We start from the raw sequence: 56,867 nt of genomic DNA on the forward strand, positions 1-56,867 counted from the left end.
ACTCCGGCGGGGCGCTGGTGAACTCACTCGGGGAACTGATGGGCATCAACACCCTGTCGTTTGACAAGAGTAATGACGGCGAAACGCCGGAAGGGATTGGTTTTGCGATACCGACCCAGTTGGCGACCAAGATAATGGATAAGCTCATCCGCGATGGGCGGGTTATTCGTGGCTACATCGGCATTGGCGGCAGAGAAATCACTCCGCTACATGGCCCCTCCACCGGCATCGATCAGCTGCAAGGGATTATCGTTAATGCTGTATCCCCGGACGGCCCGGCCGCTCAGGCAGGTATTCAGGTTAACGACGTGATTATCTCGGTGAACCACAAACCAGCCATCTCGGCGCTGGAAACCATGGACCAGGTGGCAGAAATTCGCCCGGGCTCGGTGATTCCGGTCGAAGTCATGCGTGAAGATAAGAAACTCACGCTGCAGGTCACCGTGCAGGAATATCCCGCCGGAAGCTAAACGGCAGACATAAAAAAACCGGAACCTGAGTTCCGGTTTTTTTTATCCAGGCGTCGATTACTTAACGAATTCTTCGCCCAACTGGATATCTTTCTTCAGGGTATCCAGCATGCCTTCCATCGCGTTTTTCTCGAACGCGCTGAGGGTGCCGATAGCTTTACGCTCAACGATACCGTTTTTACCCAGCAGCAGCGGCTGAGAGAAGAAACGTGCGTGCTCGCCGTCGCCTTCAACGTAGGCGCATTCCACAACGTTGCTTTCGCCTTTCAGAGCGCGAACCAGAGACAGACCAAAACGAGCTGCAGCCTGGCCCATAGACAGCGTTGCAGACCCGCCACCGGCTTTCGCTTCAACCACTTCAGTACCCGCATTCTGGATACGTTTGGTCAGGTCAGCGACTTCCTGCTCGGTGAAGCTCACGCCAGGGATCTGGGACAGCAGAGGCAGAATGGTCACGCCAGAGTGGCCGCCAATCACCGGAACTTCGATATCCGTTGGCTGCTTGCCTTTCAGCTCAGCAACAAAGGTGTTAGAACGGATGATATCCAGCGTGGTCACGCCGAACAGTTTGTTCTTATCGTAAACACCCGCTTTTTTCAGCACTTCTGCGGCAATCGCCACGGTGGTGTTAACCGGGTTGGTAATAATACCGATGCAGGCTTTAGGGGCGGTTTTCGCCACTTGCTCGATCAGGTTTTTCACGATGCCAGCATTCACGTTGAACAGGTCGGAACGATCCATACCTGGTTTACGTGCTACACCTGCGGAGATCAGCACCACATCAGCACCCACCAGCGCAGGAGTAGCATCTTCGCCGGAGAAACCTTTGATTTTCACGTCAGTCGGGATATGACTCAGATCCACCGCAACCCCTGGGGTTACTGGCGCAATGTCATACAGAGAGAGTTCTGAGCCTGAAGGCAGTTGGGTCTTAAGTAGAAGGGCAAGCGCCTGGCCGATACCGCCAGCTGCGCCGAGGACTGCAACTTTCATCCTAAACTCCTTATTATGGTTAGCAAAATCGTGCCGTAACTCCATGCGGTGGCGACCATAATCCAGAGAGGAGATAATTACAATCTTCCCGCCGCCAGATTGCGATATAAAGCAATCACCGACCGCGTTGCTGCTGCATTTACTCGCCGGGAGGAACGACGCCATAGCGCCCGGTCACGACCTGATGTGGTTACATCAACGGCGGTTACATTACCCCTCCGCGCACACCAAAACAACATCATTTTGATAACATTTAATTTACTTTGAAGCTTATTTGCGAGTCGTGACACAGGCATGTTCGCCGATAACGAAATTTGATAAAATCGCCCGCTTTCATAACATTATTTCAGGCTGCTCTCCGCCGGATGATTCTCCCACTCTATTCAGGCCGCCGTAAAATCTGGCACCTGAAGGAAGATGAACAATTTGCATAAAAATTCATTTAAATGCATAATAATGTTATCTCTTTTACCCAGGATAGGTTATTTATGCGTAACTCCTCAAAACAAGAAGAATTAGTAAAGGCTTTCAAAGCATTACTTAAAGAAGAGAAATTCAGCTCACAGGGCGAGATAGTTCAGGCGTTACAAAACGACGGCTTCGAAAACATCAACCAATCCAAAGTCTCCCGCATGCTGACCAAATTCGGCGCGGTGAGAACACGCAATGCAAAGATGGAAATGGTCTACTGCCTGCCTGCCGAGCTGGGCGTCCCGACGACCTCCAGCCCGCTAAAAAACCTGGTTCTGGATATCGACTATAACGACGCCGTCGTAGTGATCCATACCAGCCCTGGGGCTGCACAGCTCATTGCTCGCCTGCTGGATTCACTGGGAAAAGCGGAAGGCATTCTGGGCACCATTGCCGGGGACGACACTATTTTCACCACACCGGCCAACAACTTCACGGTGAAAGAGCTGTACGAAGCCATTCTGGTGCTGTTCGAACAAGAGCTGTAATCACTCCCCCTCTTCTCAGCCCGCCGTCATGACGCGGCGGGCCTCTCATTCGGTAATCTTCCGTAAATAAACCTCAATCCAGCGTATGGAATTGCTTCAACACTATTCCTCAGGGCATTATTCTGCGCATTACCGCACAAATGGTTAAATTCACCCATATCTATGATTTTACTTATATTTAACAAAAATGGCGTGATAAAAACGTCTTTTTAATAACTATCAGGAATAAAAAATCATTTCGTTAATTTGAAGTTGCATAGGCAACAATTAGCAGGGTATTAATTTTTTCCGTAACTAGTGTATACTTAATTTCGTGATGAGGGTCACAGAACGATGACCCAACCAAAAGAATACGACGAGGAAAAAAACCATGAACATGAAAGCCACTTTAGTTACCGCCAGCCTGCTCTCCGCTCTGTCATTCGGCGTTTTCGCCGCTGACTCTATCAACGCTCAGCAAGCGCAGAATCGCCAGTCACTGGGTACCGTTTCCGTCGATGACATCGGCAGTTCTCCGATGGATATGCACGAAATGCTGAACCAGAAAGCTGAGCAAAACGGCGCTTCCGCTTACCGCGTGATCGAAGCCCGCACTGGTGGACACTGGCACGCAACGGCAGAACTGTACAAATAAGCGTTCTTAGCCATAAGCCAGTTGAATAGAGTTGAGTAGAAACGTTAAGCCTCGGCGGCCCCAAGTAGAAAAATCGCGATTAAGCCCTTCCAGCCGCCACGTTAAACCTTCAGGAGTAAAGACTATGAAAACCAAATTAACTATCGCCGCACTGAGCCTGCTGTCCGTTATCTCTTTAGGCGCTAACGCAGCCGCACACCAGATCAACAGCGAACAAGCTCAAGGCCTGCAATCCATGGGTTCCATTTCTGTAAGCCAGGTAGGCAGTGCGCCAATGGATATGCGTCAGGAATTGTCCCAGAAAGCCACAGAACAAGGTGCCTCTGCTTATCGTATTACCGAAGCCCGTAGCGGCGATAACTGGCACGCGACCGCAGAGCTGTACAAATAAACCCTCGTCGTACTTGTCCTACGACTTTGCCCCCGCTCGCCGGGGGCTTTTTTATGGCCGCTAATCATACGCTAGCCGTGAATGTTAAAACGGAGCTGGCCTTCCAGTTCTTCTTCTGCCTCGTCAAAGAGCAAAATGAGCGCCCCGAACCTGCGCCGCTTGCTTTCCGGCAGATGCGCAAACTCGATCTCCACGGGCAGCGGTAGCATGGACGCCGTGACCACGTCCCACAGGCTATCCAGATCGTGAACCTGCTCCTTGCGTAGCGCGAGTTGCTCCGCAAACTGGCGATAGAAAGCCAGGTTGTCGTCGATGTGGTTAAAATCAAAAGTAAATTTTTTCATCGCTGCCGTCCTGACTCTTTTAAGCAAGCGCTGAGCTAAAGCCCGCCGATATGTAGCGTTTTCACTTCCAGGAACTCATCCAGCCCCAGCACGGAGCCTTCACGCCCTAACCCCGACTCTTTCACACCGCCGAAAGGCCCGAGTTCCGTGGAAACAGCACATTCGTTAATTCCAACCATGCCGCTTTCCAGAGCCTGGGAGACGCGGAAAACGCGCTGTAAATTCTGGGTATAGAAATAGGCTGCCAGCCCAAATGGCGTATTGTTGGCTCTTTCGATGACCTCTTCTTCCGTTTCAAAGCGGAAGCAGGCCGCAAGAGGGCCAAACGTCTCTTCCCTGGCCAGTTTCATATCATCGTTAGCGTTGATGATAACGGTGGGTTGCCAAAAATTGCCGCCCAACACATGGGGCTTGCCGCCGACAAGCGCTTTCCCGCCTTTCGCCAGCGCATCATCAACATGCTCGCGCACTTTATCGACCGCAGATTGCTCAATCAGAGGCCCGACAATCACGCCCTCTTCCAGGCCGTTGCCTACCTTCAGCTTTTCGACCTCTGCAGCAAGCTTATTCACAAAACTGTCGTACACATTTTGCTGGATGAAAAAGCGGTTAACGCTGACGCAGACCTGGCCGGCATTGCGGAATTTGTTAGCAATGGCACCTCTTACTGCCGCGTCGATATCCGCGTCATCAAACACGATATAAGGCGCATTGCCCCCCAGCTCCATCGACACTTTCTTCATTGTTTCTGCAGCGTTACGCATCAGCGTTTTACCCACCGCCGTCGAACCCGTGAAGGATATTTTGCGCACCTGATGGCTGGCCATAATGGCATCGCTGATTTCCTGCGTTTTCCCGGCCACGGCGTTCAATACGCCGTCCGGCACGCCAGCCTGCCTCGCCAGCTCCAGCAAAGCGAAAGCGGAAAGCGGCGTGTTATTCGCGGGCTTTATCACCCCGGTACAGCCAGCGGCCAGTGCGGGCCCGAGTTTGCGGGTCAGCATCGCCATGGGGAAATTCCACGGCGTGATTGCCGCGACTACGCCGACGGGTTCACGCGTGGCCAGAATGCGAGAGCCGGGCTTAACCGGAGGAATGATCTCGCCGTTGGCGCGTTTGGCCTGTTCAGCGAACCACTGAATGAAACTCGCGGCGTAATCCACTTCACCCTCAGCCTCTTTGAGCGGCTTCCCCTGCTCAAGGGTCATTAAACGGGCGAGCCAGCTTTTGTTAGCCAGCATCAGTTCAAACCAACGGTAGAGAATTTCAGATCGCTGTTTAGCGGTTTTCGCCCGCCAGGCGGGGAAAGCTTTGCTGGCGGCCTCAATCGCGGCTTCGGTTTCTCGTTTACCCGCTCTTGCCACTTTAGCCACTCTTTCTCCCGTCGCAGGATTCAGCACATCAAAAGTGTCTTCAAGCGGATGCCACTTACCTGCGACCAGATAACCGGTTTTAAAGAGCTCACTTTGCTGGAGTGTCTGATTCGTCATAATTGCTCCTGTTCCTAAGTGTTCATCCCAGTAACCGCAGTTAAGTATAGATAGAAAAAAGCCGACGCAGGCGTCGGCTCTTCAAGCTAAGGTTGGGCTCAGGCGTTAATCAGCGTGTGCCGGTAGCGGTGTAAAATGTCCGCCAGCCGCTTCACCGGCTCGGTGACCTGCCGCGGCGCTTCCCACAGGCGAAGCTTCTCCTGGTAGATTTCAAGCTCGCCTAAAAGCCTTTCGTAATAGCGCTCTCGCTTATCATCGCTGCTGGCAGAAATCACCTTATCCGCCGTTTTGCGCAATTGCCGGTGGAAGGCGGAGAGATCGTCATTCACCGGGATAGGCGCATCACGCAGGCGCTGATGCGCGATGATAAGCGTCAGCGCAAGGCGATAACGATCTATGTCGCCTGGGAACATGTTGAGCAGTAAAAACAGCTGCTGGTACAGCGCCGGAAGGTGGTTCTCTTTACGCCGAGCGTTATTGGTCGTTAGCGCCGATACCGCAGCCGATACAAACTGGTTCAGCAGCGTGCGGCCCGTGCGCTCTTTCGAATTATCACGGATCAGCAGGATCACCATCATGGCCAGGAAACAGCCGACGATCTGCCCCAGCGCGCTGTCGAGGAAACTGCTGAAATGGAAAGTCATCGGGTTATCCAGCACGATGATGTTTATCGTCCCGGCCAGCGCGCCCATAGAGCCCAGCCGCCGCTTTTGCACCTCAATGCCCATAAAGAAGCCCAGCAGGGCAAGACTGATACACAGCAGCAGCATGCTCTGCTGCGTGGACGGCAGCACCACAAGGAAGTAGAACGCGCCTAGAGGCAGCGCCACCAGCATGCCATAAAGGAAGTCGAGCGAAACCATGCGCGGGTTAGGCAGGCGCATCGCCAGCGCCGTGACCACCGCAATCATCACCATCGCGCCGCTGCCAGATGTCCAGCCGGTCCACAGCCAGAACAGGCTTCCAAGCACGCAGGAAATCGTCGTGCGCCAGAAGTTAATCATCGCGTGGTGGCCCTCGGCGGATTCCACCTTAACCACCGCTTCGCCGTTCAATACCTCTTCTTCAACCGCGCTCACGCGGCTATTACTGATAAACCCGCGCTTCAACAACAGATAGCGGGTCGAGGCGGAAACCCAGGAGCCGATAGTGACCGGCGTGGCCTTTTCACCCATCACGGAAATCGCCCTGCGCAGCACTTTCATCCGTTTATAAACGTCGTCTGCGGTTTCTACTTCGGCGGCAAAAAGCTGGCGGAACTCTGGCGTGACGTATTCAGGCCGGGTGTTTTGAATCAGGAAGGTTTCGCAGGCCTGAGTGATCAGCGTCAGTGAAAGCGTGTTGATCGCTTTCAGTCGGCGGTTGGCTTTCGCCCAGCGGGCGGATTCCATATTCAGGTTGGCGCGCATGCCGTTCAGCGCGGTGACTTTACGTACCAGCCCGCTCCAGGCTTTATCCACCTCTTCTTTATCACCGTGGGCGATGCAAAGCTGCATCAGGCGGTATTGGTCCACCAGCAGGTTATCCAGTTCCCGGTCAATCTCCTGCTTGATGGAACGCGGAGAAAACAGCAGGTCGGCGACGATGGCACACACAATCCCGATAACGATTTCGCTACAGCGTTCAACGGCAAACTGCGGCGTAGTCAGCGGAGCCACCTGAATAGTGACCACGATAATCAGCGCGGTGTAGCCCGCAAGGCCCCAGGCGTAGGAGTTTTCGACGCGAACAAGCGACGAGATCCAGGTACAGAATCCGGCCCAGATACAGCACACCAGCAGCATGACAACCGGGGCACGGATCAGCGTGATAATGATTACCAGCACGGCCGCACAGCCGATAAACGTCCCGATAATACGCAGCATTCCGCGATAGCGTATGGCCCCGGAATAAGGCTCCCCACCAGCGGCAAAGGCAGGCCCGGCGGCAACAATCGCGGCGGTCAGCACCGCCCAGCGCGGCGTTTCCAACTCAAAGTGAAAACCGACAAACACCGCCAGCACAATGGCGAAAGCGAGCTTTATCGCAAAGCGGACATGTAGTCTGGAAATGTTATACATAGCGGCCTGCTTAACCGAACTCGCGCAGACGATGCATCAGCTTGATAAACGCCGAGTCATTTTCCGCTTTACGGTCTTTTTCACCGGTGACCACAACGGTCGCGGTAGTCCCGGCGGGATACAAATTGCCCATCTGTTCATCAAGGTGGATTCTGACCGGCACGCGCTGAGCAAGACGCACCCACTCAAGGTTGGAGTCGACCGTTGCCATACCTTTTGAATCGCTGGTGCTGCTGGCGTTTGTCACCCCGGCAGAGATGCTGTCGACGCTGCCGCGCAGCACGCGGTTGCTGCCGAGCGGCGTGATCTGTACGCGATAGCCTGGGCGAATGCCCTCGAGTTTAGTCTCTTCCATGTAGGCCAGAATGTAGAACGAATTCTGTTTTACCAACGCTACAGAGGTCGCGCCGCGGTTAATAAATTCCCCGGTATGCACGTTAAGGTTGGTTACCCAGCCGTCCGCTGGGGCACGAATGACCGTGCGCTGCAGGTCGAGTTTGGCCAGATCGCGCGTCGCCTGGGCTTTATCTAACTGATGAAGTACGGTTTGCAGCGAGTTGTTGGACTGATCAATCTCTTCGCGCGACATGGCCTGAATGCCAAGGGAGTTACGCCGCCCGGCTTCACGACGCTTTTCAGAGGACAGCGCCTGGTAATAAGCCACGTCTGCTTCGGCCTGCTCGAGCGCTTTCTGGTAGCGCGGCTGGTCGATGGTGAACAGGACCTGGTCTTTCTTCACCAGTTGGTTGTCCTGAACGTTCACGCTGGTGATAAGCCCCGACACGTCCGGCGCAATGGCAACAACGTCGGCGGTGAAACGCGCGTCTCGTGTCCACGGGGATTCGGTGTAAAACACCCACGCACGAAAGATAGCGATGAAGGCCAGCAGCACCAGCAAAAGCGTGATAGCGGTACGGGTTATGTTTCTTGTTAGTATTTTCACATCAACCTCAAACGAACAAACGCGAAATCAGATAAAAAAGGCAGCAATAGAGCGCTGTATTGAATAATGCAGGGTGCCAGACAAAATCATAGATGCCGGTTGGGGTCAGCAGCCGACGCGCCAGCCAGAACGCGGCGAGCGACAGAATTAATTCGAAGAATATCGGCGGAAACGAAAGACCGAATATTACGATAACCGGAAATAGACTCATTTTGACCTTGATAAGATAATGCAGGCGATACATAACTCGACGGTAAACCGCGACGGAGAGGCCAGAAATGGCGGGCGAGCGTGCGGTATGAGTTATGTTAATAATAATATATTAACGTAACTGTTACCCTGTTATCTATAATGTGTGATCTAAATCACTTTTCACTCAGAGTGAACAATGGAACGACTGAAACGTATGTCGGTGTTTGCCAAAGTCGTTGAACTTGGCTCCTACACCGCTGCCGCAAGGCAGCTACAAATGAGCGTATCTTCCATCAGCCAGATCGTGTCCAAACTGGAAGATGAGCTTCAGGTTAAGCTGCTCAACCGCAGCACCCGCAGCATTGGCCTGACCGAAGCCGGCAAAATTTATTATCAAGGCTGCCGCAAAATGCTGCACGAAGCACAGGAAGTTCACGAACAGCTTTACGCCTTTAACAACACGCCTATCGGCACGCTGCGCATCGGCAGCTCTTCAACTATGGCACAGAATGTTCTCGCCGACATGACCGCCGAAATGCTGCGTGAACATCCCGGCCTGACCGTCAACCTGGTCACCGGCATACCGGCACCGGACCTGATTGCCGATGGGCTTGATTTGGTCATTCGCGTCGGCGCTTTGCAGGATTCGAGTCTGTTTTCCCGCAGGCTGGGGTCAATGCCAATGGTGGTTTGTGCCGCCAAAAGCTATCTGCAAATTCACGGCTCGCCGGAAAAACCGGCTGATTTGGCTAACCATTCGTGGCTGGAATACAGCATCAGGCCGGATAACGAATTTGAGCTGATTGCGCCCGAAGGGATTTCGACCCGCCTGCTGCCGCAAGGGCGTTTTGTGACCAACGATCCGATGACGCTCAGCCGCTGGCTGAAAGCCGGGGCAGGTATTGGCTATGCGCCGCTGATGTGGGTGATCGACGAGATCAATAGCGGGCAACTGGAGATCCTGTTCCCACGCTATCAGTCAGATCCCCGTCCGGTGTACGCGCTATACACCGAAAAAGACAAACTGCCGCTGAAGGTGCAGGTCTGCATTAACTATCTGACGAACTATTTTGTGAAGGTAGCGGAGCTTTATCAGGGCGTGCAGGGCAGGAACGGGAAGGCAAAACAAACGGGCCGGAACTAGTCCGGCCTCATCATCGTCACTCAGGCAGTACCGCCCACGGTCAGGTTATCGACCTTCAGGGTTGGCTGGCCGACGCCAACCGGCAGGCTTTGGCCTTCTTTACCGCAGACGCCAACGCCGTTATCCAGCGCCAGATCGTTCCCGACCATCGAAATTTGCTGCATGGTTTCGATGCCAGATCCAATCAGCGTGGCGCCTTTAACCGCCTTGGTCACCTTCCCTTTTTCAATCAGGTAAGCTTCTGAGGTGGAGAACACAAACTTGCCGGAGGTAATGTCTACCTGACCGCCGCCGAAGTTTGGCGCGAAAATACCGTAATCCACGGACTCGATAATTTCCTGCGGGGTAGATTTACCCGCCAGCATGTAGGTGTTGGTCATACGCGGCATCGGCAGATGCGCGTAGGATTCGCGACGACCGTTGCCGGTAGGCGCCACGCCCATCAGACGAGCATTCAGCTTGTCCTGCATATAACCTTTAAGAATGCCGTTTTCGATCAGCACGTTGTACTGACCCGGCACGCCTTCGTCATCAATAGAGACGGAACCACGGCGGTTAGCCATCGTGCCATCATCCACCACGGTACAGAGTTCGGAGGCCACCAGTTGGCCCATCTGGCCGCTAAAGACCGAAGTACCGCGACGGTTAAAGTCGCCTTCCAGACCGTGACCGACAGCTTCGTGCAGCAGCACGCCTGGCCAGCCTGCACCTAATACTACAGGCAGCATGCCTGCAGGGGCCGCAACGGCGGACAAATTCACCATCGCCATGCGCACGGCTTCTTTCGCCCAGGCATCCGCCCGCACTTCGCCGTTCACGCTTTCCAGGAAATACTCGTAGCCAAAACGACCGCCGCCGCCGCTTGCACCGCGCTCGCGTTTGCCGTCCTCTTCAACCTGAACGCTAACCGACAGGCGCACCAGAGGACGAACATCCGCCGCCAGCGTCCCGTCCGTGGCCGCAACCAGGATCAATTCATACACGCCGGTCAGGCTGGCGCTAACTTCCTGCACGCGGGCATCCGCGGCGCGGGCAACACTGTCCACACGTCTCAGGATGTCCAGCTTCTCTTCACGCGTCATACTTGTCAGCGGATCGGCGCTGGTATAAAGCGCGCTGTGCGGAACGTTACCCAGCGTACGTGCGCGCCCGTCGCCCTGCTCACGAACGATGCTGCGAGCCGCATGAGCGCTTTGCTCCAGCGCCTGCAAAGTAATTTGATCGGCATAGGCAAACCCGGTTTTCTCACCGCTAACCGCACGAACGCCAACGCCCTGATCGATATTCCATGAACCGTCTTTAATAATGCGGTCTTCCAGCACCCAGGATTCATGATAGCTGGACTGGAAATAGAGATCGCCGTAGTCAAGACGGCGCTCGGACAGCTGCCCGAGGATGGAAAACAGATCTTGATGGGTTAAGCCATTCGCAGACAGCAACTGCTCACTTACCAGGTTAAGACTCATCGTTTCGCTACTCTTATTGCTTATCGCCCGTTTGGCGAGGAATGGTTTATTTATGGAGCTTGCGGCAATTAACCGCTAACGTCAAATCAGTGAGCTTCGCTGGTGCGTGGCTGCCGCAGCACTTCATCAATTTTTGGTTTATCTACCGGGCCGGTAATGCTGTAGCGCAGCACCGAGATTTTACTCCACAGTGGGCCAAGCACTTTACTGGCGGCAAACACCGCGGCACCGATTATCGGGTTAACCGCAAAAGCAGTAGCCACGCCCACCGTCGCGGAGATTTCAGGGGCAACAACCGCCTCCATATTTAGCTCGCGGCGGACTAAGTCCACCGAGCCTTTCATCGCGATATCCGCCTCCAGCCCGTCAACCAGCGTGTCGTCGGTATGCAATACGCCGTCTTTTATCCAGGCGGTGCTGCGAATTGAGTCGTAGTAGAAGCCGCTGCCAAAGGTATCGCTAAAATCGAAACGGAGTTTACGGAGCAGCGCGTCAAAGCTGACCAGACGCAGAAGCTGGCCCGCATGGCCAGTGCTGACGTCGGTAATTTGCCCTTTCCCCAGCCTGGTATGCAGAATGCCATTCAGAGAAGCTTCATCCGGCTTCCAGGGCACCGCTCGCCAGTGCAGGTCATAATCAACGTCGAAAGAAGAACCCTGCAGCGGCGTTTTCACCCCAAAGAAGTTCGCGGCCGCATCGAGCTTTTCGCCCTTCAGCTTGCCTTTAAGGGAGGTACGTTCGCTACCAGGCTTATTCACCCATTCACCGTCAGCGGTGAGGCGAGCAAAGCCGGTATCAATCAGCCCATTGGCCAGCTGCAGCGTGTCGCCATTGATTGTCACATCCCCATCGATACGGCCATATTTCTGCCCCCACAGCCAGCACTCCGCGCAGCGCAACTGCACATTTGGCCAGCCACGGAAGCTAAGCGTATCGCTGTTTTCCGGGACCTGCAGCGTCTCCGTTCCGTTTGCACCACTCGGGAGAACGCTCCAGTTCGGGTTGAAATAAAGATACTTAACGTTGGCCTGCCAGGGCGCGTTGTTCTTCATGCTAAGCGAGGCATTAATTTCACGCCCCTGGGCCTCAACCTGCGTGCCATTCAGCACCGGGCGAGAAACCAGGCTCAGGTTATGCCATTGCTGGCCCGCCAGCGTTAATGCCGGTGTCCGCAGTGTTACTGCTGACGGGAAGACGGCAGATCCCCCCACGCTGTCCGCTGCACCTTCGCTGAAGAGCGCCAGCCACTGGGCGCCGTCCATTGCAGGGAGATCGAGCTCCACGCCCGGTTGCTCTGGCAGAGGTGGGACGGTTTTGCTGTCAGTCGCCCAAATAGCCCGGTCGAGGGTAAGTTTCTTATTCAGCAGCCAGCGGCTGGAGAAGTGATTGAGCGCGCCCGCATTTCCGGTGAGATCGAAGCTCTTTAAATCGCCCTTAACGGCAATATTCAGCGGCAGCGCTGCCCCGGATTTTTTGTCCACCGGCGCAGGTAAGTGACTGCTCACATTCTTCAGATCGCCTGCCAGATCGACCTTGTAGCTGGCGCTGCCGTGATAAGGCAGTGTGATACCCACGTCGCCTTTCCACGCGATGTTCCCGCTGACCGCATCGTTGACCTGCTTCGGCAGCACACCGGTTTTATTGGGCTGCCAGTCGCCGCTCAGGTTGACGCCAATCTGATAGTCTTTATCGCCAGTTTTGGTGTTGAAGTTCAGGCTCACCGGCTGATTAAACCAGTTCGCGCTCATCGCTTCACTTTGCAAATCACCGTTGGTAAAACTGAATTTGCCGCTCAGGTTATGCAGCGTGCTGTTCAGCGGTTTGATCAGCAGCGTGTTGTTGTTCAGCCGCACATCGCCTTTGGCCGTCGTCATTTCGCCGGTCAGCGGAATATCCAGATGTAAGCGGGCATTCACATCGCCGCCAATCTGGAGTTCATCCAGCGCGGCGGCCAGGGAATCATCCAGCGGCGTATCTTTGAAATAAGGCCCTACCGCATTGCCCGGGCCATTGATGTCGGCATCTATCAGCAGCTTTTCTTTGGCATAATCGGGAATGTTCGCCGTCAGATTACTGGCCGTCACACCGCCCAGCTTGACCGACTTGCTGTTCATCCACAGCCCGTTATTGATGAAATCGAGCGTGATATCGAGATTTTCCAGCGCAGGCCAGTCCGGCTGGAAAGCAAATTTAGCGTTACGAAGCGGGACGTAAACTTCAAACTGACCTTCGTTGTGCTCGTAGGGGAAAAGATGCGGGTTGCCACCGTACACCAGCGTGGCATTATCGGCCTGGCCACCCTGAATCGCCGAGCTGAGATAATCCGTCAGCTCTTTGCCCATCAGGTTTTCCGGGAAGTAGCGCCAGGCGTCAGCGCCGTTATCGGTGCTAATGCCTGCCAAAATGCCCAGCCACGGATCGCCGCTGGCAGGCTGGAAGTAACGGAAATCACCCCGCGCCCAAACGGAACGGGCCTTAACATCAATGTTCTTGCCGTCTAACTGGAAACCGTCTGCGTTTTTCTGCCAGGCAAGCGTCGCTACGCCTTTCTCAATCTCAAGCGGCGCACGGAAGACGGTTTCATAGGGCATTTTTGCGTCGGTCATTTCGGCATTAAGCTGCCCGTTTGCGACGCTGCCGGTCACCGATCCGGAGAAATGTTCCGCACCCGGCAACAGTTTCCACTGTTTCCAGCTCACGTCTTTCCACCGGGCCTGCATACGAGTCAGGTCGGTTTGCTGGAGCGGAATGTCCAGCGCCAGCACGTCAATGTGGCCCTGAGGCTGCAGAGACGTCCAGATATCCCCCAGTTGAGGCGATATTTTGGCAGCAATAGGCAACAGGCCATTAAACCGATCCAGTTCTATATTGCTGGCGCGCACGCGCAGTTCATCGCTGCGCTGACTTTGTTTTCCACTAACGTCCTGCGGCGCTATCCAGGCCACGGAGAGCGAGCCTTTCGGCCAGGTTTGGTTATCCAGCGTGATATTGGTGGAAGGGATAGAGAGTTGCCAGTTGGATTTCTCCCGGCTGACCTGCGCCATCAGATTATCGACCGAAAGCGAGTGCGTCACGCTATCGGTACCCGGCCAGCTTGCCCCGCCTTTTTTTAGCCAGATGCTGCCGCCGCTGATATCGCCTTCCTTCACGTCCATCCAGGCTTCAAGGCTAAAACGGGCGCTTTTCAGGTCGACATTGTCTTCCATCCAGCGTCCCAGCCAGGGCTTCACGTCAACGTCATCTGCCTGCAGCCAGACCTTGCCGTTATTCAGAATGCCGTTTTCATCCCGCAGATCCATACGGACGTTGGCCACGCCGTGCTGGCCGTTAAAGCTGGACAGGCTGACCTGGCCTTCCGCACGGTGGCGGTTTTTACCGTTAAGCCAGGTAAGCTGAGGAATAGAAAGTTCGGCCCGCTGGCCGGAGAGCGTCAGGAAGCTAAGGGAACTGTCGCGAAGATCGAAGTGATCGAACTGGCGGAGGAAGAGATCGCTGATTTTATCCGCTTCCAGCGTACTATCGCCGCCATTCTGGCTGAGCGGCGTGTTGGTACGCATTTGCAACTGATAGAAGGTCAAATCGCGAAACTGCCAGCGGGCGTGAAGCAGGCTTTGCCAGACATCCAGCGCCAGCGTAACGCGTTTGATACTCAGCGTGCCGCCGTCTTTGAGGCCGGCCTTAACGTCGCGAACATCAAGCGTGGGGCCAAAATTCTCCCATCTTGCCTGTAAATTACTGACTTCCACCGGCACGCCGGTGGCGGCTTCAATCTTATCCAGCAGCGCAGGCCGCCAGGCATCCAGGTGCGGCAAAACGAGCCGCAGGCCACTCACCAGTAGCGCGACGATAACAACCAACGTTACGCCTGTGAGCAGCAGAATGCCGGGCAGTCGCCTCACCTTTCTCTCCTTGTCAGCCTTACGGGCAAAATGCGCATCCGCGCATTTGAGGTTGCTGACAAAGAGGGAAAAAGCGTGGTTTTTCCCTCTTTGTGGTTATCAGCCGAAAATCAATGAATTGATTTTCCTGTTTTTTTTGACTAATCGTCTGGTATTTCTTCTATCACCAGAGGTTTGTCAGCCGTCTGCAATGCGCATCCGCGCATTTACATCATCACGACGTCGAACTGCTCCTGATTGTAGAGCGGTTCAATCTGAACCTTGACCTGCTTACCCACAAAGATTTCTACTTCAGCCAGCGCGTGAGACTCTTCGCTTTTCAACGCTTCGCCCACCGCAGGAGAAGCATAGACCAGGAAACGGTCGGAATCGTAGGCATGATGCACACGAACGATTTCACGCATAATTTCGTAGCAGACCGTTTCTACCGTCTTTACAGTGCCGCGGCCGTGGCAGGTCGGGCATTCGTTGCACAGCACATGCTCTACGCTTTCACGCGTGCGCTTACGGGTCATCTCGACCAGGCCGAGCTGGGAGAAGCCGTTAATGCTTGTTTTCACGCGATCTTTACTCAGCGCCTGCTCGAGAGAATGCAGCACGCGGCGGCGGTGATCTTCATTACTCATATCGATAAAGTCGATGATGATAATGCCGCCCAGATTACGTAACCGAAGCTGGCGCGCGATAGCCTGAGTCGCTTCGATATTTGTATTAAAAATTGTGTCATCGAGGTTGCGGTGACCCACGAATGCGCCGGTATTAATATCTACCGTGGTCATCGCTTCGGTCTGGTCGATAACCAGATAGCCACCGGACTTCAGCTCCACCTTACGCTCCAGCGCGCGCTGAATTTCATTCTCAACGTCGTAGAGATCGAAAATCGGCTGTCGGCCGCTGTAATGCTCAATTTTGCTGGTCATCTCCGGCATGTACTCGGCGGTAAACTCCAGCAGCATTTCGTAAGTCAGGCGGGAATCAACACGAATTCTGTCCAGCGCCGCGTCGGCAAAATCACGCAATACGCGCTGGGCCAGCGCCAGTTCACCGTACATCTGGTAACGGGTTTGATTACGTTTTTTACGCTCGCTGACCTTGGTCCATACGCGCTTCAGGTAAGCCGCATCAGAGGCTAAATCTTCTTCACACACGCCTTCCGCGGCGGTACGAATAATAAAGCCCCCATGTTCATCGCAATACTCATTCACGATGCGCTTCAGGCGGTCACGCTCGGCTTCACTTTCAATACGTTGAGAAACACCAACGTGCGAAGCACCAGGCATGAATACGAGGTAACGGGAAGGAAGCGTGATGTCGGTGGTCAGGCGCGCGCCTTTGGTGCCCAGCGGATCTTTGACCACCTGCACCATTAAATCCTGCCCCTGGCGGACCAGCTCGGCGATGTCGCGCACGCTAAAGTTCTTTTGCTCCTCACCGGCAACGCACTCGGTGTGCGGCATAATGTCAGAAGCATGAAGGAATGCCGCCTTGTCCAGGCCAATATCTACAAACGCCGCCTGCATTCCAGGCAACACCCGGCTAACGCGACCTTTGTAGATATTCCCTACTATTCCGCGGCGCGCTTCGCGCTCAATATGAATTTCTTGCAGTATGCCACCGTCAATATAGGCCACCCGCGTCTCTGATGGGGTAACGTTGACTAATAGTTCAGCCGTCATCTTTTCCTCGTCCGTCACGCAGCGCGTGAAAATTGCTCAGCAACTCACCAGTTTCCACCAGCGGTAATCCCACCACTGCATGATAACTGCCATTAATCCTTTTAACGAAACAGCCACCAAGCCCCTGAATGCCGTAAGCTCCGGCTTTGTCCATAGGTTCACCGCTGGCAATATAATCGGCAATATCCTGTTCGGATAAGCGGCGGAACGTCACGTCGGTCATCACCAACGCTTCCAGCACCTGACTGGCGTCGGCGACAGCAACGGCAGTCATCACCTGATGCTGATTGCCGGAGAGCAAACGCAGCATCTGTGCGGCATGCTCAGTATCCCGTGGTTTTTCCAACACTTCGCCGTTAAAGATAACGATTGTATCCGCACCCAGTACAGGCAAATCTTCGGCCGCCATCGCCACCCCGGCCTGCGCTTTTTCGCGCGCCAGACGGCGAACATACTGCTCCGCGCTTTCGTGCGGCTGCCGCTGTTCTTCAATGCCAGGCACGAGACGTTCAAAAGAAACGCCCAGCAGGGTCAGAAGTTCCTGACGGCGAGGCGAACCGGATGCCAGATACAACGTAGTCATGTTTACCTTTTACTGCACAGCGAATTGCTGGCGAACTTTGCGCATTAACAGGAAAATCCAGGGCCACAGGATACCGTTAACTACACTACTCCAGAACACTTCCGGTCTGAAAGAGACGTTGATCACTAAAAATTCTGACCAGAAAACAATGATGTCTGTGACCAGCGAGAGCAGCATGACAACCAGCGCCTGCTGCCAAAGGGCGAGGTTACGGAAAAGCTGGTATTTCAGCGCCACGAGGTAAGCCACAATACTTAATGATAGAGCGCGTACGCCAAGCGTGGAGCCGCTAATCAAATCAAGTATGGCGCCTACGATTAAACCCGTCCCGACATTCACGCGGTGCGGCAGGGCTAAAATCCAGTAAAGCAGAATCAACAATACCCAATCTGGCCGGTAAAACTTGAGGTCATCCGGCCAGGGCATCACCTGCAGCAGCAGGGCAATCAAAAATGAAAGCCAGATAACCCAACGGCCCTGGCTACGATAACTTCCCACTACTGTGCTCCCGTAGCAGGCTGTGTGATACCGGTTGCTGGCGCAGGGACCGGCGCAGGAGGGCCCATTGAACCTGGCGGCGGCAGAACCTGAGGCATCATCTGCATCAGGCGTTCATTGGCCACGCGGTGGACTTCCTCAGGCGGCATTGGTGACGAACCGTTTTTATCCGCACCCCAAAGCAACAACAGGTAGCGCAAGCGCTGCAGACCGGCGGTAGGACGAGCCTGAATCACGGTATAGGCGCGCTGAGTATCCAGCTTAACGGATGACACAACGCCAACCGGGTAGCCTTCAGGGAAGCGGCCGCCAAGACCAGAAGTTACCAGCACATCGCCGACTCGAATGTCGGTATTGGCCGGAAGATGCTCCAGCTGTAGATCGTCCGTGCAGCCGTTGCCGGCTGCGATCACGCGGATATCGTTACGCAATACCTGAATCGGCAGCGCGTGGGTGGCATCGCAAATCAGCAGCACCCGGCTGGTCAGTTTCGCGACTGCGACAACCTGGCCGACAACGCCTTTATCACTGATGACCGGCTGGCCTTCGTACACGCCGTTCACGCTGCCCTTGTCGATCACCACCTGATCGCTGTACGGATCGTTAACGGTGGAGATGACCTGGGTCACCATTTTTTGCTCATCCTGACGCAGCGGGGAACCGAGCAGCTCGCGCAGACGCGCGTTTTCCTGCCGGTATTGACCCAGCATCAGCAATTCACTGTTTTTCAGGATTAACTCCTGACGCAGAACCCGATTTTCAAGTTCAAGCTGGTCGCGCGAGGCCAGCGTTTGAGACACGCTGTCGAGTAATTCACGGGGACCATTAGAGACAAAATAGAAAGGACTGACGGCTGTATCCATGTATGTTCGAATCTGGCTGAACATACCGAGGCGGCTGTCGGCGATAATGACACCAAGCGCCACCAGCACCGCCAGGATAAGGCGAATCTGTAGCGACGGGCCACGGCTAAAAATTGGCTTCATAGGCTATGCGTATTCCCAAACCAGCAAGCAGGGGCAGCGAAAGCTCCCCCTGGCCTGTGGCTGTTACTCTTCGCTAAACAAGTCGCCGCCGTGCATGTCGATCATTTCCAGTGCCTTGCCGCCGCCGCGGGCAACACAGGTCAGTGGATCTTCTGCAACTACTACCGGGATACCCGTCTCTTCCATCAGCAGGCGATCGAGGTTACGCAGCAATGCGCCACCACCGGTCAGAACCATACCACGCTCGGAGATATCGGATGCCAGCTCTGGCGGGCACTGTTCCAGCGCAACCATCACCGCGCTAACAATACCGGTCAGCGGCTCCTGCAGTGCTTCGAGGATTTCGTTAGAGTTCAGGGTGAAGCCGCGTGGCACACCTTCAGCCAGGTTACGGCCGCGAACTTCGATCTCACGCACTTCATCGCCCGGGTAGGCAGAACCGATTTCGTGTTTGATACGTTCCGCGGTCGCTTCACCAATCAGTGAACCGTAGTTACGGCGCACATAGTTAATGATAGCTTCATCGAAGCGGTCACCCCCGATACGAACGGAAGAGGAGTAAACCACGCCGTTCAGGGAGATAACGGCCACTTCGGTAGTACCACCACCGATATCCACAACCATGGAGCCGGTAGCTTCGGAAACCGGCAGGCCTGCGCCAATTGCCGCAGCCATAGGTTCTTCAATCAGGAACACTTCACGAGCGCCTGCACCCTGTGCGGACTCACGAATTGCACGACGTTCAACCTGGGTAGCACCCACTGGCACACAAACCAGCACGCGCGGGCTTGGGCGCATGAAGCTGTTGCTGTGAACCTGTTTGATAAAGTGCTGCAGCATTTTCTCGGTCACGAAGAAGTCAGCGATAACGCCGTCTTTCATCGGACGAATAGCCGCGATGTTGCCCGGGGTACGGCCCAGCATCTGTTTAGCATCATGGCCTACGGCCGCAACGCTTTTTGGCGAGCCGGCGCGGTCCTGGCGAATGGCCACAACGGAGGGCTCATTCAGTACGATGCCTTGTCCTTTCACATAAATCAGGGTATTCGCAGTACCCAGGTCAATGGACAGGTCATTGGAAAACATGCCACGAAATTTTTTCAACATACTAAGGGATAATCCTGAAAGCTGGGGCGGATACAAAATCCGCTTACTTTACCAACCACACGCTACAGCGACAAGGCGCAAAAATGTTCTGCAACGGTGAAAAATAGTGCAGTTCACTACGGCTGTAACACTTTTGAAACGTCTTCCTACATGGCGTTCAGAAATGCGGCAAACGCGGTAGAATAAACGAACAGCTAACAGCAGCAAACCGGTTCATAACGGCTGCGACAATCTGGCCGGCAGGCTGACTAGCCCCCTTGAGATGCAGCGCGCGTTATTCTACGTGAAATAATGGCAAACGGCAGGTTAAACCGAGTATCTTTGTGAATATTTTTTCACATTACTGTCAAGCGGCTGAGATGCGGCGATAAAATCGCCCTGCGCCCCCTCAACCCCGTTATCAATCAGCGTCTGCCACTCGCCGCGGGTCCTCACTCCTGTGGCAAAAACATGGATTCGCGTCCCATTACAGGCTTCAACCAGGCTCTTCACAAAAAGCTGGTTTTCAGTACGCTTGCCGATGTTTCTGACCAGACCCGGATGCAGCTTAATTAACTCCACATCCAGCTCTTTTATATAAGTTGTGCTGACGACCGTTAATCCTGCCTGGATAACCACAACCCTTGCCCCTAACGCAGTGATTAACCTTACAACATGTTGTAATCGGCTGATGTGTTGACAGACATCTGCCTCAGCAAGTTCAAAAATAATCCGTGCTCGCTTCGATTTTTCGCACTGCATCAGTGAATCACGCAGCCAACGCTGGAAAGGCACGCGGATCAGCGAGTCGACGGTGATTTGAATGGCAAGGGTTTCTTCCGGCCAGAAGTTTAGTAGCGGCAGCAGCCGGGACACGATCTGCCGGTCATATTGTTCGGATAAACCAAACTGCCTGACCATCGGCATGTATTCAGCCGACAAGACTTCTTGCTCACCGTCGAAGATACGGCACATGATTTCACGGTGGTGAACCACCCCATGCTTATCAACCGCGGGTTTCTGATAAAAACGCGGGCCGCCCTGCTTAAGTACCTGCTCAAGCAAAGTGCGCCATTTCACGTTGCCCCGGCCCTGTTCCGGGAGCTTGTCGTCGTAGACGGACCAGCTGTTGGCCCCCTGGAAAGCGGCATTGCGGGTCGCGATTTCCGCGTGCTCCATGACCTGCTCTTTTGTTTGCCCGCTACGCCATGCGCAAATGCCGATATGCAGCATATCGCTGCGATCAACCATGCGGGTTGACGGAAGCGCATCCACGGCATTCAGCAGTTGGCTGGCGATACCGTCCGCTTCTTTCAGCGTTCGATGCGGCAGCAATACCGCAAAATCACTGCGGAAATAACGGGCCAATAAGGCACCAGGATAGCGCATCACAAAGGTCGAGAGCAGGTTAACCAAAGTGAATAAGTATTCTTCAACCGGGCCATTGCCCCAGGTCTCTTTTAATAGCTCGAAATCAGGCAGGCGAATCATCATCACCACGCCGTGAGCACCGACCTGCTCCTGGCCTTCCAGCAGCGTGGCCAGTTGGTTATCAAAGAACAAACGGTTATTAAGGCCGGTTTTAATGTCCTGGGCGGCAAATGCCCTGATCAGGGTATCCACTCGGTTTCGCTGCTCGCTAGCGCTTTGCAGATCGGAAAGTAGGGTATCCATGGCGCTGCTCACCAGCGGCGGCCATTCATGCACCGAACCACGCACTTCCGCCCCTCGCTCCCCGCTAATGATTTTTCCAGCTCTGATTTCGAGCAGCTCTTGCCCGGAAAGCTGACGCCTCAGCCAGCGCCCGGCCAGGAAGAGCACCACCAGCATAAAAGCGACCGCCGCAGTTAATGGTGTCGTGGTAAACATGGCGTGATAGTAGACGGCGATCGGGTCGAGATAAGTCAGCCGCAGCGTCATGCCAGGGTGCTTCATCAACGCGACGTTAATGGTGCGGTAAGTATATTGCGTCCCCACCGGGCGATAGCCTTCGGGTAAAACGTGCTGGAAGAGATAGGTTTTATCCGCCATCAGGCGAATTTCGGTGATGTCCACCGGTATCATCAGCTCGCTAAAGTGATCCACAAGATCCTGGGGCGAGCGTGAGACAAGCTGATTATCAATGATCGTGACAACAGCCATAATGCGCTGCTGAGTTTTGTCGTGAACAGAGTTATAGAAACTTAGCAGGCACCCAAAGAGCGTAACGAAAATCGCAAGCCCGGTTAAGAGGGTAATAAAGGCTGAAAGTTTCGTCGTTAATCGCATCCCTGTGCTAACTCCGGTTAGTGAAAATTAACCACACTCATCATGGGCCCCAAACGAGGAAGCATTAAATAGCAAAGGTCGACCCCAGGCAAACGAAACCCCTCGGGAATTTCTGAGCATTTATTGCGTCAGGTCGGCTCTTCACATCAGTATCGGAGTATAGTCTGCTAAGATTTTTTTCCCATTGCTACCGACCGAGGAACGCCCATGCAGGCATTAATCCTGGAACAGTCCGAAGGCCAAACCCTGGCCGCGGTAAAAACACTCGACCACGACGCGCTGCCAGAAGGCAACGTCACCGTGGAGATTGATTACTCCAGCCTGAATTACAAAGACGCCCTGGCCATCACCGGCAAAGGCAAAATTATCCGTAATTTTCCGATGGTGCCGGGCATCGACTTTGCGGGCAAAGTGCTCACCAGTGAAGACGATCGCTTTCAGCCAGGCCAGGCGGTGCTGCTCACCGGCTGGGGCGTCGGAGAAAACCATTGGGGCGGCCTGGCAGAAGCCGCGCGGGTGAAAGGTGACTGGCTGGTTGCCATGCCCGAAGGTTTAGACGCACGCAAGGCGATGATTATCGGCACGGCCGGCTTTACCGCGATGCTCTGCGTGATGGCGCTTGAAGATGCAGGCGTGACGCCAGATAGCGGGGAAATCGTGGTGACCGGCGCAAGCGGCGGCGTGGGCAGCACGGCCATTTCGCTGCTGCACAAACTGGGCTATAAAGTGGCCGCCGTATCCGGTCGCGAAAGTACGCATAATTACCTTCGTAGCCTCGGTGCTGACCGCATTCTTGGCCGCGATGAGTTCGCCGAAACCCGCCCGCTGGAAAAACAGCTCTGGGCCGGTGCCATTGATACCGTCGGCGATAAAGTGCTGGCGAAAGTTCTGGCGCAAATGAACTATGGCGGCTGCGTGGCGGCCTGTGGCTTAGCCGGTGGCTTCGCGCTGCCAACCACCGTGATGCCGTTTATTCTGCGCAACGTCCGTCTGCAGGGTGTGGATTCAGTGATGACGCCACCGGAGCGTCGCGCCGCCGCCTGGGCACGTCTGGTAAAAGACTTACCGGACGATTTCTACCAGCAAGCGACCACCGAAATCGGTCTGGCAGAAGCGCCAAAGTACGCCAGCGACATCATTAATAATGCCGCTCAGGGCAGAACCCTGGTAAAAGTGCGTTAAACCTTGCCCGAGGAGCGACATCCTGCCGCTCCTCAAATTTCAATTTTTCGTGACATATTCGCCGGAACGCTTTCTCTCGGTCATGCTTAGGCTATCGCTACGAGGAGAACGTCATGAAAAAGGTCACCCGGCTCACCGAAGCCGACGTTACGCCAGAATCCGTGTTTATGATGAAACGCCGCCAGGTACTGAAGGCTCTGGGCATCAGCGCGGCTGCGCTGTCACTCCCTCAGACCGCCAACGCCGATATTCTTTCCTGGTTCAAAGGTAACGATCGCCCACCGGCTCCTGCTGGCAAACCGCTGACGTTCACTAAGCCAGAAGAGTACCAGGCCAAACTGGCTCTGACCCCGGAAGACAAAGTCACGGGCTACAACAACTTCTATGAGTTTGGTCTGGATAAAGCCGATCCTGCCGCTAACGCAGGCGGGCTAAAAACCGACCCCTGGCAGATTAAAATCAGCGGCGAAGTGGCTAAACCCATGACGCTCGATCACGATGACCTGTATAAGCGTTTCCCGCTGGAAGAGCGCATTTATCGCATGCGCTGCGTCGAGGCATGGTCGATGGCCGTACCGTGGATTGGCTTCCCGCTCAACAAGCTGCTCGCCCTGGTTGAACCCACCAGCAATGCAAAATACGTTGCCTTTGAAACACTTTATGACCCGGAGCAGATGCCGGGCCAGAAGGACCGATTCATCGGTGGTGGCCTTCAATATCCTTATGTCGAAGGATTGCGGCTGGATGAAGCGATGCATCCACTCACGCTGTTAACCGTGGGCGTTTATGGTAAAGCTTTGCCGCCGCAAAACGGCGCGCCGATTCGCCTCACGGTGCCGTGGAAATATGGCTTTAAAGGCATTAAATCTATCGTCAGCATCAAGCTGGTGCGCGAACTGCCGCCTACGACATGGAACCTTGCCGCGCCTAATGAATATGGTTTCTACGCCAACGTAAACCCGCACGTTGATCACCCTCGCTGGTCGCAGGCTTCAGAGCGCTTTATTGGCTCGGGCGGCGTGCTGGACGTTAAGCGCCAGCCTACTTTGCTGTTTAATGGCTACGCAGACCAGGTTGCCTCGCTGTATCGCGGCCTGAATTTGAAGGAGAACTTCTGAGTGCGCCTGACGGTAAAACAGATTACCTGGCTGAAAGTGGGGCTTCATCTGGCCGCTTTTCTGCCCTTCGTCTGGCTGTTTTATGCGGCAAGCCAGGGACTTTTCAGCGCCGATCCGGCAAAAGACATTCAGCATTTCACCGGCAGAATGGCGCTCAAACTGCTGCTGGCGACGTTACTTGTCACGCCTCTCGCGCGTTACGCTAAACAACCGCTCTTGATTCGCACCCGCCGCCTGCTGGGGGTATGGTGCTTCGTCTGGGCAACGCTGCACCTCACCAGCTATTCCCTGCTGGAACTTGGGATCAGCAATCTTGGCCTGCTTGGCCAGGAGTTAGTGAGCCGTCCTTATCTGACGCTGGGCATCATTTGCTGGATTATCCTGCTGGCATTGGCCGTAACGTCTACCCAGCGAGCACAGCGTTTTTTGGGGGCTCGCTGGCAGAAACTGCATAACTTCGTCTATCTGGTCGCGATCCTCGCGCCAATTCATTTCCTCTGGTCGGTTAAGATTTTGTCCCCTCAACCCTTGCTTTATGCTCTGGGCGCTATCATTCTTCTTGCACTTCGCTACAAGAAGTTTCGCCAGTGGTGGCGCTAACCGCAAAGCGTGTGCTTCTCCGCAGAATAAACATCAATCGGTATCTACAACTGGATATCGGTTGATCATCTTCCCTGATAAGACCAGTATTTAGCTGCCAAATGCTACGAAATCGTTATAATGTGCGACTTCGGTTTTTTCGGACGACCATTTTCGGCTCGAAAAGGTGACAACCGGAAAACTTAGGTATATTTTGTAAATTGCCTACTAATCGCAGGAGATGGCAGCACGATGTCGGGTGAATTTCACATTTTGCTTTTGAATGGCCCTAATCTGAACATGCTGGGCACCCGGGAGCCGGATAAGTACGGCCACCAGACGTTAGCAGAAATTGTTAACACGCTTGAGGCAGAAGCAACAAGCCTTGGCGTGACGCTCAGCCACCTGCAATCTAACGCCGAATATGCGTTGATTGACCGAATTCATCAGGCCAAAGACACTGTCGACTTTATCCTGATTAATCCGGCCGCGTTCACGCATACCAGCGTCGCGCTGCGCGATGCGTTACTGGCGGTGGATATCCCGTTCATCGAGATTCACCTCAGCAATGTGCACGCGCGTGAACCGTTCCGCCATCATTCCTATCTATCAGATAAGGCCGTCGGCGTGATCTGCGGATTAGGCGCTGACGGCTATTCATATGCTTTACAGACGGCGGTAAAACGCCTGTCAAAATCCATCTAAACAAAGAGTACGGAACCCACTCATGGATATTCGTAAGATTAAAAAACTGATCGAGCTGGTTGAAGAATCAGGCATCGCTGAACTGGAAATTTCTGAAGGCGAAGAGTCTGTACGCATCAGCCGCTCCCCGGCAAACGCTGGTTTCCCAATGATGCAACAGGCTTACGCTGCACCAATGTACCAGCCGCAGCCACAGCCGGGTCTGGCTCAGGCCGTTGCACCAGCCGCAACCCCAGCAATGGAAGCCCCTGCAGCTGCTGAAGTCAGTGGTCACATCGTACGTTCCCCAATGGTCGGTACCTTCTACCGTACCCCTAGCCCGGACGCCAAAGCGTTTGTGGAAGTGGGCCAGAAAGTTAACGTTGGCGACACCCTGTGCATCGTTGAAGCAATGAAAATGATGAACCAGATCGAATCAGATAAAGCCGGTGTGGTGAAAGCAATTCTGATTGAGAATGGTCAGCCGGTAGAATTTGACGAGCCGCTGGTCGTCATCGAGTAACGAGGCGAACATGCTGGATAAAATTGTCATCGCCAACCGCGGCGAGATTGCACTGCGTATTCTTCGTGCCTGTAAAGAACTGGGCATCAAGACTGTCGCCGTGCACTCAAGCGCGGACCGCGATCTGAAACACGTATTACTGGCGGATGAGACGGTCTGTATCGGCCCGGCTCCGTCCGTAAAAAGCTACCTGAACATCCCGGCAATCATCTCTGCGGCGGAAATTACCGGCGCGGTCGCGATTCACCCGGGTTACGGCTTCCTGTCTGAAAACGCCAACTTTGCCGAGCAGGTTGAGCGCTCCGGCTTTATCTTCATCGGCCCGAAAGCTGAAACTATCCGCCTGATGGGCGACAAAGTTTCCGCGATCACCGCGATGAAAAAAGCGGGCGTACCGACGGTACCAGGCTCTGACGGCCCACTGGACGGCGACATGGATAAAAACCGTGCCCATGCAAAACGCATCGGCTACCCGGTAATTATCAAAGCCTCCGGCGGCGGCGGCGGTCGCGGTATGCGCGTAGTGCGCAGCGACGCGGAACTCGAGCAATCCATCAACATGACGCGTGCGGAAGCCAAAGCGGCTTTCAACAACGACATGGTTTACATGGAGAAATACCTCGAGAACCCACGCCATATCGAGATTCAGGTTCTGGCCGACGGCCAGGGGCACGCTATCTATCTGGCTGAACGTGACTGCTCCATGCAGCGCCGCCACCAGAAAGTCGTTGAAGAAGCACCAGCCCCGGGCATCACGCCTGAGCTGCGTAAATTCATCGGCGACCGCTGCGCCAAAGCCTGTATCGACATTAACTATCGCGGCGCAGGTACCTTTGAGTTCCTGTTCGAAAACGGCGAGTTCTATTTCATCGAGATGAACACCCGTATTCAGGTAGAACACCCGGTTACCGAAATGATCACCGGCGTTGACCTGATCAAAGAGCAGCTGCGTATCGCAGCCGGTCAGCCGCTGTCCATCAAACAGGAAGACGTTCACGTTACCGGCCACGCGGTGGAATGCCGTATCAACGCCGAAGACCCGAACACCTTCCTGCCAAGCCCGGGCAAAATCACGCGCTTCCACGCGCCTGGTGGTTTTGGCGTGCGTTGGGAATCGCATATCTACGCCGGTTACACTGTACCGCCGTACTACGATTCAATGATTGGGAAGCTCATCTGCTACGGCGAAACGCGTGAAGTGGCTATTGCCCGCATGAAAAACGCCCTGGCAGAACTGATCATCGATGGCATCAAAACCAACATCGATCTGCAGACCAAAATCATGAACGACGAAAACTTCCAGCACGGTGGAACGAACATCCACTACCTGGAGAAGAAACTCGGTCTTCAGCACTAAGTTTCCGTTGAACATGTCGACAAAAGGCCGGATTTCCGGCCTTTTTCTTTTTTTATCCTCCAACAGGATGGATGCGTTACAATCCCCGCTTTCTGCGAACTCAAGGGACAAAAATGGACAACCGTTTTGTTCAGGCCCATAAAGAAGCGCGCTGGGCGCTCTGGCTGACCTTGCTCTATCTTGCCGCATGGTTAGTGGCTGCTTACTTACCTGACAATACACAGGGGATCACCGGGTTACCGCACTGGTTCGAGATGGCCTGTCTGCTGGTACCGCTGCTGTTTATCCTGCTTTGCTGGCTGATGGTGAAATACTTATTCCGCGACATTCCTCTGGGGGATGATCATGCAAAATGAAGTGATTGCCGTGCTGGTTATCTACCTGATTGCGGTCTTTGGCCTTTCCGTTTACGCCATGCGCCAACGCACCTCCGGCACCTTTCTGAGTGAATATTTCCTCGGCAGCCGTTCGATGGGCGGCTTCGTCCTGGCCATGACGCTGACCACCACCTACATCAGCGCCAGTTCGTTTATCGGCGGCCCGGGCGCCGCCTATAAGTTCGGCCTGGGCTGGGTGCTGTTGGCCATGATTCAGATCCCGACGATCTGGCTTTCTCTGGGGATCTTGGGGAAAAAATTCGCTATCCTGGCGCGCCGCTATAACGCCATCACGTTGAATGACATGCTCCAGGCTCGCTACCAGAATCGGGCCGTCGTCTGGATTGCCAGTATCAGCCTGCTGGTTGCGTTTGTCGGTGCGATTGCCGTCCAGTTCATCGGCGGTGCGAGGCTGCTGGAAACCGCAGCAGGTATAAAGTATGAAACTGGCCTGCTGATTTTCGGGATCACCATCGCGCTCTATACGTCTTTCGGCGGCTTCCGCGCGAGCGTACTCAACGACACCATGCAGGGCATGGTGATGCTGATAGGCACCATCGTGCTACTGGTCGGCGTGGTTCATGCCGCAGGCGGGCTGGGCAACGCGGTACAAACGCTAGAACATATCGATCCGAAACTGGTCAGCCCTCAGGGTGCAGGCGATATTCTGACGCCGACGTTTATGGCCTCCTTCTGGGTACTGGTCTGTTTTGGCGTGATCGGCCTGCCCCACACGGCGGTACGCTGCATCTCTTATAAAGACAGTAAAGCCGTCCACCGAGGCATTATCATCGGCACCATTGTGGTCGCGATTCTGATGTTAGGCATGCACCTTGCTGGCGCGCTAGGTAGAGCAGTTCTCCCGGGCCTGACGGTGCCGGACCTTGTGATCCCTACGCTGATGATGAAAGTTCTGCCGCCCTGGGCCGCTGGGTTATTCCTGGCCGCGCCAATGGCCGCCATTATGTCCAACGTTAACGCACACTTGCTGCAGGCCTCCGCGACAATCGTGAAAGACCTGTGGCTTAGCGCAAGTCCGGCTAAAATTCATCAGGAGCGCCGCCTGAAGCGCATTTCGACCACCACTACGCTGGTGTTGGGCATTCTGATGATGCTGGCCGCCTGGCGACCGCCAGAGATGATTATCTGGCTAAATCTGCTGGCCTTCGGAGGCCTGGAGGCCGTTTTCCTGTGGCCGCTGGTGCTGGGCCTCTATTGGGAGAAAGCGAACGCGGCAGGCGCGCTGAGCGGCATGATTGTCGGCGGCGTGCTGTACGCGGCGCTCGCCAGTTTCGGCCTGCAGCTCCTGGGCTTCCACCCGATTGTGCCTTCGCTCCTGTTCAGCTTGCTGGCGTTCCTGATCGGTAACCGTTTTGGTCGTGCCGTTCCTGAGCCCCTTCTTGTTTCCACTACTGATAAATAAAGAGTTTCGCCATGCCATGGATCCAACTGAAAATTAACACCACCGGCGGCAACGCTGAAAGCTTAGGCGATGCGCTGATTGAAAGCGGGGCGGTTTCCGTCACCTTCCAGGACACCCACGACACACCGGTCTTTGAACCGCTGCCGGGTGAAACTCGCCTTTGGGGCGATACCGACGTTATCGGCCTGTATGACGCGGAAACAGACATGGTAGAAGTGGTCGCTATCCTTGAGAACTGCCCTTTGCTGGGCCAGGGCTTCCAACACAAAGTGGAGCAGCTGGAAGATAAAGACTGGGAGCGCGAATGGATGGATAACTTCCACCCAATGCGCTTCGGCAACCGCCTGTGGATCTGCCCAAGCTGGCGCGATGTGCCGGATGAAACTGCCGTGAACGTGATGCTCGACCCGGGCCTGGCATTTGGCACCGGTACCCACCCAACCACCTCGCTGTGCCTCGAATGGCTTGACGGTCTGGATCTGGCGGGCAAAACCGTGATCGACTTCGGCTGCGGTTCCGGGATCCTGGCGATTGCAGCCCTCAAACTGGGAGCCGCAAAAGCTATCGGCATCGATATCGATCCGCAGGCGATTCAGGCGAGCCGCGATAACGCCGAACGTAACGGTGTTTCCGACCGACTCGAGCTTTACCTGCCGAAAGACCAGCCAGAAGTCATGAGCGCCGATGTGGTGGTCGCTAACATCCTGGCTGGCCCTCTTCGTGAGCTAGCGCCGTTAATCAGCGTGCTGCCGGTTGAGGGCGGTTTCCTTGGCCTTTCCGGCGTTCTGGCAAGCCAGGCCGAAGGCGTTTGCGAAGCTTATGCCGATAAATTCACGCTTGATCCGGTTGCGGAAAAAGAAGAGTGGTGCCGTATCACCGGCCGCAAGCACGGCTGATGAAAATAACGGCATACGGACGTCGAGCCGTGTGCCGTTTCTAGCCAGTTTTAGTGAGTAAGCCGCATGTAAAAATGAGAGCTTGTTCGCATAAAAAACCCAAAACTGGCCACAAAAACAGCGGTTTATCTGGTAAAAATAGCCTGTTGGACAGCATATTTCTGCTAACTTTCAGGAAAATTTAAAACAGCATGAAATAAACGAAAAATCCTAACTCGCTGATTAATTGAATGAATTACGTATTCTGGCCGCGCTTGTTGCCGCTTCATTGATCTGTGACAGAGGATTGTTCAAAGTTTGGCCTTTCATCTCGTGCGAAAAATGCGTAATATACGCCGCCTTGCAGGCACAGTATGGTCATTTCTTAACTCATGCGCATCGGACACCACCAGCTCAGAAATCGCCTGATCGCAGCACCTATGGCTGGCATCACTGACAGACCATTCAGGACGCTGTGCTACGAGATGGGAGCCGGGTTAACCGTTTCCGAGATGATGTCCTCTAACCCGGAAGTTTGGGCGAGCGACAAATCCCGTTTACGCATGGTTCATGTGGATGAACCGGGTATTCGCACCGTGCAAATTGCCGGCAGCGTACCGGAAGAGATGGCAGAAGCCGCGCGAATTAACGTGGCTAATGGCGCCCAGATTATTGATATCAATATGGGTTGTCCGGCAAAAAAGGTGAATCGTAAGCTCGCAGGTTCAGCCCTTCTGCAGTACCCGAGTCTGGTAAAGGACATCGTGACGACGGTAGTGAAGGCAGTGGATGTTCCTGTGACGTTGAAAATTCGTACCGGCTGGGAGCCCGCGCACCGTAACTGTGTAGAGATTGCCCAACTGGCTGAAGACTGTGGGATTCAGGCTCTGACAATTCATGGACGCACACGCGCCTGTTTATTCCAGGGCGATGCTGAATACGACAGCATTCGGGCAGTTAAGCAGAAAGTTTCCATTCCGATTATCGCGAATGGTGACATTACTGACCCGCTTAAAGCCAGAGCTGTACTTGACTATACGGGGGCTGATGCCCTGATGATAGGCCGTGCGGCTCAGGGAAGACCCTGGATCTTTCGGGAAATCCAGCATTATCTGGACACTGGAGAGCTGCTGCCCCCCTTGCCTCTGGCAGAGGTAAAGCGCTTACTTTGCTCGCACGTTCGGGAACTGCATAGCTTTTATGGCCATGTAAAAGGTTACCGAATTGCGCGTAAACACGTCTCCTGGTATCTCCAGGAGCACGCTCCAAATGACCAGTTTCGGCGCACATTCAACGCCATTGAGGATGCCAGCGAACAGCTGGAGGCGTTGGAGGCATACTTCGAAAATTTTGCGTAAACAGAAATAAAGAGCTGACAGAACTATGTTCGAACAACGCGTAAATTCTGACGTACTGACCGTTTCTACCGTTAACTCTCAGGATCAGGTAACCCAAAAACCCCTGCGTGATTCCGTGAAACAGGCACTGAAGAACTATTTTGCTCAACTGAACGGTCAGGATGTGAATGACCTGTATGAGCTGGTACTGGCTGAAGTAGAGCAGCCATTGTTGGACATGGTGATGCAATACACCCGTGGCAACCAAACCCGCGCTGCCCTGATGATGGGCATCAACCGCGGTACGCTGCGTAAGAAACTGAAAAAATACGGCATGAACTGACACCAACCAGCTAACTTGCTGTTTATAAAGGCGCTCTTCGGCATGGGGAAGCGCCTTTTTCATTTCATGTGCCCCACCATGTGCCCCACACTCCAATTGACTCTATTTTCTGGATGATCAAACAGCAGCGGCTGGTTCTACTTATGCGCAAATCACTCCTCAGAGCATTCTCAGTATCAAAATTTCTCTATATATAAGCAGAACATGGTAGGTTTGGTCGGTTCAGTCGGTTTTTTATGTAAATATTATTTATAAACAATCAGATATGAGAAAAAAGTGAACCGACTTAGGTGGGGTTCAGGGTCGGTTATGGCGGGCGGAGGGTTGGTTTTGAGGCTGCGAGGTTAGTGCAGATGGCTCAAACTCGGTGATACGCCGGGTTTAATCAGCTCCGTACGTTAAACGTACGGACATCATAACCCACTGAAAATGTTCCAGACCCCGAGTCTGGGGTCTGCTCAGAATTTGCGGGCATCTTTTAGTTACCTGCAAACCAACCGGGTACGTTATACGTATTCAGTGCGTAACCTATTGATTATCTCAACTTCCACCAATGGTGTAAGCTGGACTAACCCACTGAATCAGCTTAATTATCGCGAATCGCGAGAATCACCTAACCCATTGAACAGGCTTGATTATAACGATTCGTTAGAACTGGCTAACCCATTGATTATTCCGAAAACCTGCAATGCAGAGCATCGAAATAAACACGAACAATATTCGGCTTCGGGGCAAAACGACGTAAAACGTGGTTTAGAGGTTTCGGCGAATAACGTCGGGAGCTGTGGTGATGATTGTTTTTTATATCATGAGAAAAATCAACATATTGCAGTTTTGCACGATGGAACCGAGTGACTATTGGTCACGTGGTTAACCGACTATCTTTGAGCGAGTCGGATAGCCAACCCTCTTTTGGAGGGGAGCCTTCTGAGCTAGGCACTTACAGCAGACAGACCCTCTTTGGGAGGGTCTGTTAACTACGAAAAAATCGTAGTTCAAAAACAGACCTACAAAAATTTCGTAAGTACGGATAGATTTTCACAGAAAGGGCATGGAAGTAGCTTTCAGCAAAAAACATCTGTTGATAAAGTGAGTCGAAAATCAGGAGCGGTTGCGGGAAGGGAGTGCTTATGACCAGGCGTATAGACTACCAGATTGAGAAACTCAGCTTCACTGAGGTTAAGGAAACACCGCGGCTCAATCGCCAGTGGGCAGAGGTTATGGAGGAATGTCGGGAGGAAAAAGCCGGAAGTGAAGAACGCCTGCGTATTGCGCTACTAAATGTGGACTATGTGACCAGCTTTGAGTTGCCCTTTCGGTTATTGCTGATCCGCGCTCCACAGCTAATTGACAAGCTTCGCCGTGAGCTACATCTCAACCAGAAAGCCGTCATCATTAATGGTAAAAAGCGGGGTCAGGTCTACAGCATCAGAGATGATCTTGCCGATGTACCGGAGGAATTTCGCTACCGCCTGTCAAACCGCATACACAGAACAGAAACCGCCGGTCCGACAGCAGCACCATTCCAGGAGCTGGCAAAGCAAACGAAAGTGCCCCGGGAGCGGCTAAAATTAGCTCTGGAGTCTGGCCTGCAGGTTAACGCCCTTGATGGCCTGTTCTGGTTAGGTATACAGCGGATCGCTGCCGATGTAGCCAGATTGAGGACGCATGGGATGAAAATATCCACAACTGAAGTTGAAGTGTACGACAGCTTTACAGGAACGCTCAGAACCATCTCCGCGTATCAAAGGTAAACCACACCAGCCTCAATCATCAGGAACAGCCAGCAGGGACATTGCCATGCTTTACGTTGAAGTAACTATCGACAAGAAGAAAGAACTACCGAAGGGTGCTCTGTCTGCACTGGCTGTTGAATTTAACAAACGCCTACAGAGCAAATTTCCGGATATTGAAGCCACTATTCGCATGGCTGGCATTGATAAACTATCAGTGCGCAACGGCACAGCAGATGACAAGGACGTAATTGAGCAGATATTACAGGAAACGTGGGAATCTGCCGACGACTGGTTTTTCTGATATGGACAGTATGATCATAACTGGTGTAAAAATTTACTTTCCGCGGCCGGGTGAAAAGCTCCCTGTGCCGTCTGCGGATATGCCCACCTTTGCCATTAAAAACACCACTGGTGATCGTTGCTGCGTTCTTGGGTTTAGTGATGGCAAATGGCAGGTGCTGTCTCTACCTGAGTATGAGAGTTCAGGAAAGGCGATTATGGCTGTGGTGAGGAGGGGAAAAGATAGGTGGGCTTAGGCAGGGTATTTCTATGCAATTGTGCCGATGCTGGTAGAATGTGACCGCTGGTGAACTGGGCATGAACAACCATCACCAGCGGCGTGGCTGCTGTCTAAGGCGGCAGTCGCGCCTTAACCCCTGATAAAACTCCAGGTTATGTCCTCCCCAATTTCTATATAGAATCTCTCAGTGCCAATGGCCTAGCGAGACGTTTGGATAAATAATATGACAAAAGAACGCATTGCCTATGTGATGCCTATCAACACAGATGACCCAGATAAATCAACACCACTTCTGGTCTACGATGTTGATGAGTTACCCGTTACAGAAGATTTCCATTTTGCTGTATTTATGCTTGGGCTTACTGAAGGTGAGCCCTACTGGCTTGCAGCACAAATCATATATGAAGATAACCCTATCCATAAAGAAACTGGGGTATGGGTGAAGGCAAAACTTAAGTTCGGGAACCCTGATGATGTTGCTGCATCTATAAATATGCACTTTGAGCGCTGTGTGTTTGATAAACAGGGAAACTACCTCATCAAGGTGTCTCTTATGAAAGATGGTGAGGTGCTACATGAAAATGGTGCATATTTTAGGATCAGCTTGAATGAACGATAAGGTGCAAGAGATATCCCTTCATGCAAGATACTCCTACAAGGGTAGTAACGCTGTTGACTTATCCACTGAAGGAGATCATTCTTCTATTCATGGCGGAGGAAATGGCGGAGGTGGCAACATGCTTGAGGCTCGTGTAGCAAGGCTGGAAGCTAATGTTGAACACATTGCTTCCGATGTAACTGAAATAAAACAAAATTTAAGATCTACATCAACTGATATTTCCTCAATGGTGACAGACCTTGCTCTTTCCAAAAGAGATATATCTGATATCAAGAATGACACAAGCGCATTGAAGCAAGAAATAGCAACCATGAATGGTCGAGTTTCAGGCTTGGAAACATCAATAAGCTCATTCAAAACAACCATTAAAGTAAGCGCCGGAGTGATATCTGCCGCAGTAGTTATTTTCGGGGTCATCGCAGGACCGTATCTTGCAAAAATAGCCTCGGTAATAAATGAATTAGCACTGAAACAATAATGATAACACCCGGCCACCGAGCCGGGTTTTTAACAGGTTATCCCACCACCTTTTTAACCATCCCGTAAAGCTTCGCCAGATGCGCATCATCGTTCAGGCTCATGTAGGAATGCAGTAGCAGCCGAATATTATCTGCGGTGACGGGCCGCTCCGATTTTATGAGCACGACAACTAACCGGCCCAGTACTTTATGCACTTCTTCGCATTCGGTGAACTTTTCGTCGCCCATCGCAGTCTCCCTGTTTAGCTTATATCACTATATTAAAGTACAGCCGCCATCTATAACCAATATACTATGTGGCGGAGAGCACCATATCATTTGCTACCTGGTTAGCTATATTCTGCTCCCCAGGGTGAAGGTATTTCTGGATTTCATCCACAACCGGCCAGAAAGTGCCCTGCTTAACCTGCCTGTCCAGCCAGAAGTGTCGAATAACAGTTCCATCCCACCCTGCCAGTTCAAACGCCAGACGTTCCCCTTTAGCCCGGACTGAGCACCTGAATACCGCCTCACGAAACTCAGGCTGGTTTTCATGATTGTTGACTGAATAATCTGCCCGGAGGTAAAAAACCATCGTCAGCTCGTTATTAACCCGGAGGCTAAGATAGGTGGTGCCCCACTTTATTCGCCCGGCGGACTGAACACCGACATGAATGGATTCGTCGGCCACAATTAATTTTCGGCCCCGGCGCCTATTATGACCATTGCACAGAAACGAGCGCGACACATAATCCCGGTAATCCGAGACAAAAGCGCTCACAGCCGACTGTAGCGTAAACTTATATCTGCTGGGCGAGCCACAGCTTTTTCGCATATGAGGAAAATAACGGTTTCCGGACATGAAATATTCTCCCTGTTTTTGAAAGGGCTAATACTATGTCCGTTACTTGGCCTGGACTCTGATTTATGACTCAAAAATTTGATTCCCATGAAGATTAAGAACTTTCTATTATTTTCTCAATTGTCTTATTGCTGAAAACGGACTCCGGAGCTATAGATATATTTGTTTTCAGGACCCTCACATTCACTGAAAACAGCGTTTTAGCCGTATGGTTTATTTTCCCTGGTCATACGGCTCTTTTTCTTCACAGATGCACTGTTACCCCTTCCAGCTACGCCATTTACCTTTCACAAATGAGTCAAAGCATACTTGCCCCACTCCATACCCGTAAGACAGCGCGCCCACGCCATCCCCTTTGGGGTTTCTCAGCACCAGGATATATGCGGGCGTCTCAGTTGCATTTTGCATAGCATGATCGAGGTAGTAGATGCCCGAAGCCGCGGTGGTTAACCATGTGTGGAAATTATCCCCCTGAGCAATCATAGGAATACCCAGACCAAAGCTCCCCATTTTCAGTAACATTTCCGGTGAGGCATCTGTCGGCGTGGGCTGCACATCATGCACGGCACCGGTTTTAAGGCCCAGACTCGTTCTGGCGGCTGCTTGCGCAGGCGCACCTGCGGTAGCTATCTCCGACAGGTTGTTCCCTTTTTGCAGCGCACCTGTAATGCGGGCGTCATCGCCTGCGGCAACAGTGCCTGTCGTTTTGCCGACATCCAGAACAGCAGCCCCTTTCAGACCCAGGTGGGTCCTGGCCTCAACTTGCGCCGGTGCGCCCTCTGCTGCAATTTCTGCCAGATTTTTAGCTTTCTGCAAAAAGAGGCCCGGGTCAATCTGCCCGGTAACCGGATTGATAACCGTAAAAAAGGCCTTTGTTTTGTCCAGCACACAGACAAAAGGAATATCAGCGACCAAATCCCCCGCGGCTAATGGTGCTTTATTGCCTTTATATAATGGCAGCGTTCCTAATACCTTCCCCCCCATTGCAAGCTGGATAGTTGTTGCCCCTGTATTATTCAGAATGGGGTAAACCATCAACGGTGTACGCAGCATCCAGTCGGTAGAGCCGTTGACAAAGTATGTCGCCGGCAAAGCAACCGTCAGTGCATTTGCCGTCCCTCCCGCTACAGCCGCGGTGTAATGTCCGCTTTGCAACTGCTCTATCTGCACAAACTGGTTTTCTGAACCACGGGTGGCAAAATTGGCGATAACGTCATTCAGGGTCCAGCCTTTCGCCGCGGTACCTTCCTGCCCCCTCACTACCGTCAACACATCGTTTTTGACCGCGGTCAGATGGCAGATTTCAAAGACCGTTTCCTTTGCGTCTGTCAGCGTTATTTTGGCGTACACGCTCTGGGTGTTTGAGCTGTTTGCATAATCAGCACTCAACAGTCCGGCAAACTTCGCCCCGGCGCCGGGTATCACCTGAATTGTTGTCTGGCTGGCGGTAATATCTGCCGCCAGAGAAGAAATCACATTATTTCCAAATCCGATAATCATTTTGCGACTACCTTCACCTTACAGGTGTAAATGAAAGGAAGCTTAACCAGCGCCTGGTCTATGGCTTCCTTGAGAAAGTAACCCACTCCGTTGCCGTAGTCCGGAATGGTGACAGAAAAAACGCCCTTAACGGGCGTCACGCTGATGTCGTAGGTGTCCTGTAACGGCGGATCTATACCATTGGCTCCGTGAATGAACCGCGCTAACCGACGCTTAAGCCAGTCAATGCAGAAGTGCGAGCCATCCCCCTTATAAAAATTCCAGGTCAGGATCCGCTTGAAATAATCGTCAGGGACATAAGATGCGGAACCGGGAGCGTAGTTTTTCAGGCCCGCATAGGTGATGGCGTTATACTCAATAGTGTTATACGCCCCCCGGGCTACAGCATCCTCTGAGATCTGCAGTAAAGGGCGTTTTTCCCCATAAATCCCCAGCGCGATCCAGTCCAGCAGCTCACCCGTGATAGCGGGTGAAGTCCAGCAAGGAAGATTGAGCGCGTTCAGATAATCCAGATCCGCCTGCGCCAGTAAATTAAAGGCATCAAAGAAGGCAGTGATATTGGGGTCATCGTTGTACTGCGTGTAGGGGTAAGCGGGAATAATCTTTTCAATCAGCGCTGGCATATTGCTTAACCTGAATGTGTGATGCTGAAGTGGAGAACCAGGCGTAAGTATCGCCATAAACAAGGCTTGAACCTTTGTCAGGCGGCTTAACTGCACCATTAATACCCACCTGAACATCAATCTTCGATACCAGGGAGGGCACAACCAGACCAGACACCGATTTCAGGAAGATATCCTGAACCTCGAAAATATTGATGGGCTGGCCCACCGCGATAGCGTTGATATAGTCAGCGATGTTTTGTTGTACTGCTTTTGCAATACCATCCGGGTCGATATAGGTTGTCGATGCCGTATTCCAGGTGATAATGATTGTCGCGTTCTGCGATGACGGCACCACAAACGGCACCTGATACACATCCGGATATACCGTGATCGCGATGGTTTTCTTTTCCACCAGCGCGCCGGACGGATTCGAAACGTCACTGGTCAGGATTGAAATATCCGGCACAGCTTTATAAATGGCATAAGCCACTTCGTAAGGATCACCGCCGCCAACGACAGCAACCCAGCGGCCCAGTGTTGCCTGGCGGAATGAGAGCAGGTTTTCCTGCACACCATAAACCCGCTTCAGCTCTGCATGGTAACAGTCTGGTGTTCCCTGGACGCCATACATCCCCGCCTGCATGACCTGCGCGCGATATGAGGCGTAATTTTGCTCCTGAGCCCCCGGCAGACCGTTGGTCAGGTTGGTACAGGTGATCGTGAAACCCGCTGGCACGGATGTTTTAATCTGGTTCACGGAGCCTGCGGGCACCGCCCATGTTCCCTCCGTGGTCGCCAGGCAATACAGAGGATCTGTCTGCCCTTTGCCGGGGATCACGGCGTCTCGCTGCACGGCGTAAGTGTGCGCCCCATCCCCGACCTGGAAACCTTTCGGAATGCTGAAACCTGGCGGGCCAACAAAAATGACATAGACAGAAGTATTCGTCCCCTTTCCGCGCGGGACGCCGTAGATGTTACCCAGTTGCCCAAGCAGGTGAGCATTCGCTGCGTAAGGGCTGCATGAGTTGATAAGATCCACCCGGGCCTGGTCTATAACCATCAGCGCCCCGACGCTGGTACTGACCATATCTTCAATAAGCGAGCCGGGTAAATCCGTGGTAATACCCGGGGACAGTTTTGTCGCAGTGGCGATAACTTGCTGGCGCAGAGCATCAGCGGTTAAAGGCTCGGGGCCGGCAATATCATAATTAACGGGCAGATCGCTCATATATTCACCTGCGTAATAATTTTAGAGCCTGAGTTTGTGATAGCTGAGATGTTATAGACCGGCGGATCCACATCCATCAGCGCTATCTGCAGCGATGAGAAATGCGGGCTAAACTGCTGCTGAAGCCTGTTCACGTAAAATGTCGGAAGGATCTGCTGAATGACGGAGCCGCTCGCCGGAATGCCATGGTTTGCAAAAAAGGGGGATTCCTGAGGAGAGAGTCGAAGGTTTTGAACCAGTGTGGTCAGATATATCGCGTCGTTAAAGCCATTATCGTCAGCGGAAACCATAACCCATTTGCCGGATGCATCGCGGCCGTAAGTTCTCATGAGGTAATGCTCCCGTTAAATTGTGCTGTCGGCCCCCCGGTATTGCTTCCGTTGTTGCCGTTAGTATGTTGGTGAGAATTCAGCCACTGCAGAAGTTGCTGCCATCCCTCATGCATAATCTGTGGGCTTGTGCTCGCTGCGCTGTCTTTGAGCGTGCCACTTTGCCCCACCAGCGACCACATGCCATCCGTCAGCGTCAGCACCGTGTTCCCCACCGTCACTTTGAACTGTTTCGGTGTGGCAATGGTAATGCTGTCCGGCGTTAGCAGAAACGTCGTGTTGCTCCCGGAATCCCGCAGCGTGACACCCTCGGGACCGTACATCGTCAGCACGTTATAATCAACGTTCTGCCACTCGGTATTGCTGACAGGCAGGAATACCAGCGCGCTGAGGTTCGCAGGCGGCGTCAAATCAGCAGTGCCGCCACCAAGACCGCTGACGCCGCCCAGGTAAGTATTAGCCGGTATCACAATGCCCTTGTCGCCTTTTTGCATGGGATAACGAATATACTGGGGTCCAAAGAGCGGGATCGTCACCTGCGGCAATGTCCAGGGGATATCCTGCAGCAGGAATGACACGGTGACCATTTTACCCGACTGTTCAACAACGGAAGCCGGGAGCACCTTGCCGGCCATCTGCATGGCGCTGGCAATTTTCTGATCGGCAAAATTATGCATATTGCCGCCAAAGTTCATTTTTTGGTTAATGCTCATGTTGTCACCAGCCCTCCTGCAGGGTGAGCTTCGAGAACAGTTATCCAGCTGTTTGCGTCCGGCTGGCGGCTGTTTCCCAGCAACCGGACAGAAGAAACCAGGAAGTCTCCGGTAAACGCGGAATCGTCCCGAAACTGTGAATACGAGGATGCCTGAATCATCGGGCGCAGCTTTTTCGGCATACGGATGTAATCCCCAACCTGAATATCGCTGCGCATTACACAGGGAACACTGACGGTGCCAAACTGCACCCAGGTCGGCTGGCCAATCAGGTCTTTGAAATCAATCTGTACCGGGTTTTTACTGCGATAGGATGCACTCTTTTTCGAATCCTTGTCCTGGTGGCTGCCAAAATCGTTATCAAAAACGCGGATCTCTTTTCCGTTCACCATCGAAATCTCAACACCTGAATAGTTTCTGTCTTTGATAATGCCTTTACTCAGGGTCTTTAACTTCGTGGCGAGTTCGCCCAGGCTACCGCAGAACATATCGCTGTTAAAGTTATTGATTAGCCGGTCGCTAATGCTGATAGAAAAGCTGTACCCTCCCCCCATAGTCTGAAAGCATTGGGTGAGTGCCACCGACAGTTTGATCCCCTTATTCCAGGGAACGGTGAGATTTATCGGTGCCAGAGGTGCAGGGTTAGTGCTGGAGACAGCACCAGGCATAACAATCAAATCCAGCCGCAGCTCAGTCCCCTGCCAGTTTCCAAGCACCTGCCAGATGATTCCCTCCAGCACCAGACCACGTTGTGAAGGATTTGCCAGTGGCAGTCCCTTCGACATACCCACCCACATTTTGATCGTCATGCCGAACATATCCTGCCGGGCCTGCTGCATTTCCTGCGGGCTGATACCCCAGAGCGTAATGCTGCTCTGGCCCTTCGGGGTGGACTCTCCAAAACGTAAAAGGTCGAATTCAACCATCAAACAGCCAGGGTTGAATACGCCATTCCTGAGGCTGCTGTATTGCCTGTACAGCGCTCCGGGTTTTCCGTTCGCATCGGGAGGGTAAAAAATCTGTATGTCGTAAAAACGCATCAGTTGATAACCTCGATCTGCCCGCGGGTAATTCGCCAAATCATTTTTGTGGTACTGAATGCGCCAACAAGTAAGTTAATGTCGTAATCAGCCGGCGAGCCCACAATCGGTATTGTCAGCTGACGCCTACCGGAATTATCAGTGATATCCAGATACCAGCGTTGCGCCGCGACATTCCATTTTGTCCGGCAGTTATAAACAGAGCCATCCAGTATTGGCGTGAATGCCATACTTTTTTGCTCATTGCCTGAAAATGGAAATAATTCAGTGCTCATATACCAAATGCCCCACTTAATTTCCCGATCAAACCGACGATATCCCCTGCCACACCTGATACGGTGCTTCCCAACGATGTATTACCCAGCGCGGAGGCCGTATTCGTCCAGGTGCTTTCTGTTGTTTTGTCACCAACATCAATTTTGCTCAGGTAGTTATTCGTCGCCTGGTCTGTGGTGGAATTTGTTACCAGAGGCTGTTCAAAATCCCACAGCCATTGCCGCTGGGGAACAGGTTCGCTGGTGCTGGTCACATCCCGGACGGTGCGCAATATGCACCCGCTGTAAATGAGCGCAGGCGTGGCCACGATGAATGTGCCGCCGAGGTTGGCATGTGCCTGTAAGACCATCTGCAGGGCGCTCAGCGTCACCAGCTTTGTCATCGTACCCGAGTTGTCGTTAACCGGCGCATCCATCAGCATTGGAATTCTCAGGGGCTGAGCAAGCAGTGCATTCGCAGCGACGGCCTGATTAGCGAACGGATAACGACCGATATCGTAATCAATCATCGTGCCGCCCTGCGACGCCCGCCAGTGGCAAAAATACTTGTCCAGATCCGTAAGCTGCACGCTCCCGCCGAGCAGACCAGAAACAAAGCTGGCACTCTGTGTTATCGCCACTATCGGCAACATGCCGCCGGGGATGCTCTGGGCTACTCCATCGCAGAGGATCACCGGCGAAATTTCAAAGCCAAGCTTATAAAGCTCCCGGGTAAATGACATTAGCCATAACCTCCAAGTTGTGTGCTGCCGACAATCGCGCTGCCGCCAGTATTGTTATAAACCACCAGGCCGCCGCCAACGCCCCTCCGCTTACCGTCATCAACGAGCTGTTGAAGCAACTGGTCGGTTTTCCCGGTCGTCTGCTGATGAGGTTGCGCCGTTGTCTGGTTGTCACGCACGCCTGGACTCCCTGCCCCATAGGTCGCGGCATACTGCGCCTTAACCCTTTCAGTTGGAGCGCCAGCGTTCATCTGCGTAATGTGATTACCCTCGCGGGTGCCTGGAATATCAGCGCCATAAATATTCCGATACTGCTCATTTACCCGGCCAACGTATTCACGGTTCTCTTTACTTCCCCTGCGGCTGCCGCCGTTGTACCAGCGCAGCATTTCACCAACGTCCCCGCCAGCCTGTTTCTTCGCCCATGCCATGACTCTGGCGCCAGCCATGATGTTATCCCGCGGGTCAAAGGGATTTTCCCCTGGCTGGAAGTTATCCGGCATGACCTGCATTAGCCCCTGCGCCCGTTTACCTGAGCGGGTCATCGGCCCTTCAGCATTCGGATCCCAGGACGACTCAGCAGCAGCGGTCGCTTTAAGTATCTTAGGGTCCAGGTTGTACGCCTTCGCCGCCTCTTCAAAAATGGGGTCATATTTTTTTGACTTCATTTCATTTGACCACCTGCGCGACTCATTCAGGTCATCAGCCATTTTGTCGGCAATGCCACTGAACCAGCTGCGTTTATCCAGGCCTGACGAACCATACTGAGCTTCAGGATCCTTTCTCAGCATCGAAGACCCCGCTTTCACGTTATCCAGCGAGATATTTGTTTTTCCGCTCACCCAGTCAACGACCTTACCAATCAGGCGCCACAGGCGTTCAATGCCGGACATAAACGATTCAACGTCGCTTTTAAACTCTGGCGACGCGAGGTAATTCCCGAAGCGGCGAATACCCTCTGACAGACCATCAATCCACTTACCCAGCTCAGGTGATTTGAGAACGGTATCGATCGCCTCTGAAAACGCATCCGATAATTTTCCCAGCGCTGGCGTTAACGGGGCCAGACCACGAATAAACGTGTTTTCAATCCCGATCTTGCTGCAGTCGAGCTGAATATTAAAATCCTGCCACTGCCTGAGTTGCTCATCCGTCAGCCGCAGGCGCTGCGTGTCCTTCTGTGCCTGCTTCGCCATCGCATCGATTTCCGCGTCGCTCATATTTTTGAAGCGGTTCAGATCGTCGAGGGTGAAGTAATTTGTCAGGCCGTAAGCTTCAGCCCCCTGCTGCGTGCTGCCATTGCGAACGAAAATATCGCGGGCGCTGCGTATCATCTGCGGCAATAGCGTTGCCGGATCCTGATTAGGGTTATCAATCCCCATAGCCTGGAACTGCCAGCGCTTACTCAGATCGAGCTGAGAATCACGAATCGCGCCCAGCGTGGCCACCGGATTCCCGAGGACTTTCTGATAATTGACCGCCGCAGAGTTAAGCCCACCCGCGGTGGTGCCCAGCCCCATAGCCGTAAACCGCTGGGCAGAAGCGTTGCCCGCCAGGCGGTTTATTCCCCACAGGCCGCCCGCCCCGGCAAGGCCGGAGAAAATGCCCAGTACCGTGCCCCATGAAAGAATGCTGCTGGTTGCATCTTTAAGGTGACCAGCGAGGGACCTGGCATCCTTACTGGCTTTATTGAGGAAATTGCGCGCCCCGCTGGTTTTTTTGTTCAGTTCAGACTGCGTTTTATTGGCTTTTTCCAGGTGCCCATTGAGGGTATCCAGCCCACTGTTCAGGGAGGAGATAGCCGCCACGCCCTCAGTAAAGGCCTGGGTGACGGACTCCGAGTCGGTTTTAACCCGCCCGGTTTCTTTTGCTGCGTCGCCCAGCCCGTGAACCGCCCCGCGCCATTGCTCTGGCAGCTCACTGAGCGCCTTCTGATACTCATTGAACTTATCCAGAAACGACTGAAACTTTTCATCCTGGACGTCAATGTCAATAATGGTTTTAGCTGCCATTGAAATACCCTTTCCGTCTTATTTCTTCCAGGATGAAGCGCTGCCGGAAATGGAGGGGGCTTTTGTACTCCCCAATATCCAGTTCACGGCAGAGCAAAGCGAACCCCTCACCGGAGGCCCATGTCAGGAGGGTATGTGTGAGCGTTCCGGCTGGGCTTCCGGGATCGGGGTATCGGGATCCGTTTTCGACGTCAGTAAAGAATCGCGGAACGCCGTAACATTCAAGGAGACGAGTTGCCCACTGTACATTTCGAGTGCCCTGCCCACCGTCGGGGCTATGAGGTTCGCTTTCTGAATAGCAGAGCTGACCATAAAAAAAACAACCTCGCCTTCGACTTCCCGGTACTCCTCCTCGCTGAGGATGCCCTGCTTAAAGGCGGTATCCAGCGACGTCGTTTTCCAGGTGCCGCTATCGTTCCAGATAACCGTGGTCAGGCGCTGGATATCATCAACGAGGGTCGGCATACCCGCAGTAATCTGGCCGGCATCCTGCTGTGCTTTGAGCGTATTACGCAGCATCATCGCAGCCACACGCGGGGCGCCTACAGAACCGACCAGCGAGAAGAAGTTATTGAACAGGCTGCCGAGCATCACACAGTTTTGCTCGACGACTTCATACGGAAATGGCACGACGTGCAGATAGACCAGAGAGTCATCTTCCCGGGTGATGGTGCTGACGAAATTCAGTTTTTTATCGATTTTCACGGCAATCAGTCCCACATTTTGTCGTTGGTGATGATGTAACCAGAGATGGTGACCACATAACCCGCATCCATCCCGGTGATCGGCAGTTCGTTAAAGTTCACCAGATAGGCATTCAGAATGGTGTAGTTCCCGAACGTACTGGCGTCCGGCGTGACCACCACCTCCCCCAGCGCAGTATCAGAGGCAAACCGGCGCTGCCAGCTCGCGGCCAGCCCCTGCGTGCGCAGTAAATGCAGGGTGAGTGTGACCTGCTGATAAGGGGCCTGACTGCCTACCGTGCCCGTTAACGTCGGAATAATGTCTGTTGCCGGGCCGTCCGGGCGCATGCTGATGGCATCTTTACCCAGATAGGAGGCGGTGACATTCAGCGCAGGATTTTCTGTCAGCGTGACAGCCCCCCGCACACGATTCAGGAACCCCTGGGGTACTAATGGAGCTGACATAGATTACGCCCCCGCAAAATTGGTTACGTTGAGGTTAAAGGTGATGGATTCAAAGCCGCGCTTCGGCGTGATGACGGCGCTGAGGCCATTATATTTGCCATCGGCGTAATCGGACGGATTCAGACTGGTGTAACTGGCAAACGGGACGGCGTTAATGACGGCGCTGCCCGCATAAGTGCCTTTTTCGTACTCTTCGTTAAAAGCATCCTGCGTGAGCCGGGTGTCAACGACCTGCCCCAGAATAAGACCGTAGCTAATGCCTGAGCGCAGCGTTTTTAATGCGCGATTCTGCAGGCGGTTAATGCCGCGCTGTTCGAAATACAACGGGTTCACCGTGGTATTGGAGCCGTTGATCACCTCGTTCGCCAGGTCCATTTCGAGGTTAATCGCGCACCAGGCGACGGAATACCAGTAGTTAAACGGGTTACCATCCAGCATATGGCCCGCCACCAGCATTTTATTGCTGAGGCCGCCCTCCGCTGCCGCACCGATGTAATTGATGCTGTTGTCCTGCAGGGTTTTCAGTAACGTGCCATTTCCGGCCGCCGGATATTCCGTGACGCCGTACATGAAGCGCCAGGCCATCGGGGGGACCATATTGGACGATCCCGGGTCGTTAACCAGAGAGGACTGGAAGGGCGCCGCCATTGAGAACTCAGCGCTCCCGATGGAGGGAGCCTCTACTCCGGCAAACACATTCGGGTATTTTTCTGAAGCCCAGTCCTGATAAGTGGCAATCGTCGTGGTGGCAAAAAATTTCACCATCGAGCCTGGCGACGTGTAATCACTGGCCAGCGCTTTAAACGTGGGTTCGGCATCCCACTCACGCGGTATCAGATAAGAGAAAAATTTCTGGTATGTGCTGCCCAGAGAAATATCCTGGGCAATAAACGTGCTCAGCGCTGCAACCGCTTCGGGAGCCTTCACATCCCCCAGTTCGAGCACATAGACAGCGCGCGTAGTGCCCTGCGCCCAGAAGGTTGTGTTCATCTGGATAATTTCACTGGCGGCAACCGGTTTCACGGTCCCCATCACCTTCGCGGTGCCGGGGTCACTGGTCAGCGGGTAAGTGAACGCGGTATCGCTGGTTATGGTAGCCGTAACCGCCCGGTTATAAGCGGCTGGCGTCACGCCGGACACAATAAGGGGGATTTTGTCACCTGTTGTCCATTTGTGCGCGACTGACAACGTCACTGTAACGACCTTCTCAGCCCAGGCGATTGAAGCCATGGTTTTCGCCGGGGGGGCAATGGCCTTCATATCATCCCGGGTCGAGAGCAACTTGTACTCTCCGGCAGCCAGGGTGGTGCCTCCAGTGGACACCATCGCGCCAGATTTCAGCAACTGCGAGGGCTTCGGCGGGTTAGTCACCGAGATATTAATATTCACAATCGACATTTAACGTTTCTCCGGGTAAATGGCGGGGATTGCAGAAGTGATCAGCTGGCGGGAGATGTCTCTCATTCGCTGCTGGTAATAGTTAATTTTGAATTTGATGGTTTTACGCTGAGCGATGATGTTCAGCTCGTTCTGCGTCACGCGCTCATCCTGTACGACGGGGATATTCATCACCCCCATTTCGGCATTATCGGCGAGTGTGTAGTCCTGGATGTAGCGCAGGAAGTCCTCAACGCTGGCATTCCGTAGCCCGGTGATGGACAGCGTCACATCTTCGGAAACCAGCTGGTACTGGTTCTGTTTTTCATCGAGACAGAACGCGCCGGCAATCGGGGTGGTATTGCTGCATTTCACCGTCGCAAAGGGCGGGGAGATGTTTTGCACCGACAGCATTGCCGGGTACATCGGCATGAACTGGTTTAGCGCTAACCAGATCGGCAGCGAACTGGACACCACCACATCGGTAAGATCGATGTCGGCGGCAGAGTTAATTATCTGCGACCGCATATGTGGGAAAATCGCCTCGCCGGTGTAATGGTACAGGTTGGCTGGTTCGTTCAGGCCAGTGCGCCGGGAAAATGAAAACTGAATGCCAAAAAATTCGCCGATGTAGAGCACATCCGATCCGATATCGTTGAAGGGGTCGATATCGGACTGAGCGGTAAACGTCACAACGTTGCGGTCATACAGCTGCTCATCGTCCTGTATTGATTCCGTCGTCAGGTGTAAATACCCTTTAACGTTGACCGTATCAGGCGCGCTGTTTTCGCCACCAACAAGCACAGAGGCTTTAATCCAGAACACAAAGCCATCGAGCGGCAAAATCTTCCTGATGTATTTCGTGAAGGTCACCACCTGATACTGACTCAGATCATCAAGCCCCTGCGTCAGGGTAGCGTTTAACTCAGTTGTCGCGTTCTGCTGAAGTTCACCCAGGGAAGGCATTTAGCACCCCACTTACCCAGGCCCGCATGGCGGCCTGATAGGTTCCTGTGTCGATAAACGAAGGGCGTGGATTGCCTTGTTTTTTCTTGAAGCGCTTAGAGATGCCCAACAACGCCCGGCGAGTAGGAACGCCCGGCATGCCGTTCATCTCCTCGTTATCCAGAAACGCAGAAAACAGGTCGTGAACGCGTGACATCGACTCGGCCAGCGGGTCTTTGGTCGGCGGCGCGCCGGCCAGCATGTTCTCCAGCGCTCCGGCCAGATCCTTACTCATGAGATCGGCAATATCGTTACCGTAACGATCAAAGAACGTCTGCATGATGTGGTACTTAGCCTCAAGTTTTTCAGCCACATCCCCGGTAGTGGTGTTTTCATCCTCATAGGGGATATCCATCACGCCAAGATGAAAGGTAATCATGACAACCCCCACAGGCTCCCGAACTGCTGAGCAATCATCAGGTAGCGGCGGCCCCACGGATCCTGGAGCATTTGCAGGTCAGCGAGCGACAAATTCCTGAAGAAGTCCGGCACAAGCCGCTGAGAGCTGGTTGATTCATCTGACGCGGAGGAGATCACCCCGACATGAAGCCTGGTAAGTTTTGACTCCTCTCTAAAATCAGAAAAAACGCGCTCGGTGCCATAGTTAACCAGGAAAGAAGCCGCCAGGTTATAAACGGCAACCGCATACAGGTTGGGCATGACCATTTCAATGTCACGGTTCACCCATTCAACCGCCCCGCCATACGCCAGTGAAAGCGACGGGGAACTGTCAGGAACCTGCCCGGCGGTCACGCCCATATCAGATCGAACGAACTCGATAAATCCCGGCAGGCTCGTTGTCATTTTTTCTTGCTCCCGGATTTTTCAGTTGCAAGGGTTTCGCTGACCATCGGCGTGTCGTCATGGTCATCCCGGCCCTTCGCCTGCTCCACGCTGACTTCCATTTCACCGGAATAGCCCGTGCCGCTTTCACGTAACGAGCTGTCGAGAGCAGCCAGGGATGCCTGCCGGCGACTATGCGCCCCGCGGGTAAGATGAATATCGTTATCGCGGATAGTTTTCTCGATAACCGACGCTGAAACAGGCTTGTTGACGCTGTAACACAGGCCGACAAAGACCTGACTCTGGTCGATTTTCGTCGAGTCAATCAGGCCGTACACCTGGTGATGCAGGATGACTGATTCCACCTCTTCAGTGGCCCCATCAAGCACCATCATCTGGTCACCGTGGTTAATCGGGATCTGGATAAGACGACCCGTCTCAAGGTTGCGGTAGGCAAAAATCTGGCGCTGTTTGGTGGTGTTAGCGATATAGAGTTTCATTGGTTACCCTCGTAAAAAAGCCCCTGCTGAGTTTTCCCGGCAGGGGCTTAACCACGTAGAAAATTGCATCAGGCGCTGTAGGCCATCGACAGAATGGTGATAGCTTCCGGGCGGACTGCCCAGCCTGAGGTGGAACGCATCTCGGACAGCACATCAATGGCGCCACCCGCAATCGGTGTCGGAATTTCGCGCGGGGCGGCCATGTCGCAGAACATCAGCGCGTTCGCTGCGAGTGACGGCGTCAGTCTGGCGAATTCGTTGGTGTTGACGGTTGAATTGACCATCGGCACTTCAACCTCCGGGATGGTGATCACCACCGCATCAGTACCCCCCGCACCAGCACCGATCAGAGTGTCGTCATATACCCAGTCCACCTGAATGTTTGCGCCCTTCAATACTTCTTTCACCGTGCCGCCAACGGTATCGGTCCCGCCACCGGGACGCTGGTAAGAGGTCAGCTGAACAATCTGCTGGATCTCCATGGCACCAAGAATACGCTGCGGGCCGAGGATAACGACGCGCAACTGGCGGCCCAGCTGCATGGTACGGGTTAACGCCGCCTGAACATGGCCCAGCAGATACACCGCCATCTGGCCGTGATCGTAGGTCAGTACGGTGTGGTTGTTATTGCTGTCCGGCGGCAGAGACTCAGTCGTTGCCCCGGCGGTGTTCAGCAGGCCTTCGCCACCAGCCGGGTTCATGCCATGCAGCAGCGCAGAACGCAGCTGCTGGAAAATCCCCTGGCGCATGCCCAGACGCTGAGCCTCAGGCAGAGCAAAGTTCCAGTTGCCGGCCGCCGCCATATCGTGGTGGTCGTAGATACCCCGGCAGCGGAACAGGTAGGTCGGGGTGGAAATCATCTTCGCATCCAGCGCCACGCTCGGCAGCTGGTTACCGTTGCCTGACTGGCTGGAGGTCACCTGGGTACGAATATCCAGGCGGCGCATGTAGGCGTATTGATCACCGACACCGAGACGAACTTGTGGGTTACCGCTGGCGATGGTTTCAAACGCACCAGACGCCTGCTGATAACCGATGATCATTTCCGGCGCGATGTACGACGGATTGACGATAGTGTAGCTGGGGGTAATTGCAGCCATTTAATTCAGCTCCCGATTAAAGTAAGACCAGCGCAATGCTGTCGTTGTGACCCCAGGTCAGGAAACCCGTATTGCTGTCGTAATTAACAGTTTTAGGATTTGCTGTTCCAACGGCGAGCAGTTTCACTGGCAGCGTGATATCTGAAATATTTACCGCGCCAATATTGCCCTGAGTCGTAGCCGCGCCGCCCGGCGTTGATGCCGGTGCATAAGTGAAAGTGGTTGGACTGGGAACGGATAACACGACGACAGTGCCGTTATAGGCCGCCGGGGCCACGCCACTGATTTTCACATACTGCCCTGCTGTCAGGCCGTGTGCGCCGTCAGTCGTTGCCGTCGCCACGCCAGAAGCGTAAACAACACCTTTAGTCGCAACATCCGCACCTGAGTAACCTGCTGCGGCTGCGGTAGTAATCTCGTCATGCACAAAGTTCCAGGCCAGCGGAGTACGAACCGATGCACCTGAGGTACCCAGCGCGACGACACTGGCTGTTGTTTTAAGCGGTACGCGCATGTTAGAGCCGAGACGGTAAAAAGAAACGCTCATGCCAGATGCGTACTGCGGCACGGGTGACTGCGGCGTGGTCAGCCCGTTGTGGGCCTGATTAAAGACGGTAAAGCCTTCCAGTTCAGCTACTGACATCGCTCTGCGAATGGTCGAACCGCGAGGGCTTGACTGGATGCCAGGCAGAAGTTCGGCAATCGCCAGCCCACCCCAGAGGGGTTTTGTTTCCGTTGGCGCCACAGTGCCGGCGGCAAGATTGAAACGATTGGCCGGGTCATCCAGGGCGACGCCCTGAATATAACCATCAGATTTCACACCGAAGGAACCCAGCGCATTCGTGGTAGCCATCGGGTTCAGAGATAAATGAGCCATGCTTCAAACTCCTGTTAAGCCTGGTTGTTAAAACTGGTGACCTGACGTTTGCCGGACTGGAACGGTGCCCAGGTTGCAGCGGGATCGCCTTCAAAGGTGCTGATCTGGCGGCCGGTCGCATCAGCGCGTTTTATTTCACGCAGCATGCCTGGGCCAACCGAGAGACTTGCTGATTTCTGCGCGTCGGCATAAATCTGTTTTTCGGCAAAGCCGAGCAATGCGGAATCAGCGATTGAGGACAGGTCAACGGTCTTGAAATCCGGTGAATGTTCCTGCAGCTGAATCATCAGGCGACGACGGTACGCCAGCGGCTTTTCACCAGACAGCGGCACCGGCGCGCGCTTGCCAAAACTGGAGAACACGCTGTCTGCCTTCACCTGCGCATCAGCAACTTCGTTACGTTCTTCGTCGCTAAGCTCGGTTGGGATGCGTGTTTTAAGGTCGGCAATCTGCTGACGGAGTTCAGAGTCTGCTTTTTCTTTTGCTGCCTTTTCTTCTGCTGCTTCGGCATCAGCCTTTTCCTGCGCGGCTTTCTCTTCCGCATCAGCTTTGGCTTTTGCCTCTTCGGCCTCTTTGGTTTCCGCGTCAGCTTTTTCTTTTTTAGCTGCCTCTTCAGCATCCGCTTTATCCTTGGCTTCTTTGGCCTCGGAGTCTGCTTTTGCCATGCGGGCATCGATCGCTTTGTTGATAAGCGCTACGATTTTTTCCTCGTCCATCTTTTCAGCCTCGTTTGGAATGGAATCAGATTTAACACCAGTGGGGGCAAGGAGCTTGTCCCATACGCCCTGTTCACAAATTGCAACGTGGTCGAGCAGCTCGGGGGATGGCTCCACCAGCAGAGACTGACCGTCGACAATGATTGATTTAGGTACCTCAACAAACTTCACGGTTGGAGAGGTGCTTAATTGCCTTGTCGCCATAATTTCTGCGGCCTCGGCGTCGTACACGCGCGCAACTGCCCACACCTCGCCCTTATCAGCAACCCAACTGTTGGTCAGGGTGCCGATAACGCGCTTTGCGAACTCATTGCTATCAAGCGTATTTTTCTCCGGGTGCAGCCAGATGAGCGGTAGCCCGGCAACTCGCTGGAGAAATTCGGGGGTGAGATAGTCATCCGGGTTACGGAAGGCCATCTGTTGATCTGCGGAGCGCCAGGTAACCCCTGTGCCGGTGACCCGGATGGCGAACATCCACATGTTGATAAAGTATTGCGGGCTGCTTAATGTCCCGTCAGCGATGAGCGCGGCAACCTCGGTTTCATTGAGCGCCTGCTGCGCCAGCATCTCAGCAAAAGGCTGATGAAGCGGCTTTGGCAGATCGTCAATATGGAACCACCCGGCGGCCAGCGACTCGTCGTTAAGCTTCGCGTCGAACTTATCCGGCACCTCGGCACGAAACGTCAGGTAATCGCCGTATACGCTGTGAGGGGTCAGCGAGCCATCGTACTGATAACCCACCTCTTCCAGCACCTCGCGGCGTGCGGCATCAATTGCCAACTCACCCGGCTCTACCGTGCCGCCGGGCTGGCACCACGTACCATCATCCGAGCGCTGAATTAGAAAGACGAACTTACCCTGACGAAACATTATCCCGCTGCCAAAAATAGCCACGGTTTGATGCTCCTATGCTGCTTTCTTCATAGACTCCATGAACTTCTGCCCCTCCTGGGTCAGCATGTATTCTGGAATGCTTCGGAGGTTGTAGATGTAGGTCACGTAACACTGACAAAAAACCTCTTCGGCAGGCTGAGTGATTTCGTCGAGGTACCCAGCGGGACCGGCTTTCACGTAGCCGTTTTTTTGCGCCCAGTTCCCGCGGATTAAGTAGTACAACAAATCGCGTTCCTTGTGATCCTCCCGGTATTTATATCCAGGCCTGCGCCAGTGGCTGTGCCAAATTGCAGCGATAGCGTTATTGCTGGTTGCTATCACATTGTCGATGTTGGCGATCAGCTTATGGTTCTGGTCAATCATCACGCGACGGGCTTCAAAGTCGAACTGCTCGGCGGTTTTCTGGATATGTCCCGCCGTCTCCCGCATCTTCCCCTGAATCCCCCTCAGCGCTATAGAGTCAGCCGAAGGAATGCTGCTGGCCCAGCCACTAAAGCGCGACAGCGTCGTATCGACCGCTTTTTGACGGTTGAGCTTTATCAGGTCAACGCTGGCCAGTATTCGTCTGTCGAGCTCTGTGCGCAGCTTTGGTTCAAGGTAGTTAATGGTGAACCGGGAAATGCCAGGGTGACGCTTCAGCGCTGCGGCCCGACCAATCTGCAGGTCATACGCATGCGTGAGGTTGCGCGATACCATCGAGACGTAGTCATTTGCCGTCTCACCTTCGGCAGCCTGCCTGATGATGCTTTGCCAGCGTTCAAGCTCCTCCCGCGAGGTATAGCCATTGCGAAGAAAGAACCTGACCGCCTCCCTTACCGTTCTGGTAAATACCCTCACAGTGACAGCCCTCCATCTGGGGGATCTTGAGTCGGCTGTTTCGGCGGATTGTTTAGCAACTCATCCCAATCAAGCTCCAGCCGCTGAGGGAAAAGATGTTCATTGGCATTAGCGTTTTCACACATCCACTCAATCAGTGCGGCCCGGTTTTCCGGATCGTCGGTGAACTGTGCGAGCAGTACCTGCCCCATACCAATGATCGCTTTAAAGCGCGTTTCATCGACCTTCACTTTTTCGCTTTCCGGCTCCTTCAGAGAGGATGGCCAGCGGTATTCAAAGTTGTTTATCCAGCTCGCAAAATACACGCTATAGGTGTTTTTCAGGTCTGGAAAGTCGGCCCGAAGTGCCTGAAAAAATTCAATGCTCCACGCCCGGTACTGACAGACGCGAATGAAGAACGCATAAAGTGGGTCCAGCCATTCACGAATGTTATCGATGTACACGGCCACCGAACGTGCATCCTCTGTCCCCTCACCAAACCCCTGAGCAAACGTCTCAGAGTTCAGGATGATGGCAGGCATGTCGGCGGCTGCAGCGATATTTTCGAGGATATGGTTTCGTGCCGAATCAAGTGGGTCTTTCAGATTGCTCAGGTCGATGGATTCGATTGTGTCACTGTCACCGATCTGCAAAACCTCACCGGTTTTCCCTCGTTTCAGCATCATGCGCTTAATGCCGCTCAGCTTCTGCATCATGTTGTTGACGACAGAGCTTGGCCCTTTGATTTTCGTCACCAGCAGGCCGCCTTTCACTGACACCATATCGTCAGTGCGCATGGTCTGGATAAACGACTTCAACGGAAACAATGCCCGCTGGTAAACGCTGCGACCACTGAAACCAAAGGCCGCAGCGTTATACGCCAGATAAATCGGGTCCTCGTTCTGAACGACAACACAGCGTGATTTGTGGTACGGCTTACCGGCCACCCGGATGCCGTCAACCTTCTGGAAGTCCTGAGCATTCGGATCCTGGTTTAAAACGATGCTGCCCGCCGTGTTGAGCGGGTCCAGAATGTTAAAACTGATGTTGTGCTTATAGAGTGTGCGGTAATCCAGTGACTGGCTCGGCTCCTGATTATCCACCAGCATAGCCGCCGCAGACACACCGTAAATTCGTGCAATCCGCGCCGCGTTGGCAATGTGCTGGTTAGCTCCTAACGCTTTCCATTCCCGTTCGAAAGCATCACGCAGGCGCTGCTCAAGCCCAAACGACTGTGCAACATGAATTGTGCGCGGCTCGTTCATCGCCATTTTAATCGGGCGATCCACCATTTTTCCGCCCAGCGGATGGTAGAGGTAGACCGTTTTACAGGTTTGGTAGCCAGCCGATGATCCAGGCTGTATATCGTCACTCTCCAGCAACGCTATCAGCTCTGAGTGAGAGCAGCTGCCGATTTCGAAATCGTCTTCGTTCATTGGTTCTCTCGTCAGAAGCCTTCGCCGTTACCCAGCCCAAGAGCGATGCCATAGTTGAAACAGTCAAAAAGGTCATCGTCCTGATTCTCTTCGCCGATGATGAACTGAAGTACCTGCGTCAAAAGATGGTTTTTCTTCGACTGCTTGTATTCAGTGACTTTGTCATAGGCGTATTTAGAAATGCGTACCTTCCCGGAGGCCACATACCCGGAAATATTGATAGCGCGGGATTCTTTAGGGAGTGAAGTTAGTTCGCTGTCGATAGGATGAACGTTCCACCCTTCATTTGCGCCCTGCTGCAGTAGTGTGATGCCGGTAGCCTTGTCCTCGATAAAAAGTCCAGTCGTCCCCATCCGGGCCAGGCATATTTCGCTGAGGTGCTTAGCTTTCCCTATCCACTGCGGCACCACATCTTTCAGGAAATACCCGTCAATCTGGATAATGTCCCAGTCGAGAATGACCAGGCATGGAGCGGGATAGTTAATGAGTGCGAACCAGATGCAGGCTGAACCATCGTTCTGCAACTTGCCTTTCTGGGCGCAATCGACAACGCCATAAACCGTATCGCAACTGGCCGGGTAATCGACCGGCGCGCCGTTCTCCAGCAACCAGTCCATCTTGAAAAAGTTCTGCCCGCGCCAGTCCACGAAATCAGCCATGTATTCCTGCTGGACCACCAGCGGAGGGCGCCCGTCAATAATCCTCGCCAGCGCAGCGGGGTTAATCGTTGGGTTTGCTGATGTGGGCGCGTGGTGCTCTTCCCAGCCCATCGATTTATCGTTGCAGGCCAGGTAGAAAAAATTCTCGTCATCCACGCCCTTTGGCGTGCCTGCCATGACTGCGTCACCGTCAAAGTCCAGGAGCGTCGGCTCTATCGCCTGCTCCCAGATATCCCGCATGCCCTTTTTAACCAGGCTGCCTTCATCGATGATGACTTTGTGATATTTACGGGAGCGCCCGGCGTCCGGGTTATCCAGCGTCCAGAACTCAACCTGACCACCGCCCATCACCTCAATAATTGCATCGGTTTTACTCGAGCTGACTGTGATCGGCTTTAACAGGTCTCTGATGGCTTTGAACGACGGCAGGAGGATTTTGTAAGACGGGGCAAACCAGCCCACTCTCATCTGTCTGGCGGCCCAGTTCCCCCCGGCCTGCTCCAGCATGGTTGTTTTGCCAAAGCGGCGGCCAGCGCGAACAACTTTTCGCTTTGCGGGGGATCGGTAAATCCGCTTCTGCCCTTCATGAAAAGGCAGAAACTCGATAACGTGTTCAGTCGGCATGGTTCACCCTCTGAGTGGCGCATGGCCGGAACGGTTGTACTTGTTAGATTTGTTAAAAAACGCCGCTATTTAACATAAGGTACGTTATCTGCACCACGGTAACACCGCCCATTTCGAAATGTCCCTGAAAGGCTTATTTCTGTGGGTTAAGTGCGAAAAATGGCGTGAATAAAACGTGCATAAACAGGGTCGAAAAATGCATAGCCGAAAATCAGCCTGAAATGCCTGTTTTCGCTGTTTTACCCGTTAATCAGCATCCGGGGAATTCACCAGCTTAATCACCACTGTCGGCTCTTCGTCTGGACTATTACCCTTGCGCCGCAGTTCTACCTCTTGCTCAGCTCTCTCTGCCTCTGCCGCGCGCTTGCGGATTTCCAGCTCAAGAAGCTGACGAGCAAGATCGTTGTTGTCTTTCCCGGTGCCAGTTCCTCGG

Annotated in this window: 59 protein-coding genes (2 of these 59 only partly in view); 20 read left to right on the plus strand and 39 right to left on the minus strand. The window is 53.6% G+C overall.

Features of this window, described 5'->3' with window-relative positions; genetic code table 11:
* Positions 1-470: the 3' portion of an outer membrane-stress sensor serine endopeptidase DegS gene (degS, locus tag B9Y90_RS08810; protein WP_039288188.1), read on the plus strand. The gene continues 598 nt to the left of window position 1, outside the view; only the last 470 of its 1,068 coding nucleotides appear in the window; its start codon lies off the left edge, out of view; its stop codon occupies positions 468-470.
* A gap of 57 nt (positions 471-527) precedes the next feature.
* Here degS and mdh read toward each other — a convergent pair whose 3' ends face one another.
* Positions 528-1,463 carry a malate dehydrogenase gene (gene mdh / locus B9Y90_RS08815; RefSeq protein WP_008454883.1) on the minus strand — a complete coding sequence of 312 codons (936 nt, stop codon included), beginning with the start codon at positions 1,461-1,463 and terminating at the stop codon, positions 528-530.
* Between the two features lie 488 nt (positions 1,464-1,951).
* Here mdh and argR point away from each other — a divergent pair, with 488 nt between their 5' ends.
* The 3 genes from argR to yhcN (B9Y90_RS08830) all read left to right on the plus strand — a co-directional run bounded on the left by argR (position 1,952) and on the right by yhcN (B9Y90_RS08830) (position 3,447).
* The gene (gene argR / locus B9Y90_RS08820; protein ID WP_008454885.1) at positions 1,952-2,422 is read left to right on the plus strand and encodes a transcriptional regulator ArgR; all 471 of its coding nucleotides are present in this window, start codon (positions 1,952-1,954) and stop codon (positions 2,420-2,422) included.
* A gap of 370 nt (positions 2,423-2,792) precedes the next feature.
* Positions 2,793-3,056 (plus strand): peroxide/acid stress response protein YhcN, encoded by a 264-nt coding sequence (gene yhcN / locus B9Y90_RS08825; protein WP_039288190.1) that lies wholly within the window; start codon positions 2,793-2,795, stop codon positions 3,054-3,056.
* 124 nt (positions 3,057-3,180) lie between these two features.
* Complete coding sequence (gene yhcN / locus B9Y90_RS08830) at positions 3,181-3,447, plus strand: peroxide/acid stress response protein YhcN (protein WP_039288192.1); 267 nt, start codon at positions 3,181-3,183, stop codon at positions 3,445-3,447.
* A gap of 71 nt (positions 3,448-3,518) precedes the next feature.
* Here the strand turns inward: yhcN (B9Y90_RS08830) and B9Y90_RS08835 are convergent, their stop codons facing one another.
* The 5 genes from B9Y90_RS08835 to aaeX form a co-directional block, all read right to left on the minus strand.
* Complete coding sequence (locus B9Y90_RS08835; protein WP_039288194.1) at positions 3,519-3,791, minus strand: barstar family protein; 273 nt, start codon at positions 3,789-3,791, stop codon at positions 3,519-3,521.
* Between the two features lie 35 nt (positions 3,792-3,826).
* On the minus strand, positions 3,827-5,281 hold the full coding sequence (locus B9Y90_RS08840; RefSeq protein WP_085540992.1) for an NAD-dependent succinate-semialdehyde dehydrogenase: 1,455 nt from the start codon (positions 5,279-5,281) through the stop codon (positions 3,827-3,829).
* A 98-nt stretch (positions 5,282-5,379) separates the two neighbouring features.
* On the minus strand, positions 5,380-7,341 hold the full coding sequence (gene aaeB / locus B9Y90_RS08845; RefSeq protein ID WP_085540993.1) for a p-hydroxybenzoic acid efflux pump subunit AaeB: 1,962 nt from the start codon (positions 7,339-7,341) through the stop codon (positions 5,380-5,382).
* Positions 7,342-7,351: 10 nt separating this feature from the next.
* Positions 7,352-8,284, minus strand: coding sequence for a p-hydroxybenzoic acid efflux pump subunit AaeA (gene aaeA, locus B9Y90_RS08850; protein WP_039288204.1), 933 nt, complete (start codon positions 8,282-8,284; stop codon positions 7,352-7,354).
* 7 nt (positions 8,285-8,291) lie between these two features.
* A complete protein-coding gene (gene aaeX, locus B9Y90_RS08855; protein ID WP_008454892.1) occupies positions 8,292-8,495 on the minus strand; it encodes a p-hydroxybenzoic acid efflux pump operon protein AaeX in 204 nt (67 codons plus the stop codon).
* Positions 8,496-8,672: 177 nt separating this feature from the next.
* Between aaeX and aaeR the strand changes: the two genes are divergently transcribed.
* The gene (aaeR, locus tag B9Y90_RS08860) at positions 8,673-9,620 is read left to right on the plus strand and encodes an HTH-type transcriptional activator AaeR (RefSeq protein WP_039288206.1); all 948 of its coding nucleotides are present in this window, start codon (positions 8,673-8,675) and stop codon (positions 9,618-9,620) included.
* Positions 9,621-9,640: 20 nt separating this feature from the next.
* On the opposite strand, the gene tldD is transcribed toward aaeR, so the two are convergent.
* The 8 genes from tldD to csrD all read right to left on the minus strand — a co-directional run bounded on the left by tldD (position 9,641) and on the right by csrD (position 22,082).
* A complete protein-coding gene (tldD, locus tag B9Y90_RS08865; RefSeq protein WP_039288207.1) occupies positions 9,641-11,086 on the minus strand; it encodes a metalloprotease TldD in 1,446 nt (481 codons plus the stop codon).
* A gap of 86 nt (positions 11,087-11,172) precedes the next feature.
* Positions 11,173-14,985 (minus strand): AsmA2 domain-containing protein YhdP, encoded by a 3,813-nt coding sequence (gene yhdP, locus B9Y90_RS08870; RefSeq protein WP_085540994.1) that lies wholly within the window; start codon positions 14,983-14,985, stop codon positions 11,173-11,175.
* A gap of 206 nt (positions 14,986-15,191) precedes the next feature.
* The gene (gene rng, locus B9Y90_RS08875) at positions 15,192-16,661 is read right to left on the minus strand and encodes a ribonuclease G (RefSeq protein WP_039288211.1); all 1,470 of its coding nucleotides are present in this window, start codon (positions 16,659-16,661) and stop codon (positions 15,192-15,194) included.
* Entirely contained in the window at positions 16,651-17,244 is a 594-nt protein-coding gene (locus B9Y90_RS08880) for a Maf family protein (RefSeq protein ID WP_085540995.1), read from the minus strand. The genes rng and B9Y90_RS08880 overlap by 11 nt, the downstream gene beginning before the upstream one ends.
* Positions 17,245-17,253: 9 nt before the next feature.
* Positions 17,254-17,742, minus strand: coding sequence for a rod shape-determining protein MreD (gene mreD / locus B9Y90_RS08885; RefSeq protein ID WP_039288215.1), 489 nt, complete (start codon positions 17,740-17,742; stop codon positions 17,254-17,256).
* A complete protein-coding gene (gene mreC / locus B9Y90_RS08890) occupies positions 17,742-18,728 on the minus strand; it encodes a rod shape-determining protein MreC (protein ID WP_008454901.1) in 987 nt (328 codons plus the stop codon). Before mreC ends, mreD begins: the two co-directional genes overlap by 1 nt.
* A 63-nt stretch (positions 18,729-18,791) precedes the next feature.
* Positions 18,792-19,835, minus strand: a complete 1,044-nt coding sequence (gene mreB / locus B9Y90_RS08895; protein WP_000913396.1) for a rod shape-determining protein MreB — start codon at positions 19,833-19,835, stop codon at positions 18,792-18,794.
* Between the two features lie 306 nt (positions 19,836-20,141).
* Positions 20,142-22,082 carry an RNase E specificity factor CsrD gene (csrD, locus tag B9Y90_RS08905; protein ID WP_085540996.1) on the minus strand — a complete coding sequence of 647 codons (1,941 nt, stop codon included), beginning with the start codon at positions 22,080-22,082 and terminating at the stop codon, positions 20,142-20,144.
* Positions 22,083-22,289: 207 nt separating this feature from the next.
* Here csrD and acuI point away from each other — a divergent pair, with 207 nt between their 5' ends.
* The 15 genes from acuI (at position 22,290) to B9Y90_RS08990 (ending at position 35,233) form a co-directional block, all read left to right on the plus strand.
* Positions 22,290-23,264: an acrylyl-CoA reductase (NADPH) gene (acuI, locus tag B9Y90_RS08910; protein ID WP_085540997.1), complete on the plus strand. Its 975-nt coding sequence runs from the start codon at positions 22,290-22,292 to the stop codon at positions 23,262-23,264.
* A 113-nt stretch (positions 23,265-23,377) separates the two neighbouring features.
* Complete coding sequence (gene msrP / locus B9Y90_RS08915) at positions 23,378-24,382, plus strand: protein-methionine-sulfoxide reductase catalytic subunit MsrP (RefSeq protein WP_085540998.1); 1,005 nt, start codon at positions 23,378-23,380, stop codon at positions 24,380-24,382.
* A complete protein-coding gene (gene msrQ / locus B9Y90_RS08920; protein WP_008454910.1) occupies positions 24,383-24,982 on the plus strand; it encodes a protein-methionine-sulfoxide reductase heme-binding subunit MsrQ in 600 nt (199 codons plus the stop codon).
* A 231-nt stretch (positions 24,983-25,213) separates the two neighbouring features.
* The gene (gene aroQ, locus B9Y90_RS08925) at positions 25,214-25,666 is read left to right on the plus strand and encodes a type II 3-dehydroquinate dehydratase (RefSeq protein WP_039288225.1); all 453 of its coding nucleotides are present in this window, start codon (positions 25,214-25,216) and stop codon (positions 25,664-25,666) included.
* Positions 25,667-25,688: 22 nt separating this feature from the next.
* Positions 25,689-26,168: an acetyl-CoA carboxylase biotin carboxyl carrier protein gene (gene accB, locus B9Y90_RS08935; protein WP_008454913.1), complete on the plus strand. Its 480-nt coding sequence runs from the start codon at positions 25,689-25,691 to the stop codon at positions 26,166-26,168.
* Positions 26,169-26,178: 10 nt separating this feature from the next.
* Entirely contained in the window at positions 26,179-27,525 is a 1,347-nt protein-coding gene (gene accC, locus B9Y90_RS08940) for an acetyl-CoA carboxylase biotin carboxylase subunit (RefSeq protein WP_008454915.1), read from the plus strand.
* A gap of 113 nt (positions 27,526-27,638) precedes the next feature.
* Positions 27,639-27,881 carry a YhdT family protein gene (locus B9Y90_RS08945; protein ID WP_008454917.1) on the plus strand — a complete coding sequence of 81 codons (243 nt, stop codon included), beginning with the start codon at positions 27,639-27,641 and terminating at the stop codon, positions 27,879-27,881.
* The gene (gene panF / locus B9Y90_RS08950; RefSeq protein WP_039288231.1) at positions 27,871-29,325 is read left to right on the plus strand and encodes a sodium/pantothenate symporter; all 1,455 of its coding nucleotides are present in this window, start codon (positions 27,871-27,873) and stop codon (positions 29,323-29,325) included. Before B9Y90_RS08945 ends, panF begins: the two co-directional genes overlap by 11 nt.
* Positions 29,326-29,336: 11 nt before the next feature.
* Positions 29,337-30,221, plus strand: coding sequence for a 50S ribosomal protein L11 methyltransferase (gene prmA / locus B9Y90_RS08955; RefSeq protein WP_085540999.1), 885 nt, complete (start codon positions 29,337-29,339; stop codon positions 30,219-30,221).
* A gap of 371 nt (positions 30,222-30,592) precedes the next feature.
* Positions 30,593-31,558 carry a tRNA dihydrouridine synthase DusB gene (dusB, locus tag B9Y90_RS08960; RefSeq protein WP_039288237.1) on the plus strand — a complete coding sequence of 322 codons (966 nt, stop codon included), beginning with the start codon at positions 30,593-30,595 and terminating at the stop codon, positions 31,556-31,558.
* Positions 31,559-31,583: 25 nt separating this feature from the next.
* Positions 31,584-31,880, plus strand: a complete 297-nt coding sequence (fis, locus tag B9Y90_RS08965; protein WP_000462905.1) for a DNA-binding transcriptional regulator Fis — start codon at positions 31,584-31,586, stop codon at positions 31,878-31,880.
* Positions 31,881-33,010: 1,130 nt separating this feature from the next.
* Positions 33,011-33,634, plus strand: coding sequence for an ECs1377 family protein (locus B9Y90_RS08970; RefSeq protein WP_085541000.1), 624 nt, complete (start codon positions 33,011-33,013; stop codon positions 33,632-33,634).
* 46 nt (positions 33,635-33,680) lie between these two features.
* Positions 33,681-33,917, plus strand: a complete 237-nt coding sequence (locus B9Y90_RS08975) for a DinI-like family protein (RefSeq protein WP_085541001.1) — start codon at positions 33,681-33,683, stop codon at positions 33,915-33,917.
* Between the two features lie 442 nt (positions 33,918-34,359).
* The gene (locus B9Y90_RS08985) at positions 34,360-34,755 is read left to right on the plus strand and encodes a hypothetical protein (protein ID WP_085541003.1); all 396 of its coding nucleotides are present in this window, start codon (positions 34,360-34,362) and stop codon (positions 34,753-34,755) included.
* Complete coding sequence (locus B9Y90_RS08990) at positions 34,745-35,233, plus strand: hypothetical protein (RefSeq protein ID WP_139827372.1); 489 nt, start codon at positions 34,745-34,747, stop codon at positions 35,231-35,233. The genes B9Y90_RS08985 and B9Y90_RS08990 overlap by 11 nt, the downstream gene beginning before the upstream one ends.
* A 37-nt stretch (positions 35,234-35,270) precedes the next feature.
* Here B9Y90_RS08990 and B9Y90_RS08995 read toward each other — a convergent pair whose 3' ends face one another.
* The 25 genes from B9Y90_RS08995 to B9Y90_RS09115 form a co-directional block, all read right to left on the minus strand.
* Positions 35,271-35,462 carry a hypothetical protein gene (locus tag B9Y90_RS08995; protein ID WP_085541005.1) on the minus strand — a complete coding sequence of 64 codons (192 nt, stop codon included), beginning with the start codon at positions 35,460-35,462 and terminating at the stop codon, positions 35,271-35,273.
* A 64-nt stretch (positions 35,463-35,526) separates the two neighbouring features.
* Positions 35,527-35,904 carry a hypothetical protein gene (locus B9Y90_RS09000; protein ID WP_085541006.1) on the minus strand — a complete coding sequence of 126 codons (378 nt, stop codon included), beginning with the start codon at positions 35,902-35,904 and terminating at the stop codon, positions 35,527-35,529.
* Positions 35,905-36,333: 429 nt separating this feature from the next.
* Positions 36,334-37,575, minus strand: a complete 1,242-nt coding sequence (locus tag B9Y90_RS27265) for a hypothetical protein (RefSeq protein ID WP_254902687.1) — start codon at positions 37,573-37,575, stop codon at positions 36,334-36,336.
* The gene (locus B9Y90_RS09010; RefSeq protein ID WP_085541007.1) at positions 37,572-38,198 is read right to left on the minus strand and encodes a hypothetical protein; all 627 of its coding nucleotides are present in this window, start codon (positions 38,196-38,198) and stop codon (positions 37,572-37,574) included. Before B9Y90_RS09010 ends, B9Y90_RS27265 begins: the two co-directional genes overlap by 4 nt.
* Positions 38,182-39,408 carry a baseplate J/gp47 family protein gene (locus B9Y90_RS26420; protein WP_139827373.1) on the minus strand — a complete coding sequence of 409 codons (1,227 nt, stop codon included), beginning with the start codon at positions 39,406-39,408 and terminating at the stop codon, positions 38,182-38,184. The genes B9Y90_RS09010 and B9Y90_RS26420 overlap by 17 nt, the downstream gene beginning before the upstream one ends.
* Complete coding sequence (locus B9Y90_RS09020) at positions 39,405-39,737, minus strand: hypothetical protein (protein WP_085541008.1); 333 nt, start codon at positions 39,735-39,737, stop codon at positions 39,405-39,407. The genes B9Y90_RS26420 and B9Y90_RS09020 overlap by 4 nt, the downstream gene beginning before the upstream one ends.
* The gene (locus tag B9Y90_RS09025; RefSeq protein ID WP_085541009.1) at positions 39,734-40,450 is read right to left on the minus strand and encodes a hypothetical protein; all 717 of its coding nucleotides are present in this window, start codon (positions 40,448-40,450) and stop codon (positions 39,734-39,736) included. The genes B9Y90_RS09020 and B9Y90_RS09025 overlap by 4 nt, the downstream gene beginning before the upstream one ends.
* On the minus strand, positions 40,447-41,490 hold the full coding sequence (locus B9Y90_RS09030) for a hypothetical protein (protein WP_085541010.1): 1,044 nt from the start codon (positions 41,488-41,490) through the stop codon (positions 40,447-40,449). Before B9Y90_RS09030 ends, B9Y90_RS09025 begins: the two co-directional genes overlap by 4 nt.
* On the minus strand, positions 41,490-41,765 hold the full coding sequence (locus B9Y90_RS09035; RefSeq protein WP_085541011.1) for a phage baseplate plug family protein: 276 nt from the start codon (positions 41,763-41,765) through the stop codon (positions 41,490-41,492). Before B9Y90_RS09035 ends, B9Y90_RS09030 begins: the two co-directional genes overlap by 1 nt.
* Positions 41,762-42,487 (minus strand): hypothetical protein, encoded by a 726-nt coding sequence (locus B9Y90_RS09040; RefSeq protein ID WP_085541012.1) that lies wholly within the window; start codon positions 42,485-42,487, stop codon positions 41,762-41,764. The genes B9Y90_RS09035 and B9Y90_RS09040 overlap by 4 nt, the downstream gene beginning before the upstream one ends.
* Positions 42,487-44,499: a lytic transglycosylase domain-containing protein gene (locus tag B9Y90_RS09045; protein ID WP_085541013.1), complete on the minus strand. Its 2,013-nt coding sequence runs from the start codon at positions 44,497-44,499 to the stop codon at positions 42,487-42,489. The genes B9Y90_RS09040 and B9Y90_RS09045 overlap by 1 nt, the downstream gene beginning before the upstream one ends.
* Before the next feature lie 123 nt (positions 44,500-44,622).
* On the minus strand, positions 44,623-45,210 hold the full coding sequence (locus B9Y90_RS09050) for a hypothetical protein (protein ID WP_085541053.1): 588 nt from the start codon (positions 45,208-45,210) through the stop codon (positions 44,623-44,625).
* On the minus strand, positions 45,210-45,647 hold the full coding sequence (locus B9Y90_RS09055) for a hypothetical protein (RefSeq protein ID WP_085541014.1): 438 nt from the start codon (positions 45,645-45,647) through the stop codon (positions 45,210-45,212). Before B9Y90_RS09055 ends, B9Y90_RS09050 begins: the two co-directional genes overlap by 1 nt.
* A gap of 3 nt (positions 45,648-45,650) precedes the next feature.
* A complete protein-coding gene (locus B9Y90_RS09060) occupies positions 45,651-47,045 on the minus strand; it encodes a hypothetical protein (RefSeq protein WP_085541015.1) in 1,395 nt (464 codons plus the stop codon).
* The gene (locus B9Y90_RS09065) at positions 47,046-47,990 is read right to left on the minus strand and encodes a hypothetical protein (protein ID WP_085541016.1); all 945 of its coding nucleotides are present in this window, start codon (positions 47,988-47,990) and stop codon (positions 47,046-47,048) included.
* Positions 47,974-48,408, minus strand: coding sequence for a hypothetical protein (locus B9Y90_RS09070; RefSeq protein ID WP_085541017.1), 435 nt, complete (start codon positions 48,406-48,408; stop codon positions 47,974-47,976). Before B9Y90_RS09070 ends, B9Y90_RS09065 begins: the two co-directional genes overlap by 17 nt.
* Positions 48,405-48,833: a hypothetical protein gene (locus B9Y90_RS09075; protein WP_085541018.1), complete on the minus strand. Its 429-nt coding sequence runs from the start codon at positions 48,831-48,833 to the stop codon at positions 48,405-48,407. Before B9Y90_RS09075 ends, B9Y90_RS09070 begins: the two co-directional genes overlap by 4 nt.
* The gene (locus B9Y90_RS09080) at positions 48,830-49,312 is read right to left on the minus strand and encodes a hypothetical protein (protein WP_085541019.1); all 483 of its coding nucleotides are present in this window, start codon (positions 49,310-49,312) and stop codon (positions 48,830-48,832) included. Before B9Y90_RS09080 ends, B9Y90_RS09075 begins: the two co-directional genes overlap by 4 nt.
* A gap of 68 nt (positions 49,313-49,380) precedes the next feature.
* Positions 49,381-50,412 (minus strand): DUF2184 domain-containing protein, encoded by a 1,032-nt coding sequence (locus B9Y90_RS09085; protein WP_085541020.1) that lies wholly within the window; start codon positions 50,410-50,412, stop codon positions 49,381-49,383.
* A gap of 16 nt (positions 50,413-50,428) precedes the next feature.
* Positions 50,429-51,289 (minus strand): hypothetical protein, encoded by an 861-nt coding sequence (locus tag B9Y90_RS09090; protein WP_085541021.1) that lies wholly within the window; start codon positions 51,287-51,289, stop codon positions 50,429-50,431.
* Between the two features lie 14 nt (positions 51,290-51,303).
* Positions 51,304-52,899: an NUDIX domain-containing protein gene (locus tag B9Y90_RS09095; protein ID WP_085541022.1), complete on the minus strand. Its 1,596-nt coding sequence runs from the start codon at positions 52,897-52,899 to the stop codon at positions 51,304-51,306.
* 12 nt (positions 52,900-52,911) lie between these two features.
* Entirely contained in the window at positions 52,912-53,736 is an 825-nt protein-coding gene (locus B9Y90_RS09100) for a hypothetical protein (RefSeq protein WP_085541023.1), read from the minus strand.
* On the minus strand, positions 53,733-55,151 hold the full coding sequence (locus tag B9Y90_RS09105; RefSeq protein ID WP_085541024.1) for an anti-CBASS protein Acb1 family protein: 1,419 nt from the start codon (positions 55,149-55,151) through the stop codon (positions 53,733-53,735). The genes B9Y90_RS09100 and B9Y90_RS09105 overlap by 4 nt, the downstream gene beginning before the upstream one ends.
* Before the next feature lie 11 nt (positions 55,152-55,162).
* Positions 55,163-56,434 (minus strand): hypothetical protein, encoded by a 1,272-nt coding sequence (locus B9Y90_RS09110; protein WP_085541025.1) that lies wholly within the window; start codon positions 56,432-56,434, stop codon positions 55,163-55,165.
* Between the two features lie 246 nt (positions 56,435-56,680).
* Positions 56,681-56,867, minus strand: the end of a protein-coding gene (locus B9Y90_RS09115) for a terminase small subunit (RefSeq protein WP_085541026.1). 902 nt of this gene lie beyond the right edge of the window; the window shows 187 of its 1,089 coding nt (coding positions 903-1,089); the start codon falls outside the window, past its right edge — the gene reads right to left on this strand; it ends in the stop codon at positions 56,681-56,683.

This window comes from Cedecea sp. NFIX57 (assembly GCF_900177785.1).
GTDB classification, from domain to species: domain Bacteria; phylum Pseudomonadota; class Gammaproteobacteria; order Enterobacterales; family Enterobacteriaceae; genus Cedecea; species Cedecea neteri_C.

Excerpts from the sequence above, each read along its gene's own strand:
- mdh (WP_008454883.1), bottom strand. The coding sequence starts at position 1,463 with ATGAAAGTTGCAGTCCTCGGCGCAGCTGGCGGTATCGGCCAGGCGCTT.
- argR (WP_008454885.1), top strand. The coding sequence starts at position 1,952 with ATGCGTAACTCCTCAAAACAAGAAGAATTAGTAAAGGCTTTCAAAGCA.
- yhcN (WP_039288190.1), top strand. The coding sequence starts at position 2,793 with ATGAACATGAAAGCCACTTTAGTTACCGCCAGCCTGCTCTCCGCTCTG.
- yhcN (WP_039288192.1), top strand. The coding sequence starts at position 3,181 with ATGAAAACCAAATTAACTATCGCCGCACTGAGCCTGCTGTCCGTTATC.
- B9Y90_RS08835 (WP_039288194.1), bottom strand. The coding sequence starts at position 3,791 with ATGAAAAAATTTACTTTTGATTTTAACCACATCGACGACAACCTGGCT.
- B9Y90_RS08840 (WP_085540992.1), bottom strand. The coding sequence starts at position 5,281 with ATGACGAATCAGACACTCCAGCAAAGTGAGCTCTTTAAAACCGGTTAT.
- aaeB (WP_085540993.1), bottom strand. The coding sequence starts at position 7,341 with ATGTATAACATTTCCAGACTACATGTCCGCTTTGCGATAAAGCTCGCT.
- aaeX (WP_008454892.1), bottom strand. The coding sequence starts at position 8,495 with ATGAGTCTATTTCCGGTTATCGTAATATTCGGTCTTTCGTTTCCGCCG.
- aaeR (WP_039288206.1), top strand. The coding sequence starts at position 8,673 with ATGGAACGACTGAAACGTATGTCGGTGTTTGCCAAAGTCGTTGAACTT.
- tldD (WP_039288207.1), bottom strand. The coding sequence starts at position 11,086 with ATGAGTCTTAACCTGGTAAGTGAGCAGTTGCTGTCTGCGAATGGCTTA.
- rng (WP_039288211.1), bottom strand. The coding sequence starts at position 16,661 with ATGACGGCTGAACTATTAGTCAACGTTACCCCATCAGAGACGCGGGTG.
- B9Y90_RS08880 (WP_085540995.1), bottom strand. The coding sequence starts at position 17,244 with ATGACTACGTTGTATCTGGCATCCGGTTCGCCTCGCCGTCAGGAACTT.
- mreC (WP_008454901.1), bottom strand. The coding sequence starts at position 18,728 with ATGAAGCCAATTTTTAGCCGTGGCCCGTCGCTACAGATTCGCCTTATC.
- mreB (WP_000913396.1), bottom strand. The coding sequence starts at position 19,835 with ATGTTGAAAAAATTTCGTGGCATGTTTTCCAATGACCTGTCCATTGAC.
- csrD (WP_085540996.1), bottom strand. The coding sequence starts at position 22,082 with ATGCGATTAACGACGAAACTTTCAGCCTTTATTACCCTCTTAACCGGG.
- acuI (WP_085540997.1), top strand. The coding sequence starts at position 22,290 with ATGCAGGCATTAATCCTGGAACAGTCCGAAGGCCAAACCCTGGCCGCG.
- msrP (WP_085540998.1), top strand. The coding sequence starts at position 23,378 with ATGAAAAAGGTCACCCGGCTCACCGAAGCCGACGTTACGCCAGAATCC.
- aroQ (WP_039288225.1), top strand. The coding sequence starts at position 25,214 with ATGTCGGGTGAATTTCACATTTTGCTTTTGAATGGCCCTAATCTGAAC.
- accB (WP_008454913.1), top strand. The coding sequence starts at position 25,689 with ATGGATATTCGTAAGATTAAAAAACTGATCGAGCTGGTTGAAGAATCA.
- accC (WP_008454915.1), top strand. The coding sequence starts at position 26,179 with ATGCTGGATAAAATTGTCATCGCCAACCGCGGCGAGATTGCACTGCGT.
- B9Y90_RS08945 (WP_008454917.1), top strand. The coding sequence starts at position 27,639 with ATGGACAACCGTTTTGTTCAGGCCCATAAAGAAGCGCGCTGGGCGCTC.
- panF (WP_039288231.1), top strand. The coding sequence starts at position 27,871 with ATGCAAAATGAAGTGATTGCCGTGCTGGTTATCTACCTGATTGCGGTC.
- prmA (WP_085540999.1), top strand. The coding sequence starts at position 29,337 with ATGCCATGGATCCAACTGAAAATTAACACCACCGGCGGCAACGCTGAA.
- dusB (WP_039288237.1), top strand. The coding sequence starts at position 30,593 with ATGCGCATCGGACACCACCAGCTCAGAAATCGCCTGATCGCAGCACCT.
- fis (WP_000462905.1), top strand. The coding sequence starts at position 31,584 with ATGTTCGAACAACGCGTAAATTCTGACGTACTGACCGTTTCTACCGTT.
- B9Y90_RS08970 (WP_085541000.1), top strand. The coding sequence starts at position 33,011 with ATGACCAGGCGTATAGACTACCAGATTGAGAAACTCAGCTTCACTGAG.
- B9Y90_RS08975 (WP_085541001.1), top strand. The coding sequence starts at position 33,681 with ATGCTTTACGTTGAAGTAACTATCGACAAGAAGAAAGAACTACCGAAG.
- B9Y90_RS08985 (WP_085541003.1), top strand. The coding sequence starts at position 34,360 with ATGACAAAAGAACGCATTGCCTATGTGATGCCTATCAACACAGATGAC.
- B9Y90_RS08990 (WP_139827372.1), top strand. The coding sequence starts at position 34,745 with ATGAACGATAAGGTGCAAGAGATATCCCTTCATGCAAGATACTCCTAC.
- B9Y90_RS08995 (WP_085541005.1), bottom strand. The coding sequence starts at position 35,462 with ATGGGCGACGAAAAGTTCACCGAATGCGAAGAAGTGCATAAAGTACTG.
- B9Y90_RS27265 (WP_254902687.1), bottom strand. The coding sequence starts at position 37,575 with ATGATTATCGGATTTGGAAATAATGTGATTTCTTCTCTGGCGGCAGAT.
- B9Y90_RS09010 (WP_085541007.1), bottom strand. The coding sequence starts at position 38,198 with ATGCCAGCGCTGATTGAAAAGATTATTCCCGCTTACCCCTACACGCAG.
- B9Y90_RS26420 (WP_139827373.1), bottom strand. The coding sequence starts at position 39,408 with ATGAGCGATCTGCCCGTTAATTATGATATTGCCGGCCCCGAGCCTTTA.
- B9Y90_RS09020 (WP_085541008.1), bottom strand. The coding sequence starts at position 39,737 with ATGAGAACTTACGGCCGCGATGCATCCGGCAAATGGGTTATGGTTTCC.
- B9Y90_RS09025 (WP_085541009.1), bottom strand. The coding sequence starts at position 40,450 with ATGAGCATTAACCAAAAAATGAACTTTGGCGGCAATATGCATAATTTT.
- B9Y90_RS09030 (WP_085541010.1), bottom strand. The coding sequence starts at position 41,490 with ATGCGTTTTTACGACATACAGATTTTTTACCCTCCCGATGCGAACGGA.
- B9Y90_RS09035 (WP_085541011.1), bottom strand. The coding sequence starts at position 41,765 with ATGAGCACTGAATTATTTCCATTTTCAGGCAATGAGCAAAAAAGTATG.
- B9Y90_RS09040 (WP_085541012.1), bottom strand. The coding sequence starts at position 42,487 with ATGTCATTTACCCGGGAGCTTTATAAGCTTGGCTTTGAAATTTCGCCG.
- B9Y90_RS09045 (WP_085541013.1), bottom strand. The coding sequence starts at position 44,499 with ATGGCAGCTAAAACCATTATTGACATTGACGTCCAGGATGAAAAGTTT.
- B9Y90_RS09055 (WP_085541014.1), bottom strand. The coding sequence starts at position 45,647 with ATGTCAGCTCCATTAGTACCCCAGGGGTTCCTGAATCGTGTGCGGGGG.
- B9Y90_RS09060 (WP_085541015.1), bottom strand. The coding sequence starts at position 47,045 with ATGTCGATTGTGAATATTAATATCTCGGTGACTAACCCGCCGAAGCCC.
- B9Y90_RS09065 (WP_085541016.1), bottom strand. The coding sequence starts at position 47,990 with ATGCCTTCCCTGGGTGAACTTCAGCAGAACGCGACAACTGAGTTAAAC.
- B9Y90_RS09070 (WP_085541017.1), bottom strand. The coding sequence starts at position 48,408 with ATGATTACCTTTCATCTTGGCGTGATGGATATCCCCTATGAGGATGAA.
- B9Y90_RS09075 (WP_085541018.1), bottom strand. The coding sequence starts at position 48,833 with ATGACAACGAGCCTGCCGGGATTTATCGAGTTCGTTCGATCTGATATG.
- B9Y90_RS09080 (WP_085541019.1), bottom strand. The coding sequence starts at position 49,312 with ATGAAACTCTATATCGCTAACACCACCAAACAGCGCCAGATTTTTGCC.
- B9Y90_RS09085 (WP_085541020.1), bottom strand. The coding sequence starts at position 50,412 with ATGGCTGCAATTACCCCCAGCTACACTATCGTCAATCCGTCGTACATC.
- B9Y90_RS09090 (WP_085541021.1), bottom strand. The coding sequence starts at position 51,289 with ATGGCTCATTTATCTCTGAACCCGATGGCTACCACGAATGCGCTGGGT.
- B9Y90_RS09105 (WP_085541024.1), bottom strand. The coding sequence starts at position 55,151 with ATGAACGAAGACGATTTCGAAATCGGCAGCTGCTCTCACTCAGAGCTG.
- B9Y90_RS09110 (WP_085541025.1), bottom strand. The coding sequence starts at position 56,434 with ATGCCGACTGAACACGTTATCGAGTTTCTGCCTTTTCATGAAGGGCAG.